At 65.4% G+C, this 53,876-nt stretch carries 59 protein-coding genes and 2 tRNA genes (2 of these 61 only partly in view); 23 read left to right on the top strand and 38 right to left on the bottom strand.

Annotated features, from left to right (window positions below; translation table 11 throughout):
• A protein-coding gene (locus ACP7AG_RS01200; RefSeq protein ID WP_426029491.1) for an HNH endonuclease crosses the window boundary here: on the bottom strand, positions 1-708 show its 5' portion. It extends 66 nt beyond the left edge of the window; only the first 708 of its 774 coding nucleotides appear in the window; it begins with the start codon at positions 706-708; the stop codon falls past the left edge of the window.
• Between the two features lie 339 nt (positions 709-1,047).
• Here ACP7AG_RS01200 and ACP7AG_RS01195 point away from each other — a divergent pair, with 339 nt between their 5' ends.
• The gene (locus ACP7AG_RS01195; protein WP_426029490.1) at positions 1,048-1,227 is read left to right on the top strand and encodes a hypothetical protein; all 180 of its coding nucleotides are present in this window, start codon (positions 1,048-1,050) and stop codon (positions 1,225-1,227) included.
• The gene (locus ACP7AG_RS01190; protein WP_426029489.1) at positions 1,217-1,882 is read left to right on the top strand and encodes a hypothetical protein; all 666 of its coding nucleotides are present in this window, start codon (positions 1,217-1,219) and stop codon (positions 1,880-1,882) included. Before ACP7AG_RS01195 ends, ACP7AG_RS01190 begins: the two co-directional genes overlap by 11 nt.
• A gap of 67 nt (positions 1,883-1,949) precedes the next feature.
• Here the strand turns inward: ACP7AG_RS01190 and ACP7AG_RS01185 are convergent, their stop codons facing one another.
• The 7 genes from ACP7AG_RS01185 to ACP7AG_RS01155 all read right to left on the bottom strand — a co-directional run bounded on the left by ACP7AG_RS01185 (position 1,950) and on the right by ACP7AG_RS01155 (position 7,841).
• The gene (locus tag ACP7AG_RS01185; RefSeq protein ID WP_426029488.1) at positions 1,950-2,357 is read right to left on the bottom strand and encodes a hypothetical protein; all 408 of its coding nucleotides are present in this window, start codon (positions 2,355-2,357) and stop codon (positions 1,950-1,952) included.
• 76 nt (positions 2,358-2,433) lie between these two features.
• On the bottom strand, positions 2,434-3,582 hold the full coding sequence (locus ACP7AG_RS01180) for a tyrosine-type recombinase/integrase (RefSeq protein ID WP_426029487.1): 1,149 nt from the start codon (positions 3,580-3,582) through the stop codon (positions 2,434-2,436).
• 277 nt (positions 3,583-3,859) lie between these two features.
• The gene (locus tag ACP7AG_RS01175; protein ID WP_426029486.1) at positions 3,860-5,209 is read right to left on the bottom strand and encodes a hypothetical protein; all 1,350 of its coding nucleotides are present in this window, start codon (positions 5,207-5,209) and stop codon (positions 3,860-3,862) included.
• 933 nt (positions 5,210-6,142) lie between these two features.
• Positions 6,143-6,439 (bottom strand): hypothetical protein, encoded by a 297-nt coding sequence (locus ACP7AG_RS01170; protein WP_426029485.1) that lies wholly within the window; start codon positions 6,437-6,439, stop codon positions 6,143-6,145.
• The gene (locus ACP7AG_RS01165) at positions 6,436-6,795 is read right to left on the bottom strand and encodes a hypothetical protein (RefSeq protein WP_426029484.1); all 360 of its coding nucleotides are present in this window, start codon (positions 6,793-6,795) and stop codon (positions 6,436-6,438) included. The genes ACP7AG_RS01170 and ACP7AG_RS01165 overlap by 4 nt, the downstream gene beginning before the upstream one ends.
• 81 nt (positions 6,796-6,876) lie before the next feature.
• Entirely contained in the window at positions 6,877-7,254 is a 378-nt protein-coding gene (locus tag ACP7AG_RS01160; RefSeq protein WP_426029483.1) for a hypothetical protein, read from the bottom strand.
• Positions 7,255-7,499: 245 nt separating this feature from the next.
• A complete protein-coding gene (locus tag ACP7AG_RS01155; RefSeq protein WP_426029482.1) occupies positions 7,500-7,841 on the bottom strand; it encodes a hypothetical protein in 342 nt (113 codons plus the stop codon).
• 311 nt (positions 7,842-8,152) lie between these two features.
• On the opposite strand from ACP7AG_RS01155, the gene ACP7AG_RS01150 reads away from it, so the two are divergent.
• Positions 8,153-8,314: a hypothetical protein gene (locus ACP7AG_RS01150; protein WP_426029519.1), complete on the top strand. Its 162-nt coding sequence runs from the start codon at positions 8,153-8,155 to the stop codon at positions 8,312-8,314.
• A 20-nt stretch (positions 8,315-8,334) separates the two neighbouring features.
• On the opposite strand, the gene ACP7AG_RS01145 is transcribed toward ACP7AG_RS01150, so the two are convergent.
• The 7 genes from ACP7AG_RS01145 to hemC all read right to left on the bottom strand — a co-directional run bounded on the left by ACP7AG_RS01145 (position 8,335) and on the right by hemC (position 15,708).
• A complete protein-coding gene (locus ACP7AG_RS01145) occupies positions 8,335-10,119 on the bottom strand; it encodes a DGQHR domain-containing protein (protein ID WP_426029481.1) in 1,785 nt (594 codons plus the stop codon).
• 16 nt (positions 10,120-10,135) lie between these two features.
• Positions 10,136-11,062, bottom strand: coding sequence for a DNA-methyltransferase (locus ACP7AG_RS01140; protein ID WP_426029480.1), 927 nt, complete (start codon positions 11,060-11,062; stop codon positions 10,136-10,138).
• Between the two features lie 357 nt (positions 11,063-11,419).
• Positions 11,420-11,495, bottom strand: a tRNA-Thr gene (locus ACP7AG_RS01135).
• 74 nt (positions 11,496-11,569) lie between these two features.
• Complete coding sequence (locus ACP7AG_RS01130) at positions 11,570-13,117, bottom strand: heme biosynthesis protein HemY (RefSeq protein WP_426029479.1); 1,548 nt, start codon at positions 13,115-13,117, stop codon at positions 11,570-11,572.
• Positions 13,114-13,998: a COG4223 family protein gene (locus ACP7AG_RS01125; protein ID WP_426029478.1), complete on the bottom strand. Its 885-nt coding sequence runs from the start codon at positions 13,996-13,998 to the stop codon at positions 13,114-13,116. Before ACP7AG_RS01125 ends, ACP7AG_RS01130 begins: the two co-directional genes overlap by 4 nt.
• A gap of 44 nt (positions 13,999-14,042) precedes the next feature.
• Positions 14,043-14,750, bottom strand: coding sequence for a uroporphyrinogen-III synthase (locus ACP7AG_RS01120; protein ID WP_426010765.1), 708 nt, complete (start codon positions 14,748-14,750; stop codon positions 14,043-14,045).
• Positions 14,751-14,754: 4 nt separating this feature from the next.
• Positions 14,755-15,708: a hydroxymethylbilane synthase gene (gene hemC / locus ACP7AG_RS01115; protein WP_426029477.1), complete on the bottom strand. Its 954-nt coding sequence runs from the start codon at positions 15,706-15,708 to the stop codon at positions 14,755-14,757.
• A 71-nt stretch (positions 15,709-15,779) separates the two neighbouring features.
• Here hemC and tsaD point away from each other — a divergent pair, with 71 nt between their 5' ends.
• The 6 genes from tsaD (at position 15,780) to ACP7AG_RS01085 (ending at position 19,857) form a co-directional block, all read left to right on the top strand.
• Complete coding sequence (tsaD, locus tag ACP7AG_RS01110; protein WP_426029476.1) at positions 15,780-16,898, top strand: tRNA (adenosine(37)-N6)-threonylcarbamoyltransferase complex transferase subunit TsaD; 1,119 nt, start codon at positions 15,780-15,782, stop codon at positions 16,896-16,898.
• Complete coding sequence (locus ACP7AG_RS01105) at positions 16,895-17,890, top strand: NAD(P)H-dependent glycerol-3-phosphate dehydrogenase (RefSeq protein WP_426029475.1); 996 nt, start codon at positions 16,895-16,897, stop codon at positions 17,888-17,890. Before tsaD ends, ACP7AG_RS01105 begins: the two co-directional genes overlap by 4 nt.
• Positions 17,891-17,951: 61 nt before the next feature.
• Positions 17,952-18,233, top strand: coding sequence for a YciI family protein (locus ACP7AG_RS01100; RefSeq protein WP_426010758.1), 282 nt, complete (start codon positions 17,952-17,954; stop codon positions 18,231-18,233).
• A gap of 6 nt (positions 18,234-18,239) precedes the next feature.
• Positions 18,240-18,524 carry a YciI family protein gene (locus ACP7AG_RS01095; protein WP_426010757.1) on the top strand — a complete coding sequence of 95 codons (285 nt, stop codon included), beginning with the start codon at positions 18,240-18,242 and terminating at the stop codon, positions 18,522-18,524.
• Positions 18,521-18,871, top strand: coding sequence for a Rieske (2Fe-2S) protein (locus ACP7AG_RS01090; RefSeq protein ID WP_426029474.1), 351 nt, complete (start codon positions 18,521-18,523; stop codon positions 18,869-18,871). The genes ACP7AG_RS01095 and ACP7AG_RS01090 overlap by 4 nt, the downstream gene beginning before the upstream one ends.
• A 203-nt stretch (positions 18,872-19,074) precedes the next feature.
• Positions 19,075-19,857, top strand: a complete 783-nt coding sequence (locus tag ACP7AG_RS01085; RefSeq protein WP_426010755.1) for a class I SAM-dependent methyltransferase — start codon at positions 19,075-19,077, stop codon at positions 19,855-19,857.
• 51 nt (positions 19,858-19,908) lie between these two features.
• On the opposite strand, the gene ACP7AG_RS01080 is transcribed toward ACP7AG_RS01085, so the two are convergent.
• Complete coding sequence (locus tag ACP7AG_RS01080; protein WP_426029473.1) at positions 19,909-20,658, bottom strand: creatininase family protein; 750 nt, start codon at positions 20,656-20,658, stop codon at positions 19,909-19,911.
• A 155-nt stretch (positions 20,659-20,813) separates the two neighbouring features.
• Between ACP7AG_RS01080 and acs the strand changes: the two genes are divergently transcribed.
• From acs to ACP7AG_RS01065, 3 genes are all read left to right on the top strand, one after another.
• Positions 20,814-22,772, top strand: coding sequence for an acetate--CoA ligase (gene acs, locus ACP7AG_RS01075; protein ID WP_426029472.1), 1,959 nt, complete (start codon positions 20,814-20,816; stop codon positions 22,770-22,772).
• Between the two features lie 137 nt (positions 22,773-22,909).
• Positions 22,910-23,503, top strand: a complete 594-nt coding sequence (locus ACP7AG_RS01070) for an SRPBCC family protein (RefSeq protein WP_426029471.1) — start codon at positions 22,910-22,912, stop codon at positions 23,501-23,503.
• A gap of 90 nt (positions 23,504-23,593) precedes the next feature.
• A complete protein-coding gene (locus tag ACP7AG_RS01065; protein WP_426029470.1) occupies positions 23,594-26,443 on the top strand; it encodes a M16 family metallopeptidase in 2,850 nt (949 codons plus the stop codon).
• A 37-nt stretch (positions 26,444-26,480) separates the two neighbouring features.
• On the opposite strand, the gene mscL is transcribed toward ACP7AG_RS01065, so the two are convergent.
• The 5 genes from mscL to aroA all read right to left on the bottom strand — a co-directional run bounded on the left by mscL (position 26,481) and on the right by aroA (position 31,389).
• On the bottom strand, positions 26,481-26,900 hold the full coding sequence (mscL, locus tag ACP7AG_RS01060) for a large-conductance mechanosensitive channel protein MscL (RefSeq protein WP_426029469.1): 420 nt from the start codon (positions 26,898-26,900) through the stop codon (positions 26,481-26,483).
• 7 nt (positions 26,901-26,907) lie between these two features.
• Positions 26,908-27,192 carry an integration host factor subunit beta gene (locus ACP7AG_RS01055; protein ID WP_007676040.1) on the bottom strand — a complete coding sequence of 95 codons (285 nt, stop codon included), beginning with the start codon at positions 27,190-27,192 and terminating at the stop codon, positions 26,908-26,910.
• A gap of 209 nt (positions 27,193-27,401) precedes the next feature.
• On the bottom strand, positions 27,402-29,114 hold the full coding sequence (gene rpsA, locus ACP7AG_RS01050) for a 30S ribosomal protein S1 (protein ID WP_426010744.1): 1,713 nt from the start codon (positions 29,112-29,114) through the stop codon (positions 27,402-27,404).
• 133 nt (positions 29,115-29,247) lie between these two features.
• Positions 29,248-29,898, bottom strand: coding sequence for a (d)CMP kinase (cmk, locus tag ACP7AG_RS01045; protein WP_426029468.1), 651 nt, complete (start codon positions 29,896-29,898; stop codon positions 29,248-29,250).
• A 159-nt stretch (positions 29,899-30,057) separates the two neighbouring features.
• A complete protein-coding gene (gene aroA / locus ACP7AG_RS01040; protein WP_426010740.1) occupies positions 30,058-31,389 on the bottom strand; it encodes a 3-phosphoshikimate 1-carboxyvinyltransferase in 1,332 nt (443 codons plus the stop codon).
• Positions 31,390-31,504: 115 nt separating this feature from the next.
• Here aroA and ACP7AG_RS01035 point away from each other — a divergent pair, with 115 nt between their 5' ends.
• On the top strand, positions 31,505-31,975 hold the full coding sequence (locus ACP7AG_RS01035) for a TIGR02300 family protein (RefSeq protein WP_426010738.1): 471 nt from the start codon (positions 31,505-31,507) through the stop codon (positions 31,973-31,975).
• A 186-nt stretch (positions 31,976-32,161) separates the two neighbouring features.
• Positions 32,162-32,237, top strand: a tRNA-Ala gene (locus ACP7AG_RS01030).
• Between the two features lie 192 nt (positions 32,238-32,429).
• Here the strand turns inward: ACP7AG_RS01030 and cysQ are convergent.
• Positions 32,430-33,206, bottom strand: coding sequence for a 3'(2'),5'-bisphosphate nucleotidase CysQ (cysQ, locus tag ACP7AG_RS01025; RefSeq protein WP_426029467.1), 777 nt, complete (start codon positions 33,204-33,206; stop codon positions 32,430-32,432).
• Positions 33,206-33,394: a DUF3553 domain-containing protein gene (locus ACP7AG_RS01020; RefSeq protein WP_426029466.1), complete on the bottom strand. Its 189-nt coding sequence runs from the start codon at positions 33,392-33,394 to the stop codon at positions 33,206-33,208. The genes cysQ and ACP7AG_RS01020 overlap by 1 nt, the downstream gene beginning before the upstream one ends.
• A 62-nt stretch (positions 33,395-33,456) precedes the next feature.
• Here ACP7AG_RS01020 and chpT point away from each other — a divergent pair, with 62 nt between their 5' ends.
• The 3 genes from chpT to ACP7AG_RS01005 all read left to right on the top strand — a co-directional run bounded on the left by chpT (position 33,457) and on the right by ACP7AG_RS01005 (position 35,444).
• Entirely contained in the window at positions 33,457-34,158 is a 702-nt protein-coding gene (gene chpT / locus ACP7AG_RS01015; protein WP_426029465.1) for a histidine phosphotransferase ChpT, read from the top strand.
• Positions 34,159-34,242: 84 nt separating this feature from the next.
• Complete coding sequence (locus ACP7AG_RS01010; RefSeq protein ID WP_426010732.1) at positions 34,243-34,620, top strand: response regulator; 378 nt, start codon at positions 34,243-34,245, stop codon at positions 34,618-34,620.
• Positions 34,617-35,444: a CheR family methyltransferase gene (locus ACP7AG_RS01005; protein WP_426029464.1), complete on the top strand. Its 828-nt coding sequence runs from the start codon at positions 34,617-34,619 to the stop codon at positions 35,442-35,444. The genes ACP7AG_RS01010 and ACP7AG_RS01005 overlap by 4 nt, the downstream gene beginning before the upstream one ends.
• A gap of 83 nt (positions 35,445-35,527) precedes the next feature.
• Here ACP7AG_RS01005 and ACP7AG_RS01000 read toward each other — a convergent pair whose 3' ends face one another.
• The 4 genes from ACP7AG_RS01000 to ACP7AG_RS00985 all read right to left on the bottom strand — a co-directional run bounded on the left by ACP7AG_RS01000 (position 35,528) and on the right by ACP7AG_RS00985 (position 38,231).
• Complete coding sequence (locus tag ACP7AG_RS01000; RefSeq protein WP_426010729.1) at positions 35,528-35,662, bottom strand: entericidin A/B family lipoprotein; 135 nt, start codon at positions 35,660-35,662, stop codon at positions 35,528-35,530.
• Positions 35,663-35,730: 68 nt separating this feature from the next.
• Entirely contained in the window at positions 35,731-37,440 is a 1,710-nt protein-coding gene (locus tag ACP7AG_RS00995) for a sensor histidine kinase (protein ID WP_426010728.1), read from the bottom strand.
• Positions 37,437-38,042, bottom strand: a complete 606-nt coding sequence (locus ACP7AG_RS00990; protein ID WP_426010726.1) for a sigma-70 family RNA polymerase sigma factor — start codon at positions 38,040-38,042, stop codon at positions 37,437-37,439. Before ACP7AG_RS00990 ends, ACP7AG_RS00995 begins: the two co-directional genes overlap by 4 nt.
• A gap of 3 nt (positions 38,043-38,045) precedes the next feature.
• The gene (locus ACP7AG_RS00985) at positions 38,046-38,231 is read right to left on the bottom strand and encodes a NepR family anti-sigma factor (RefSeq protein ID WP_012284186.1); all 186 of its coding nucleotides are present in this window, start codon (positions 38,229-38,231) and stop codon (positions 38,046-38,048) included.
• A gap of 252 nt (positions 38,232-38,483) precedes the next feature.
• Here ACP7AG_RS00985 and ACP7AG_RS00980 point away from each other — a divergent pair, with 252 nt between their 5' ends.
• Positions 38,484-39,284, top strand: coding sequence for a response regulator (locus tag ACP7AG_RS00980; RefSeq protein ID WP_426010724.1), 801 nt, complete (start codon positions 38,484-38,486; stop codon positions 39,282-39,284).
• Positions 39,285-39,372: 88 nt separating this feature from the next.
• Here the strand turns inward: ACP7AG_RS00980 and ACP7AG_RS00975 are convergent, their stop codons facing one another.
• The 4 genes from ACP7AG_RS00975 to ACP7AG_RS00960 form a co-directional block, all read right to left on the bottom strand.
• Positions 39,373-39,624: a hypothetical protein gene (locus tag ACP7AG_RS00975; protein WP_426010723.1), complete on the bottom strand. Its 252-nt coding sequence runs from the start codon at positions 39,622-39,624 to the stop codon at positions 39,373-39,375.
• Between the two features lie 11 nt (positions 39,625-39,635).
• Entirely contained in the window at positions 39,636-39,842 is a 207-nt protein-coding gene (locus ACP7AG_RS00970; RefSeq protein ID WP_426029463.1) for a hypothetical protein, read from the bottom strand.
• 310 nt (positions 39,843-40,152) lie between these two features.
• Positions 40,153-40,617 carry an OmpA family protein gene (locus ACP7AG_RS00965; RefSeq protein ID WP_426029462.1) on the bottom strand — a complete coding sequence of 155 codons (465 nt, stop codon included), beginning with the start codon at positions 40,615-40,617 and terminating at the stop codon, positions 40,153-40,155.
• Between the two features lie 84 nt (positions 40,618-40,701).
• Positions 40,702-41,043: a YMGG-like glycine zipper-containing protein gene (locus tag ACP7AG_RS00960; protein ID WP_426010719.1), complete on the bottom strand. Its 342-nt coding sequence runs from the start codon at positions 41,041-41,043 to the stop codon at positions 40,702-40,704.
• Between the two features lie 132 nt (positions 41,044-41,175).
• Between ACP7AG_RS00960 and ACP7AG_RS00955 the strand changes: the two genes are divergently transcribed.
• Together ACP7AG_RS00955 and ACP7AG_RS00950 are read left to right on the top strand one after the other, a co-directional pair.
• Positions 41,176-42,024, top strand: coding sequence for a diacylglycerol/lipid kinase family protein (locus ACP7AG_RS00955; protein WP_426010717.1), 849 nt, complete (start codon positions 41,176-41,178; stop codon positions 42,022-42,024).
• Positions 42,021-42,872, top strand: coding sequence for a metallophosphoesterase family protein (locus ACP7AG_RS00950; protein ID WP_426010716.1), 852 nt, complete (start codon positions 42,021-42,023; stop codon positions 42,870-42,872). The genes ACP7AG_RS00955 and ACP7AG_RS00950 overlap by 4 nt, the downstream gene beginning before the upstream one ends.
• A gap of 14 nt (positions 42,873-42,886) precedes the next feature.
• Here ACP7AG_RS00950 and ACP7AG_RS00945 read toward each other — a convergent pair whose 3' ends face one another.
• The 3 genes from ACP7AG_RS00945 to ACP7AG_RS00935 all read right to left on the bottom strand — a co-directional run bounded on the left by ACP7AG_RS00945 (position 42,887) and on the right by ACP7AG_RS00935 (position 44,409).
• On the bottom strand, positions 42,887-43,504 hold the full coding sequence (locus ACP7AG_RS00945; RefSeq protein WP_426010714.1) for a superoxide dismutase: 618 nt from the start codon (positions 43,502-43,504) through the stop codon (positions 42,887-42,889).
• 76 nt (positions 43,505-43,580) lie between these two features.
• A complete protein-coding gene (locus ACP7AG_RS00940) occupies positions 43,581-43,919 on the bottom strand; it encodes a hypothetical protein (RefSeq protein WP_426029461.1) in 339 nt (112 codons plus the stop codon).
• Positions 43,920-44,034: 115 nt separating this feature from the next.
• Positions 44,035-44,409 carry a hypothetical protein gene (locus ACP7AG_RS00935; protein ID WP_426010711.1) on the bottom strand — a complete coding sequence of 125 codons (375 nt, stop codon included), beginning with the start codon at positions 44,407-44,409 and terminating at the stop codon, positions 44,035-44,037.
• A 185-nt stretch (positions 44,410-44,594) separates the two neighbouring features.
• Here ACP7AG_RS00935 and ACP7AG_RS00930 point away from each other — a divergent pair, with 185 nt between their 5' ends.
• Positions 44,595-46,511, top strand: a complete 1,917-nt coding sequence (locus ACP7AG_RS00930; protein ID WP_426029460.1) for an HWE histidine kinase domain-containing protein — start codon at positions 44,595-44,597, stop codon at positions 46,509-46,511.
• Between the two features lie 32 nt (positions 46,512-46,543).
• Here the strand turns inward: ACP7AG_RS00930 and ACP7AG_RS00925 are convergent, their stop codons facing one another.
• On the bottom strand, positions 46,544-47,740 hold the full coding sequence (locus tag ACP7AG_RS00925; protein WP_426010708.1) for a CaiB/BaiF CoA transferase family protein: 1,197 nt from the start codon (positions 47,738-47,740) through the stop codon (positions 46,544-46,546).
• A gap of 121 nt (positions 47,741-47,861) precedes the next feature.
• On the opposite strand from ACP7AG_RS00925, the gene ACP7AG_RS00920 reads away from it, so the two are divergent.
• Entirely contained in the window at positions 47,862-48,467 is a 606-nt protein-coding gene (locus tag ACP7AG_RS00920) for a DUF4142 domain-containing protein (RefSeq protein WP_426029459.1), read from the top strand.
• Positions 48,468-48,473: 6 nt separating this feature from the next.
• Here the strand turns inward: ACP7AG_RS00920 and ACP7AG_RS00915 are convergent, their stop codons facing one another.
• The 3 genes from ACP7AG_RS00915 to ACP7AG_RS00905 are packed head-to-tail and all read right to left on the bottom strand — an operon-like array spanning position 48,474 to position 53,399.
• Positions 48,474-48,896, bottom strand: coding sequence for a PaaI family thioesterase (locus tag ACP7AG_RS00915; protein ID WP_426029458.1), 423 nt, complete (start codon positions 48,894-48,896; stop codon positions 48,474-48,476).
• Positions 48,893-52,510: a M1 family aminopeptidase gene (locus ACP7AG_RS00910; protein ID WP_426029457.1), complete on the bottom strand. Its 3,618-nt coding sequence runs from the start codon at positions 52,508-52,510 to the stop codon at positions 48,893-48,895. Before ACP7AG_RS00910 ends, ACP7AG_RS00915 begins: the two co-directional genes overlap by 4 nt.
• Before the next feature lie 10 nt (positions 52,511-52,520).
• Positions 52,521-53,399, bottom strand: coding sequence for an ABC transporter ATP-binding protein (locus ACP7AG_RS00905; RefSeq protein WP_426029456.1), 879 nt, complete (start codon positions 53,397-53,399; stop codon positions 52,521-52,523).
• A gap of 206 nt (positions 53,400-53,605) precedes the next feature.
• On the opposite strand from ACP7AG_RS00905, the gene ACP7AG_RS00900 reads away from it, so the two are divergent.
• A protein-coding gene (locus ACP7AG_RS00900; protein ID WP_426010701.1) for a fumarylacetoacetate hydrolase family protein crosses the window boundary here: on the top strand, positions 53,606-53,876 show its 5' end (the start). The gene runs 416 nt beyond the window's last position; 271 of the gene's 687 nt are visible here — the first part of the coding sequence; the start codon lies at positions 53,606-53,608; the stop codon falls past the right edge of the window.

Below are 53,876 nucleotides of genomic sequence, written 5' to 3'. Positions count from 1 at the left end.
TCTATGACAGTTGGAGCAGACCAGGGCGAGGTCATCGAGCTTCGTCGTTCCTCCCTCGGGAAGCGTATGAACCGGCTTGATATGATGAACCTCAATAAAACCCTCTCCTCGTTTCCCGTACCTCGTCGCGAAACTAAAATCACAGACCTCGCAGACCAGGTTTCCGGAGGTCTTCAGAACCTTTGCCTTTTTGGTCTCGATGAGCTTCCGGTTCCGCTCGCGGGTTCGGTGAAGGCGGGTCAGGACCCGTCCTTCAGCGGCTTCAATCATGTGGTCGTCATCGTCGTTCGCGAAGAACGGCGCGGTCTCGTTTGCAACCGCCTTCCGGATCGCATCGGCCACCTTCTTGAGGAGGTCGAGATTACCGGCGAACTCGTTCCAGACCTCCTCCTCAAGCCTGTTGCCCCTGGTCAGGCCCTTCTTTCCAAGCGAGGTGAACTCCGGATCGCGACCCTTGAAGTTCATCATCTTCATGTAGACGCCGTTCGGGTTCCGGAAAGTGGCCGCGGTCCCTGAGCCGAGTTGCTGAGCGAGGGAGTTCAAGACGCCAGATAGCTCGATTACGGCCTTCGACGTCTTCCCCGGAGGAGACGCTGTGTTGATCATGTAGAGGTCGAAAGCGAGGATCAACTCGTCACGTGACCATGAGGGGTTCCGGGCCTCCTGAGAGCCCTCGGTGGGCGCATCGATCGCGTCCGAAGCGGTCACCTCGAAGCCTGGTTTCCCGCCCTGACATTGAGGACATTTGCGTAGCCAGACGTCGCTTCCGTTGGCTCCATACTCGTGACCGCACCGCTCACAGGCGAGAACGTAGACCCTTTGGCCGTGGTCCGTCCCCGGCAGACCTGTTGGTCCGAGAACGCGCTGCTCGTTGCTGCTGACCGTGCCGATCGTGGTGGTTCGTTTCGCTGAGCGAGCCATGTCATTCAGGCCTCAAGACCTAACTCCGGAAATGAAGCGTCACCTTTCCACGCTAGGTCGTCGCCCGTCCAGCTTTACGCCTGATGCGATCCCACATACTAAAGGCTGTTCCGGGGAGGGCGCGGCATGTCGTCATTGCCAGCTTGGGTCTATCTGCTGCTGGCCACCGCAGTTGCAGGGCTCGCTTGGCATGATCGACGGATCGGGCGGAAGAAACCGGCGATCTGGTTCCTGGTGTTCGGCGTGGGCTTCCTGGCTTTCGCCGTTGAACGCTACGGTCGCATCGGAATCCCAAATGCTCGATGACCTGCTCGATCTAGTTCCCGAGGACCTCCGAGACCGATCTGGCGGCGTCTTTTACTCCGGCCGGTCTGCTTTTCGTGGCAAACGTCCTCTTTACCTCCTTGGTTTGAACCCCGGCGGCGACCCAATCCGCCAAGCGCTGGAAACGATCGACCGTACGATTAAGACAGCGAAGGCCAGGCAGGCCGACGATTGGTCTGCGTACGCCGACGAGTCATGGAGAGGGCGTGCGCCGGGCACAGCTACTCTTCAGCCGAGGGTGCTTCATCTGCTTTCGAATGTAGGTCTCGAACCTCGCGCTGTACCGGCCTCGAACGTAGTCTTCGTCCGATCCGCCCGAGAGTCCGATCTCAAGCGCGAGAAGGCCGATTTGCTGCACGCTTGCTGGCCGGTACACCAGGCGGCAATTCAAGCACTTGGCGTCGGCGTGATCGCATGTATGGGGCATACGGCGGGTACCTGGGCGCGAGAAATGCTCGGCGCTCACGACCTCGTCGAAAGCTGGTCGGAGGCAAACGGGCGTCGGTGGATGAGTTGCACCCACGTTGGCCCATCGGGTGTTCAGGTGGTTACGCTGACCCACCCTAGTATCGCCGCCTGGAACACGGCGGCGGCCGATCCCTCGGCGTTGGTCGCCAACGCCTTGAACAGGGCCTGAGGGCGACGGCGGCACCGAAGCTCCGACGGCAGGTAGCTAAGGGTCCCGCGACCTTCGCCCGCCTCGATCACCCCTTGCCCCTGTACGGCGCTCTACGGACCGTCCAGACGGGGTTGTGGCGGCCGATCATCGGATACGTGAGCTGTCGGGTCGCCTTCCTGACCTCTTTGCCGGAGCCGATGACTAGGACCTGGGTCTCAAGCTGATCGCGGTGTTCATGGATCAGGCAGCCGGCGCGGTAGTTCCTTGCGCTTGAGCTCACACGCCAGAAGTCGTGGAGACGATTGCAAAGGCCGCCGGGAAGGCCGACGGCCGCGCCCAGCGCCATCACCCGGCCGCCGTCCAAGAAGCGGTACAGGCCGACTTGGCGACGAAGCTGGGGCTGGCGTTCCTGCAGCCCACCCTCGACGGTGACCCATTGTTGGTCCCAGTCGGCGAGGGTCAGTCCGCCGAACAGATGCGAATGCGTAGTCATGTTCTGATCTCAAAAAAAAAGGGGGTAACCCCGCCCCGAACGCCAGACGAAACCGGCATACGGAGCGGGGAAGGGGTCAGGCGACCTGCTTGGCCGCCCCGGCCTCGACAGCCTTGAGCAGGGTGTCGTTGGCCAGGTGCGAGTACCGCTGGGTCGACTGGTAACTCGCATGGCCCAACACCTTGCCGACGGCGAACAGGTCGACGCCGCTGTTGACCATGAACGACGCCGCCGAATGCCTCAGATCGTGGATCCGAAGGCCCGGCAGATTCGCGGTCCGAATCGCCTGCTGCCATCCATGTTTGATCGAAACAAAGGGCTTGAGGGTCTCGGGGTTAGGGACCAGCCAGGGGCAGCCCTTGAAGCGCGGCAGGGCCTCCATGATCGCCAAGGCGGCAGTCGAGAGCGGGACGTGACGTGACTTGCCGGTCTTGCTCGTCGGGATCAACCAGGATCGCCTTTCTACATCGACGTGCTCCCACCGGGCGTCCAGCAGCTCCCTCAGCCGAGCGCCGGTCAAGAGCAACAGCCCGACGATGTGCTGGAGTTGCGTGTTCTTGGAGGCCGCCACGGCGATACGGAGTCGCGCCGCCTCTTGCGCCGAGAGGAAGCGTTCTCGGGCGTTGTTCAGCGGTTTTCGAGGGATTCCACGCGTCGGGTTCCTCTCGGTGCCGGGCACGTTCCAGCCCACACCCAACACGAAGGATCGCCCGAAGATCACCCTGAGCTTCTCAACAGACGCAGGGGCGAGCCCTTCAGCTTGCTTGTCCGCGATCCATTGCCCGACGGCCCTATTGTCGATGTCTGTCAGCCGCATCTTCCCCCACTTAGGAAGGATATGGACCCGCATGCACATCTCGATGGTCGAGTACGACTTCTGATGCTTGGCGAAATCGAGGTGCATGGCTGCCAGCTCCCGGTACAGCGGGATAGATTTCGCGAGCGCCTTTTTAGCGCCGGGGTCGCCGCCCAAGGTGACCTCCGACCGAAGCCGCTGCGCCTCCTTCTTGGCTGCAGCGAAGCTGAGATCTTCGACACAGCCGATCTTGTGTTGCCTCTGGCGTCCGGCTTGGTCCTGATAGCGAAAATAGTAGGTCCCGCCGCCACTTGAGCGCCTCTCCAGTACAAAGCCTTTGAGGGTGTCGTCGTACCAGTCGGTCCGAGCTTTTCCGGGCTCGCACGCGGCAGTGGATACGAACGCATGGTCGAGTTTTGCCTTAGGCATAGTGGTGTCCTTCCATTGGGTTTGGGTGATGGGCGCGCGAGCGCCAGAGGGCCGCGAGGGGCCGCATTGGGTGGTGGGTAAGGGCGGGGGCGGAGCGACCTAAGTCGTCCCCTGAGGCGGCCAGGGGGCGGCAAGAGGTGGGGGTGCCGAGGGCTCAAAAGCGGTGCCGGGAACCGCGCGAACGGCCGACCGGCGTCGGCTGGTCAACTCAAAAGGGGTAAAAGAGGCGGTTACCCCTTTTCCCCTTTTCGATGGCCCCTAGAAGCTTCGGGCACGCTCAGTCGGCCAGCACCCGCCAAGCTTTTCGTTCCGTGATTTCGCCAGGCTCAATCCGCAGGCCGCCCGCTCTACGACCCCGGTTCTTTTTCAAATACCAGCCCAGCTTATTGGGGTTGATGTACCGGCCATCCATGACGGGAAGCTCAGCAAGAACGTCCATCAGGTCCGAGTCGAGTTCCGCCTTGTCCACGACCTTCCTGACGGTCATGGGCCTTGCCCCAAAGGCGAGATACCAAGCGTCTAGAAGCTCCCCGAGCGCCTGCTGATCCGAGTCGTCTGTCACCTGTTGGATGAGACTCTGCGCTGGGTCTGGCTCGCCCAACCAAAGGAGCGGCTGGCGGCAGTAGACGGACCACTCCTCGAAGGTGCCGATGGGAGGCACATCGGCCAATGGCCGCCCCGCAGCATGAAAAGCGCCGATGATCGTCAACGCGGCGGAGACCACTTGCGCGCGTCGCTTGCGGGTGTGTTCGACAGGCCCCTCCCCATCAAAGTCGGTAAGAGAGGGCGTTGCACTCTGCGGAGTTAGGCGGATCGAAACGACCCGACGCCGCATATCTTGTTCGGGCTCAATGTTGTTGCCTGTGCCCAGGAAGAGCACATTCGTCCTCGCCGTGGCGGTTCGGCTGGAACCCAGCAAACGCTCGGTGGTCGTGGCGCTCGTGAGGGCCTTGTTGAGAGCGCCGAACGACTTCCAGTCGGTCTGCATATCGTCGAACAGGATAACCGCCGGCTTTTCCAGCAGCATCGCCAAAACGACCTTGGTCGCTTCATCAGCCTTGGAGGGGTAGCTAACGTTGTACGGGTCGTCTGGACCCGCAATCGAGGCGATGAGCTTGGCCAGGTAGCTTTTTCCACTGCCCGATCTGGTGGCGCTTACGCTGAAGGCGGGGGCTTGAGAGAGCGACGGTCGGACCGCTGCGGTGAGCATTGCAGCCAAGGCGGCTGACCTGTCGGAATCCGAGGCGAAGGGAAAATCACGGATAAGCCAATTCAGATAGGCAAGAGCGCGTTCCGCCTTTTCCCTCGTCGGCTCGCCCAGGTCGTAGTCCGCCTTGTCGAAAACGCCATAGATGCCCGTCTGGGCGTCGTAACCGGGGGCGGTGATGAGCCTGTGATCTGCTCCATAGAAGGGCTGACGCGCCAAACCCAAGAGCGGGCGCAGATACGGCCGGTCCTGCCCGTACCTCAGGGCCTGGACGACGTTGACTGATGGGTCAGAGCGCACCCACTCGTTCCCCCGCACCTTCCTCTCCCAATCGATCTTGGCGGATAGGACAGCGCTGAGGGTCTGGTCGTTGACGAGTTCAGAAGCCACACCGACGCCAAGCCGATCAACGATCCGCACGATCGGCCCACCTGAGTGAAAGTAGGTCCCTTCCCCAGCCAACACCCGCTCCGCCGCCGCAGCGGCTAGATGACCCTCGCCAGGAGAGACGCGGATACGAGGCTTAGCGCGCGCCATCGCTGGCGTTACTCGGAGGTGTTCAATCAGGCTTGTCGCCGTCAACCTCTCAGCATGGGCGTGGCCGCAATCGAAGCGACCGATTGGGTTAGCATTGTCAGGCTCGGTGTAGCTTGCTTCAGTGTCCCCTTCTGCCCCGTGCTCAGAGGCCCAAGGGCAAATTACCCTGTGACGCCTGCTCCCCAGCGCCTGGCCGTAAAGGTCGGCCGCAATGAGCGCATCGACCACGGGATTGGATTTCGGAGCGGGAGTGAAGACCTCATCCGCCTGGTCGTGAGGCGGCTCCTGCGGCGGACATTGGCTCCTGGTGCATTCGGGTAGGTCGGGGAGGTTTGGCGGTCTATCGGGGCCAGGCTTAGCCTGGTTGATTACGATCTTGCTCGGGTCACTTTTCTTCTGAGGATCTTCGGCCATAAGGATTCCTGGGCGCATTGCCCCGCTCCACGGACAAGTGGAGAGAGCAAAAGGGGTGAAAAGGGTGAAGTCGCGCTTGCGGGAATATGTCTAAGACCTCATATTTTGAGGCTTAGCTGGCCACTTGGCTCGTATCGGCGCACTTGCTGCCTTTCGGCATGCCGTGATTGCTTCTACCGAGAGCTCAATCTCGCGTCAACAGGGCGGTAAGATTGATCGATAGAATTCTAACTTTTAGATATGTTTTTCCTATGTATCGCTCGATAACCTTATTATTCCGTAAGTTCCTATTTTCCGTGCTTTTAACATTCAACCGATCTTGGACCTGTCGAAAGGCACTTTGGCCGGGAAGTCGGGAAGCCATCAGCGAAAGGCACTTAATTAAGCTCCCCGGCCCGCTCCCTAGTTTGAGTGGTGTTCACAAGCATCGGGCAGAAGCGACTGCCCTACGGTGTCGGGCTTCCGGCTGATCGCCAGGGTCGCCATCCAGACCAGAACGAAAGCGCCGATGGCGATGCCAGGCCTTGCGCTGACGACGCTGCCCAGAGCCGAGAGCGCCACGAACGCCAAGGTTTCCCGAGGCTGGGTGATCAGCGAGTAGGCCAAGGCGAGCAACAGCGTCACCAAAAGGACCGGCAACAACGCCTTGAGGGCGGCTAGCGCCAGCAGGAGCATCAGGAGACCTGTGGCCCTGTTCATGCGTCCTGCGCCCAGACGTAAGAGAGACACAGCGCATGGATGCCTAGTTCCGTGCCGGGGCCGTTCTCCACGAAGACCAGGGTGAGGGCATCGCCGCCGGCATGGAAGGCGAACTCGAACCAAAGCCCGTGGTCCTTGATCCAGTCTGGCGTGAACGGCTCTGGCTGATCGCCGGTGATGCCAAAGCCCAAAGCCGCATTGATGATGTCGGGTGTGTCGCCACCTTGGACGACAACCACCCTAGCCCTTTCGCCAGCAGCCTCCAGCTGACCTGTTCGAAGGAGGATCAAGGCGCGCAGGTCAAGTTCGAATTCGGCGTCGTCGATTGGACGAGACAGCCACACGTTCTGAGTCATGGGTTTGGCCCCTTCAGGCATAAAAAAGGCCCCCGCGACGGTGTCGTGGAGGCGCGTTCATTGGGTTGGGTTGAGAAGGCTCTAGGGACGGTCCGCTACAGCCAGGCAGTTGAAGCGTAGGACGTAGTTCGTGTCGGGATGGTCAGCGACGAACACCAGCATCCCGAACTCGTCGGTCAGCACGTAGGCCAGCTCGAACCATGAGCCGTGGTCGTTCATCCACTCGAACCCTGGCTGTTCGGCCTGCTCCCAGGTGATCGGGTAGCCGACCGCCTCATGGATGACCTCCGACGTGTCGCCTGGCTGGACGACGACGATCTGGAGAATATCGCCGAGAGGCTGGCGGCGGTCAGTGTCCACCTGCCAGACACGAAGACCGATAAGAGCCCGTAAGGTGGGGTCGAGGGCAGGGTCGGTTAGTGCAGCTGTGACCGCATCACGGTCGGTGAGTGACAACATAGGCGGGCTCCATTCTGGACAAAGAAAAGCCCCCGCGACGGAGGTCACGAGGGCTCAGGTTGGACTGTGGTTCTCGCCAGCGAGGCCGGCAGTGAAAGTTCTTAGTTCATTGTTTTTATGGGATTTCCGTATTGAGAGGGCACCAAATTACGCTCCAGTGGAGAGCGATCTGGCCGCTCCGTGCATCCGCCGCGCGGGCATGGGCAAAGGCGTGAAGCCTTGTCTCCACGCGGCTCAACGACCGTTCAGCTCGTCTGCTTTCCCCTCGTCAGGAACATTACAGATGCCCCGGCAACCAGCGCGATGGTGCCCCACAGCAGCATTGACTCATATAGGTTGATCCTTCTTTGAGTGATGTCGGGGCTAACATGTGTTAGGTGATAATGGTCTTGGTATTCACGAGCCTTCTGAAGTGACTCGTTGCTCCCCCATGTCTCGTACTCGGAATTCATCTCTATCTTGCTTGCTATTTCTTGTTGCCGATAGACGCCCTTCAAAGGAAAGTAGTTTGTTGCCCACAACCCACCTACGACAACGTAGAACATGACGACGCCGGCAAGTGCCAGACGCACTACATTTTGACGCATAGATATATTCCCCGTGAATTGTTGGATTAATATTGATGCAGAAATCCTCGTACATCATATAAGATGCCAGAGTTTGCGCGCCTTTAGCCGTTTAAGCCCCACTCATTTCTTGCAATCATTCATCAACAGCAGGCGGAGCCGCATCAACCGATTCAGCCGAAATAACCCGTTCTGGGATATCCCAAGATAGGATTTAACGGAAGCGCCTCACCTCGCAGGGGCGCTCATTGCCGTCATCGGTCTTCACGCAGCGGCATCAGGAATTCGTTCGATTCCTCGTTGAAGCCCGTAAGGCTGCCGGCGTTACCCAGGTGGAATTGGCCGCTCGCCTGGATCGCCCCCAGAGCTTCGTGTCGAAAGTCGAGCGGCGCGAACGTCGGATCGATGTGATCGAGTTTTGCCAGGTCGCTGAAGCCCTCGGTCACGACCCATCAAAGCTGCTCAAAGAATTTGTCGATTGGACGCGACGCTGAAGCGATCTCTATCGCCAGCGTCAAACCGAAGCCGAGGTAGGCCCCGCTTGCTGCTCGCTGGCCGCATAAAGCGCGTACATGTCCTGCGACATTCGATTATACTGGCTGGACTTGTACTTCGAGAACTCGAACGTCTTTAGGAAATCGAGCTTCCCATCAAGTTCGGATGGATCAAGCTTTCCCTGAGCGCGGAGTATTTCCCTCTGGAAGAGTATAGTTCCATTAATATTGACAGTGTTTAGAAAATAGAACTGATCTTTTCTAGAAGTAACCCAACTACCGTTCGGCAGCGCTTTTCTTATTTCAATAAAATATTCTGAAATAATTTTAAAGCAGAATTCGACGTACTCAGATAGTAGATCCTGATCCTTGCCTTCAAGAAGAAGCCCCTTATTCGGCTTGTCCCAAACCGAAAACAGCGATTCATCGCTATCAAGTTTAACAACCTGCTTAAGACCAAAGCTCACAATTGACGATGTCTTAATTTTCTCGACATCATGACTATATCTAGCAAATTCGTTGTTAAACGGGCCTGACCTGTCATTCATAAGCGTGATAACGCGCTTGGCGATGGAAATAGGGCTAAACGGTTTGAGTATAAGATCTATTTCTTGAAGAAGAGCCGGGGGAACACTGGTCTGATTAGCATTGATTTCAGCAAACAGTCGTGCTTCAAACTTCAGCTTATCGCCATCAGATGTCCCGGGAGGAAACATTACGCCTGTCACAAGTAGATTTTGGACCTGGCGCATTTGCCCTATTTCTTCGTCGTGATCACCACCCTCATAGTATGAAAAAACCCGATGCTGCCCGTCGATTATTCCAATAGAGTTATGCCGTTTCGGAAGAGATACCGTCGCAGACTGCGTTTTCTTAACCGCGTCTGCGTCTTGGGTATGTCCATCGTCGCCATAAATCATCGCATCGTCAGGTATAGTTACAATAATATTGTTTACGAAGACGCGCTTCTTTTCCAGAAGATAGGATCTTATTAGATCTACCTTCTTTTTCCCGATGATTCTCTGATATAGGCCGGCTTCATCGCGCCACCCTTCTCGCCTCAAAACATAGGCCCTCTGTAAAAGAGCCGCAGGGTTAGCGTAAAATGATATTACCTTATAGCCGTCCTCAAACATGGAGTGGGATGACGGAAGAACAGATCCCCTAAATTTCTCTTCTGTCGCGCCTTGCGTGTTCAGGACATCCATTCCCACTTCGCCGGCAGGAACATCCATAAATTGTAACAGCTCATGCCTCGCAGAGTGCCGGATGGTGGCAGCGAGGTTAGAAAAATACATGGCAATATTGTAATCCATGTATTTTGCGGAAGTCACTTGGTCCTTATAGGTCACTTTAAATTCATACCTAGAACAATATAGAACAACGACGCGGTACGAGTGGTTTGGATATATCGATTTTGCTTCTTGAGCAAATTCTGGGAATCCACTCTTTAGAAAAGCGATAAAATCGGATTGATTGTTATATATGTGATCGAAGGGTATTTTTTTAAGTTTGAGGTGTTCGCCAATGTTAGAAACGGAGGCAGTGTACTCGACAACGATGACCACGTTTTCATATATGAATACATCGTCAAAATCGGACTGCTGACCCTTAAATGTGAACTGCTTATCTATAAGCGAGGTCAACTGCTTAAACCCAGTAGCTGAAATGAGCTTCTGAATAAGCTTTTCGTGGTCCCTCTTAATCTTAGCTTTGGCACGCTTCTCCTTTTCAGCCAGAAGCTGTTCCGGGGTCTTTTTAACTTTTGGGGCCTTTTTGCCCTTCTTTCCGCCAGCTTTCGCCATCTGCCCCCACTCCCCCTTAAACTTCACTTACCGCAAGCCATTCAGCCGGTGTAGTAGCGACCCGTTCATTCGCTTGCGGCCTCCGGACCGGACGCCCCAGCGGCCTAAGAGGCAATGCGCCCTCCTTGAGCAGAGCCAGACGCTCGGAGGCGATTTTGATGAATTCCGGCTCCTTATCGATCCCGAAGCCAACTCGGCCATGTTTCTCTGCGGCAATGACTGACGCTCCAGCGCCGACGAAAGGATCCAGCACATTGTCGCCAGGGTCCGTCAGCGCCAGGACACACCGCTCAACAAGCTCGACGGGAAATTGGCAAGGGTGATCGGTCCGCTCAGGGTGGCCAGCCTTGACATTAGGAATGTCCCAGACAGGATTTTCCTTGAAATCCTTGTCGGCGGAGAATTCCCAGTAGTCTGAGGGATTTTTGCCCCTCGGGTTTCCGCTGGGCTTTCCGGCTCGCTCACCCTTGGCAGCGCTGTGGCGCTTTCCGGGATAGATTTGAGGAATTCGGACCGGATCGAGATTAAATTTATAACTATCCGTCTTTGTAAACCACAGGACCGTCTCATAACGTCCTGAAAAGCGACGATCAGCATTATATCCGAAATTATATCGCCAGATTATTCTGTTTCTCAGTCTAAGACCTAGAGATTTAAATATGTTGTAAAATATTATATCTAGCGGGACTAGTTCACCGTCTTTGACGTAGTTTCCAACCTGCCAGCAGATAGATCCGTCTTCGGCGAGAGTATTGACTAGCGCCTCCGCCACGGTTTCTTGCCAGGCTGTATATTCTTCGAGTGTCAGCTTGTCGCTACGTTCGTAAGATTTACCTATATTATAGGGCGGAGACGAAATTATCAGGTTGAACTTCCCAGCCGGAAGCTGCTGCACGGATTGCAACGCATCACCGCAGAGAAGACGCACGGCCTCTGGTTGCATAGAACTCAACCCTTCCCGAATCACCACCGCAGCTTAAGCGAAGGCGTCAAGTTGGAAAGCGTCTTGGACTTGTCGCTCGACCGGCACAAAATTTATGGCTTCCGCGCCGACCAAGCTGCCTCTCCAGCGAAAGCCACACCCACCACCGACCCACACCACAACCGGTTTTAGGGCGTTGGGCAGGTCCAAATGTCTAATCCTGCTGGAAGTGGTGGTGCTGCCTAGGTGGCCCGCGCACCTGACCTACGTATCACGAATGCGCCACTAAGGTTTAAGGCGCTTTAGCCTCGAAATGAGGAAGAGAGTAGGTTTGCGGCCTTTTGGCCTGTCACCAACTTCCAACCCTATCGGAAGTGGTGGTGCCGCTTACAGGACTCGAACCTGTGACCCCCTCATTACGAATGAGGTGCTCTACCAGCTGAGCTAAAGCGGCGCGCTTCGTTCCAGGACGGGGCCTGGGACCTGGTGTTCCCACCGCCCAAATCACTGGGCGGCGCGAAGAGGGGCCTATTTAGCGGCGCGCGGGCCACTTGCCAAGCGTCGGCGTGAACCACCGTTGCGACGGGGCGCCGGACCGTCGGGTCCGCCGTCCGATCCGCCATCCAAAGAGACCCTGGTGTCGAAGACTCCGGGGTCGTCGGGGATCGGCATCAGGGCGCCACCAGTCTCGGCGGCCCGAACGAAGGGCGTGGATTCGGCATAGGCCGAGGGCAGCTGGGGCCGTTCGCTCATCGTGCGCTCGCGGCGCTCGAACCGCGGGTGGATCAACTCGCCGGTCTCGGCGTAGCTGACGGTCAGCCGAGCCCAGTCCTCGCGGGCATAGGCGAAGGCCCGGCCTTCGGGGTCGAGGTCCGACCAGTCGGCTTCCTGCGGGGCGGCCGCGCCGCGGGCGATCCAGGCGCGAGCCTCGTCGGCCTCGCCGTTGGCGTAGGCGACGCGCGACATCAGGCCGGCGATCCGCGCCGTCAGCGCTTCTTGCGGCAGCAGGCGCGCGGCGGCGCGGGCCGCCACCGGATCGCCGCCGACCAGGGCGCTCTCCACCTTCAGCAACTGGCTCTCTCGCGCCTCGGGCTTGAGGTTAGCCAGGGTCGCCAGGCGGGCGGACCGGACCTTGGGCGTCTCATTGGTCTTCAGGTCGCGATAGGCCAACCACAGGGCCGGATGGGGCGACAGCTTCCAGGCCGCTTCCAGCAGGCTGCCGGCCTTTGCGGCCTTGCCGTCGTCAGCCAGCAGGCGGGCGGCCATGACCACGCCGGGGGCGAAGTCGGGCTTCAGCCGGGCCGACTGAACGGCGAAGTCGAGCGCCTGGGTCAGACCCCTGGGATCGTCGGACTCTTCCAGGGCGGCGGCCGAGGCGGCCAGCAAGGCGGCGCGAGCCCGCTCGGCGACCAAGGGCGGCACGATCTTGCGCTCCAGCGCGCCTTGGACGAGATCAAGAGCGGCCTTCCAGTCTCCGACCTCCAGCCGCGCCTCCAGCAGGGCCCGCCAGGCCCAACGGGCGGTCTTGGCCAGACCATAGGCGGTCTCGGCATGGCGCAGGGCCAGGGTCTTGTCGCCTTCGGCCGAGGCGGTCTGCATCAGGCCGCGCAGGCCGGCCAGCCGCATCTCGGGAAAGCCGAGCATGGCGTTGTAGGCTTGGCGGGCGGCGACATGATCGCCCGCGGCCTCGGCGGCCTGGGCGGCCAGCACCCGGATCAGCGCAGGGGCGTCTTCGGCCAGTTCGGCGGCCTTTTGAGCCAGGCGGCGAGCCTCGGAGCCGTCGCCGGCGGCCACGGCCAGAAAGCCACGCGACAGGGCCTCGATCCCCTGCTTGCGCCTGGACTCGGCCTGGGCGCGGGCGGCGCGCCGCGGCGCCTCGACCACCCATAGCAGGCCGCGCCACAGGATGGTCGCGAGCAGGGCGGTGAACAGGGTCAGCAGGGCGGCGGCCACGGCGGTCATCTCGACCCGCCAGCCCATCCAGTCCAGGCTGGCCGCGCCCGGTTCGCCGGTCAGGGCGACCACCGCCACGGCGATGGCCGCGACGACGAAGAAGACGAACGCCGCGCGGATCATGGCGTCCCCACCGGGGCGGCCGCCGGGGACCGAGTCACCTGAACCAGGCCGGCCAGGGCGTCGGCGCGGAGGGCTGCGATGTGGCGATCGATCTCGACCCGGCGCTCTGCGGTGGCGCGCCAAGGCGCCAGGATGGTCTGAGCGCTTGCGGGCAGCGGCTCGATCGCCGCCAGCGCGCCTTCGATGTCGCCCTCGTTCAACAGCTTCTGGGCCCGGCCGAGCAGGGCGTCCGGGGTCGAGCCCTGGGTCGCGCCGACCTGGCGGATCGAGACGATCCTCGACAAGGCGTGGCGCAGCTTGGCGAGGAAATCGCCCGCGCGTCCCGGATCGCGGGCGGCGACGTCCGCGCGGCCGGCCAGGGCCTCGAACTCGGCGGCGAGGCCCGATCGGGTGGGGGCGCCGGTCTGGGCCAGGCGGTTCAGGGCGCGCAGGTCGGACGACAGAGGCAACATGCGCCCCAACCCGGCCAGTTCCTGGCTGAAGGGCCGCGCCGTGCCGGCGGCGTCGGCCAGGGTGGCGGCGGCCAGGGCGGCGGCGGCGGCGTCGATCGCGCGCTGCTGGCCGTTTTCCAGGACGGCGAGACGCGCCTCCAGGCGCCCGATCTCGATATCGGGCGCGGGCGCGGCGGCCGCGACGGACGGAGGCAGGACGGGGTAGGTTGGGGAGGCCGATGCGATATCCGACACGGGGGCCGCCGGGGCCGGCGGCTTGGCATGGGGGAACGCCGTCGGGCCGAATCGCGCCAGCCCCGCGCCCAGCGCCAGGCAGACCAGGCCGAAGACGACGACCGCCCAGACGCCCAGGCCCAGCCGGCGCCGGGGCGCATAGAGCGCCGGGTCGCGCGGCGCGACGATTTCAGCGGGGTCGGAAGCAGTGGTCATGAGTCCATTCGTGCCCCACGCCGCCGCGCCGCGCAATCGCTCAGCTACAGCGTGAGTAAGCTCAACAGCGCGGTTTCGGTCGGGCGCGGCGCGCACGTCACAGACCTTAGGCCTCCCGTAAGGCCCAACGCTCCAAGCGGCGCGGCGACCGCGGGCGACAGGCACAGGATCCTCAGACGCGGAGCGGGACAGTGAGCGAGCAGAGCCGCCAAGGTCCGCGCGGCTCGGGGCGAATACACCAGCGCCGCCGCGAGGGTGTCGATCGCCGCCAAGGTGGTCGGGGCGGGATCGCGCGCGACGGTCTCGTAAAGCGCCAGGCGGATCGCGGTGACTCCCGCCTCGGCGAGCGGCGCCACCAGATCTCCGGCCGGCTCCAGGGCGCCGGGATGGAGCACGACGCCGTCCAACTCGGCGGCCTCGCCAGCGATCAGCCACGCCAAGGCCTCGACGTCGCCTTCAGCGGACTCCACCCGGGCAAAGCCCGCCTCGCGGGCGGCGGCGGCGGTGCGGTCACCAACCGCGAACGCACGACGCGAGCGGTCAGGGCTGGCGCGGGCGAAGGCCGAGACGCCGTTGACGCTGGTGAAGGCCAGAGCCGCCACGCCCGTCAGGTCGATCACCGGCGACAGGTCGCGCACGGTCAGCAACGGATCGACCAGCGGTGTGAAGCCCATGGCCTCAAGACGAGCGGCGGTGGCCTCCGCGCCCGGCGAGGCCCGGGTGACCCAAATCCGCCGCGACTCGCCGGTCATGGCCCTACTCGGTGAGGATCAGGGCCGGACCGCCCTCGACCCGCACGGCGCCGCCCAGCTCCAACCCCAGGGCTCGGGCCTGGTCGGTGGCGTCGAGGCTGGACAGGGTGACCGAGCCCTCGCGGCGGAAACGGTGGGCGCCGTCCGGAGTCAGGGCCTCGACGATCATCGTCAGGGTCAGGCCCTCCAGCCGGGCATAGGCGCCGACCGCCGTGCGGCACGAGCCTTCCAGGGCGTAGAGCGCTCCGCGCTCGGCGGCCACGGCGAGGGTGGTGGCCTGGCAACGCACGGCCTGCAGCCAGGGCAGGTCGACATCCTCGGCGCGGGTCTCGATGACCAGGGCGCCCTGGCCCGGGGCCGGCGGGGCGGCGATCGGATCAAGCCAACTGCGCGGCAGATGGCCCAGGCCCAGGCGATTCAGGCCAGACTGGGCCAGCAGGATGGCGTCGGCCTCGCCACGCTCCAGCTTGGCCAGGCGGGTGTCGACATTGCCGCGCAGCATGACGATCTCGAGGTCCGGCCGCACGTTCAGGGCCTGGGCTTGCCTGCGTAGCGAGGCGGTGCCCAGGCGCGCGCCCTTGGGCAGGTCTTCCAGCCGCTCGGCGAAGTGGCTGATGAAGGCGTCACGCGGGTCCTCGCGCTCGGGCACGGCCGCCAGCACCAGGCCTGGCGGCAGCTCGGCGGGCATGTCCTTCAGCGAATGGATGGCGCAGTCGATGCGACCCTCGATCAGGGCCTCCTCGATCTCCTTGGTGAACAGCCCCTTGCCGCCGATCTCCATCAGCCGGCGGTCCTGGATGCGGTCGCCGCTGGTGACGATCGGGATCAGCTGGGCGAACGACTCGATGTCGTCGGGTCCCGCGCCGAGGGCGGCCGCGATGCGGGCCTGCATCAAGCCAGACTGGGCCAGCGACAGCTTGGAGCCGCGCGCGCCGATGCGGATGGGTTGCCGGGACACGGTGGGGGCGTTACCTGCAGAGCGATAAGAAGCCTTCGCTGCTACAGGAGCGGCGGGAACCCCGCAACCGAATGACCACCCTTAAGCAACCTGGCCCCACGCAATCGACCCTGACCGTCCTCGGGCTGGAGACCAGCTGCGACGAGACAGCCGCGTCCGTGGTGCGGCGCAGCGCGGACGGCCGCGTCGAGGTGCTGTCGTCGATCGTAGGCACTCAGTTCGAGCAGCATGCCCCGTTCGGCGGCGTGGTGCCCGAGATCGCCGCGCGCGCCCATGTCGAGGCCATCGACGGCGTGGTGGCCCAGGCGATGCGCGCGGCGGGGCTCGGTTTCGCGGACCTGGACGGCGTCGCCGCCACCGCCGGGCCGGGCTTGGTGGGCGGGGTGATGGTCGGGTTGGCGTTCGGCAAGGCCGTCGCCCTGGCCCGCGACCTGCCGCTGGTGGCGGTCAACCACCTGGAGGGCCACGCGGTCTCGGCGCGACTGGGGGCGGAGATCGCCTATCCGTTCCTGCTGCTGCTGGTCTCCGGCGGCCATTGCCAACTGCTGGAAGTGGCCGGCGTCGGGGCCTGCACGCGCCTGGGCACCACCATCGACGACGCGGCCGGCGAGGCCTTCGACAAGATCGCCAAGAGCCTGGGCCTGCCCTATCCCGGCGGCCCGGCCCTGGAAAAGCTGGCGACGAGCGGCGACCCCACCCAGTTCAACCTGCCGCGCGCCCTGCTGGGTCGCAAGGACTGCGACTTCTCGTTCTCCGGCCTGAAGACCGCCGCCGCGCGGCTGGCCGAGAAGGTCACCAACGACACCGAGCGCGCAGACCTGGCCGCCGCCGTGCAGTTCGCCATCGCCCGCCAGCTGTCGGAACGCACCGACCGGGCCATGAAGCTCTATGCCGCTAGCCATCCGGGCCAGGCCTTGCGCTTCGTGGTGGCCGGCGGCGTCGCGGCCAATGGCGCCGTGAAAGCCGCGCTGCGCAAGGCCTGCGACGACAACGGCTTTTCCTTCGACGCGCCCCCCCTGGCCTATTGCACCGACAACGCCGCGATGATCGCCCTGGCCGGGGCCGAGCGGCTGGCGGCCGGGATTTCAGACGACCTGGACGCCGTGGCGCGTCCGCGTTGGCCGCTGGACGAGGCCGCAGCGTTATCCCATCCGAGCAACAACTTCGGCCGCAAGGGAGCCAAGGCATGACCTTCACGCACGCGGGCGTCATCGGCGCCGGAGCCTGGGGCACCGCCCTGGCCCAGGTCTGCGCCCGGGCCGGGCTGAAGGTCACCCTGCAGGCCCGCGAGGCTGAGGTGGTCGCCTCGATCGCCGCCCGCCACGAGAACACCATGTTCCTGCCCGGCGTGCTGCTGGACGACACGGTCATCGCCTCGGCCGACATGGCGGCTCTGGCGGCCTGCGACCTGATCCTGGCCGTGCCGCCGGCCCAGCACCTGCGCTCGGCGCTGACGGCCTTGAAGCCGCACCTGCAGCCCCGCGTCCCGGTGGTGCTGTGTTCCAAGGGCGTTGAGCAGGGCTCGCTCAAACTCATGAGCGAGGTCGCCGGCGAGGTGCTGCCGGGCAATCCGATCGCCGTGCTGTCGGGTCCCAGCTTCGCCGGCGAGGTGGCGCGCGGCCTGCCCACAGCCGTCACCCTGGCCTGCGAGGACGAAGCCCTGGGCATGGCCATCGTCGAGGCCATCGCCATCCCGGCCTTCCGCCCCTATCTCGCCGCCGACGTCATCGGGGCCGAGGCCGGCGGGGCGGTCAAGAACGTGCTGGCCATCGCCTGCGGCATCGTCGAGGGCAAGGACCTGGGCCGCAGCGCCCACGCCGCCCTGATCACCCGCGGCTTCGCCGAACTGACCCGTCTGGCCGTGGCCCTCGGCGGCAAGGCCGAGACGGTGGCCGGCCTGTGCGGCCTGGGCGACCTGGTGCTCACCTGCTCCAGCCCGCAGTCGCGCAACATGAGCGTCGGCCTGGCGCTTGGGGCCGGCCAGACCCTGGAACAGGCCCTGGCCGGCAAGGTCTCGGTGGCCGAGGGCGTGGCCTCCGCCCCCGCCGTTCGCGCCCTGGCCCGCTCCCTGGGTGTCGAGACCCCGATCTGCGAAGCCGTCGCCGCCATCCTGGCCGGCGAAGTCGATGTCAACAGCGCGATCCTCGGCCTACTGTCGCGACCGCTGAAGGCTGAGGCCTAAACCACGATTGGGGACAGGCGCATGCGCCTGTCCCCATCAGCATTCCAAAAGGACCCGCCCCATGCCGCTCTACGCCATCATCTGCAAGGACAAGCCCGGCGCGCTCGAGACCCGCCTGGCCACCCGCCCGACCCACCTGGATTATCTGAACAACAGCCCAAACCTGAAGCTGGCCGGCGCCCTGCTCGACGACGCTGGCGGTCCGATCGGTTCGCTCATCGTGGTCGAGGCGGACGACCTGGCCGGCGCCCAGGCTCAGGCCGATGGCGACCCCTTCACCGCCGCTGGCGTTTTCGAGAGCGTCGAGGTCCATCCCTGGCGGCTGGCGATCGGCAGCCTCTAAGCCGTGATGCCGCTCTTCGCCTTGCACTGCCTGGACCGCCCCCACGCCACGACGTTGCGCGCCGAAACGCGGCCCGCTCATCTGGACTATGTCCGCGCCCAGGCGGCCGAGTACCGGTTCGGGGCCTATCTGTTGGACGAGGGCGGGGCGATGTGCGGCTCGCTGATGGCGGTGGAGTGCGCGGACCTCGCCGCCGCCCGGCGCTTCTCGGCCAACGACCCCTATACGTTGGCCAAGCTGTTCGCGCGGATCGACATCCACGAGTGGCCGGTGGGGATCGACGCGCCGTGAACCCCGCCCGCCCCACGTCTGGCGCCGTGCTTTGCCTGCTGGACGAGATCGCCTCGCCGGGCGCGCGGGGGTTTCGCTTTCGCGAGGGCGACGCGGTGTTCGCCGGCTTCGTGGTGCGGCGGGGCGAAGCGGTGGTCGGCTATGTCGACAGCTGCCCGCATGCCGGCTGGCCATTGGCCGGTCCGAGCGGCCGATTTCTGACTCGCGACAATGACCTGATCCTGTGCGGCGGCCACGCGGCTCTGTTCCGCATCGACGATGGCGCCATGGTGGCGGGGCCTTGTCAGGCCGTGGCGCTGACGGCTTGGCCGGTAGACGTGCAGGATGGCCAGATCGTCGCGCTCTGACTCCGCTCATCGCGGCGAATGCCGGGACCCAGATCCCATAGCGGTGTGGCTGATGGAGGGGCTCAGCGCTCTTGGCGTCAGGCCCAGCGCTACTCCAGCTGGGTCCCGGCATTCGCCGGAATGAGCGGTATTTGTTGAGAAAGAACCCGCCCTTAACCCGTTCCGCCTAGGCTTCTCGCCGACTGAAACCGGGAAACCGCGCCATGGCCGACGGGTCCAATCCGAATTTCGACGCCGAGCTGACCGACGCCCACGACGCGCGCGGCCTGGGCGACAAGCTGCGCTCGTTCGCCAAGGTCAATCCGCGCTTCGCTCCAGATTTGGCCCGCACCCTGCTGGCCAAGCGCGACCACACGGTGGTCGAGGCCTTCGACGCCCACAGCGAACAGGTTGGCTACGAGTTCACCTCGGGCTGGGCGTCCAATAACATTCCGTTCGTCACGCCCCTGCTGCGCGACTTCGCGGCCAAACGCGGCGACGCGCCGATCCGATACCTGGAGATCGGCGCCTATGAGGGCCGCAACCTGGCCTTCATGGACTGGCTGATCCCCAATCGCCTGGATGTCACGGTGATCGACCCCTGGTTCGACGAGGCCCTGAACCCGGAAGAGAAATACCACGCCGTCGAGCCGCGCTTTCACCGCAACATGGCCAAGACCTCGTTCCGGTCGATGACCGCCCGCAAGGGGTTCTCGACCTATGAGCTGCCGCGCATGCTGCAGGTCGGTGAAGGCTTCGACCTGATCTATGTCGATGGCAGCCACACCGCCTTGGCCGTTCTGATCGACCTGTGCTTCTGTGCCAGCCTGCTCAGCGTCGGCGGCCTGATGGTGCTCGACGACTACTGGCACGACATCAGCGAAATCGGCGGCCCCGGCGTCAAGCAGGCCGTGGACCAGTTCCACGGCGCGTTCGGGCGCTATTTCGAGATCACGGCGGTGTACCGCCAGGTGGCCCTGACCAAGATCAGCGAGATCCCGCGGTAGATACGAGTGGGGACATGCGCATGCGCATGTCCCCATCAGCGCCCACGATCCTTACACCCGCTCTTCCGCCGAGAACGCCGCCAGGTCGTCGATCAGCGACTGGGCCGCCTGGGCTACCAGCGCGCCGCCCTTTTCGGGCGTGGCCTGGGCCGGGTCGGAGCCCATGCGGCCGTCAGCGTAGCGGGCGCGGAAGTCCAGAGCCTCGCGGATCGGGCCGGTCGGGGCGATCCTGGGCTCATAGTCCGCCGACTTGATGCTACCTGGATAGGCCCACTGGGTCACGGCGATCTCGGACGGGGTCGCGTGGCTGCCGTGGCCGACCGGGAACTGCTGATTGGCCAGACTGAGCACGCCGCTCAGATCCCACCAATTCTTGAGCTTCAGCGCGAACGGCGCGCGTTCGCGCCGAAAGCTGTACTCGGCGTAGATCTCGGAAAACGCCGCTTCGATCGAGGCGACATTGCCGCCATGGCCGTTGAGGAAATAGATCTTCTCGAAGCCGTGGGCGCCGAGCGAGCGCACCCAGTCGCCGATCGCGGCGATGAAGGTCGTGGGCCGCAGGAAGATGGTGCCCGGAAAGGCCAGGTGATGCTGGGCCATGCCGACATTGAAGGTCGGGGCCACCAGCACGCTCGAAGAGAGTTTGCTGGCCTCGTGCGAGATGATCTCCGGGCACAACCAGTCGGTCCCCAGCAAACCCGTGGGCCCATGCTGCTCGTTGGAGCCGATCGGCACCACTACGGTCTTCGACGTCGCGAGATAGGCCTCGATCTCGGGCCAGGTCGAAAGGGCGAGCAGCATGGCTGGAACTCCGCGAGAGACTATCGATGCCTTAACGCCGATGCGGCGGCGATACAGAGAAATGGGGCGCGCCGCCAGAATCCCCAATGGTCTTCTTGCGTCGCTCCGCTCGCCGCGCATAACTCCGCCGCAACGAGATCAAGGGAGTGCAGGGCGTGAGCAACGGACAGGTTTTTCCGGTTTCCGACGACTGGGCGGGCAAGGCTCATATCGACGCCGCCGGCTATGACGCCGCCCTGGCGCGGGTCGAGGCCGATCCCGAGGCCTATTGGCGCGACCTGGCCGCCCGGCTGGACTGGATCACGCCACCGACCCAGATCAAGGACGTCTCGTTCGCCAAGGACGACTTCCGCATCCACTGGTACGCCGACGGCGTGCTCAACGCCTCGGTCAATTGCCTGGACCGCCACCTGCCGCATCGCCAGGACGAGGTAGCCCTGATCTTCGAGGGCGACGATCCGGGCGTGTCGTCGAAGATGAGTTATGGCGAGCTGCACGTCCAGGTTTGCAAGATGGCCAATGTCCTCAAGGACCAGGGTGTCCGGAAGGGCGACCGGGTGACCATCTACCTGCCGATGATCCCGATCGCCGCGGTGGCCATGCTGGCCTGCGCGCGGATCGGTGCGGTGCATTCGGTGGTGTTCGGCGGCTTCTCGCCCGACGCCATCGCCGGGCGGATCCAGGACTGCGCCTCGCACTTCGTGATCACCGCCGACGAGGGCAGGCGCGGCGGCAAGCGGGTGCCGCTGAAGGCCAATATCGACAAGGCGCTGGAGAGTTGCCCCTGGGTGGGCAAGGTGCTTATGGTCCGCTGGACCGGCGCCGACGTGCCGTTGGTGCACGCCCGCGACATCGTCTGGGACGACGTCCAAGAGGCCGCCTCGGCGGACTGCCCGCCCGAGCCGATGAACGCCGAGGATCCGCTGTTCATCCTCTATACCTCCGGCTCGACGGGCAAGCCCAAGGGCGTGCTGCACACCACCGGCGGCTACCTGGCCTGGGCCAGCTGGACCCATGAGGTCGTGTTCGACTACCGACCCTCTGCTCCAGGCAAGAACGGTGAAGTGTTCTGGTGCACCGCCGATGTCGGCTGGGTGACGGGCCACAGCTATGTGGTCTACGGCCCTCTGGCCAATGGCGGGACCAGCCTGATCTTCGAGGGCGTGCCCAACTACCCCACCCCGGCGCGGTTCTGGGAGGTGGTCGACAAGCACCAGGTCGAGATCTTCTACACCGCCCCAACGGCTCTGCGGGCCCTGATGCGCGAGGGCGACGACTGGGTGACGAAGAACGACCTGTCGTCCCTGCGCCTGCTGGGCAGCGTCGGCGAGCCGATCAATCCCGAGGCCTGGCTCTGGTACCACCGCGTGGTCGGCAAGGACCGCCTGCCAATCGTCGACACCTGGTGGCAGACCGAGACTGGCGGCATCCTCGTCTCGCCGCTGCCCGGCGCCACCGCCCTTAAGCCCGGCTCGGCCACCAAGCCCCTGCCCGGCGTCAAGCTGCAACTGGTCGACGCCGAGGGCCAGGTGCTGGAGGGCGCCACCGAGGGCAATCTGGTGATCACCGACAGCTGGCCGGGGCAGATGCGCACCGTCTACGGCGATCACGGCAGGTTCTTCGAGACCTATTTCAGCGCCTATCCGGGCAAGTATTTCACCGGCGACGGCTGCCGGCGCGACGCCGACGGCTATTATTGGATCACCGGTCGCGTGGACGACGTGATCAACGTCTCGGGCCACCGCCTGGGCACCGCCGAGATCGAGAGCGCCCTGGTGGCTCATGACACGGTCGCCGAGGCCGCGGTAGTCGGCTATCCGCACGACATCAAGGGCCAGGGCGTCTATGCCTATGTGACGCTGAAGTCGGGCGTCGAGGCGACCGACGAGCTGCGCAAGACGCTGATCCTCTGGGTGCGCCAGGAGATCGGACCGTTCGCCGCGCCGGACATCCTGCAATGGGCGCCGGGTCTGCCCAAGACCCGCTCGGGCAAGATCATGCGCCGCATCCTGCGCAAGATCGCCGAAAACGAACTGGGCAGCCTGGGCGACACCTCGACCCTGGCCGATCCGTCGGTGGTCGAGGATCTGGTGAAAAATAGAGCCAACGCCTGATGCGCGCCGGGGCGGAAACCGGCCGTAGCGTTTTCGAGCGAAGTGGATTCCGGTTCGCGTGAAGAAAATGCGCTAAGTCAAAATCTAGAGCATTCCGATCTGGTATAATCAGATCGGAATGCTCTAGGCTTCCGCCCATGCCCAGACTTGGTTTCGTCGTTGCCGTGATGATGCTGGCCTGTCCGGAGCTCGCCATGGCCGCGAACGCGGCCAACGCCGATTGGGTGCGCCAGGTCGAACGCGGCGACATCGCCCTGGACGCCCATCCCGATGCGGGCGGCCGCGGCGGATCGGTGCGGGCGATGATCGACATAGACGCGCCGCCGGACGCTGTCTGGCGCACCATCCTCGACTGCCAGCGCGCCGCGCGCATGACCCCCAGCGTTCGGCGCTGCACGGTATTGTCGCGCGACCCCTCCGGGCGGACCGAGACCCGCGAGCACGTGATCAAGTGGAGCTTCCTGCTGCCGGCCTTCCATTCGGTCTCGCGCCTGGAACTGGATCCGCCCCGCAAGATCGTCTTCCGCTGCGTGGATGGCGACATCAAGGATTGCGAGGGCGCGTGGCTGCTGGAGTCCCGCAACGGCGGCAAGGCCACGCGCGTCACCTATCAGAACCGGGCCCGCGCCCCCTACGGCATGCCGTCCGGCCTGGCGGCCATGGCCATGCGCCGCGACGTGCCCGCCGCCCTCCGCGCCCTGCGCCGCGAGAGCGTGGCGGCGGCGCGGTGAGCCAGCCGGCTTTCATGACAAGACGGTAAGCTTGGCGCCTCCGACACCGGTGATAGGGTCGCGCCTTCAGATTTCCGGAGCGTCGACCTCATGATCCGTCCCGCCGCCAAGGCCGCCCTCGTGGCGCTGGCTCTCTCCACGACCGCTCTTTCGCCGATCGCCCACGCCCAGACCAAGCCCACGGCCCCCGTCGCCGGCGTAACCGTGCCGCCGATCGTCTACGAGGAACGGACCCTGGCCAACGGCCTGAAGGTCTATACCGCCCGCGACGCCACCACGCCCAACGTGACGGTGCAGGTCTGGTACGGCGTCGGCAGCAAGGACGATCCCGAAGGCCGCTCGGGCTTCGCACACCTGTTCGAACACCTGATGTTCAAATCGACGCGTAACATGCCCACCGAATATTTCGACCGGCTGACCGAGGACGTCGGCGGCTTCAACAACGCCTCCACCTATGACGACTTCACCAACTATTACGAGGTCGTGCCGGCCAACCACTTGCAGCGCCTGTTGTGGGCCGAAGCCGAGCGCCTGAGCTCGCTGGTCATCGACGACGCGGTGTTCAAGTCCGAGCGCGACGTGGTCAAGGAAGAGCTGCGCCAGCGGGTGCTGGCCAATCCCTATGGCCGGTTCTTCTCGCTGAACATCACCCAGGCCTCGTTCGCCCAGCACCCCTACAAGCGCCCGGGCATCGGCTCGATCGAGGAGCTGGACGCCGCCACCGTCGATGATGTCCGCGCCTTCCACGCCGCCTATTATCGCCCCGACAACGCCGCCCTGATCGTGGTCGGCAACTATGACGAGGCCCAGCTCAACGCCTGGATCGACCAGTATTTCGCGCCGCTGAAGACCCCGGCGTCGGCGATCAAGCCGGTCACCGTGGTCGAGCCGCCGCGCACGGGGGCGAAAATCGTCACCACCTATGGTCCCAACGTGCCGCTGCCGGCCGTGGCCATGACCTGGCTGGCCCCGGCCGCCGCCAATCCGGACGCTCCGGCCCTGTCGGTGCTCGACGCCATCCTGTCGGCTGGCAAGTCGTCGCGACTGTATGACGCCTTGGTTTATGACCAGAAGATCGCCCAATCGATCTTCTCCTCGACCAGCACCAACGCCCAGCCAGGGATCTTCTATGTCGGCGCGATCATGGCCGGCGGCAAGACGGTGGAGCAGGGCGAGGCCTCGCTGACCGCCCAGGTCGCCAAGCTGCGCGCCGCGCCGCCGACGGCCGCCGAACTGGCCGAGGCCAAGGCTGGGCTGCTGGCCGACGCCGTCCGCAGTCGCGAGACCATCGATGGCCGCGCCTTCGCCATCGGCTACGCCCTGCGCACCGAGGGTGACGCCGCTCGCGCCAACACCGACCTGGCCGCCCTGCAGGCCGTCACCGCCGTCGACGTCCAGCGGGTGGCCAAGACGTACTTGGCCGACGATCGCAAGGTGACCGTCCGCTACCTGCCGGAGTCGGCCCGTCCGGCCGGGGCCAGGGACCCGTTCGACGCGCCCAAGCCGACGCCGTCGGTGACCTTCAGCGGGGCCGTCACCAGCCTGGCGCCCGAGGCCGAACGCCTGGCCCCGCCCGTCGCCGGCGCGCCCGTCGCCCCGGTCCTGCCCTCGCCGGTCGAGAAGACTCTGGCCAACGGCCTGCGGGTGATCGTCGCCAAGTCCAGCGACCTGCCGCTGATCACCGCCGATCTGACCGTTCGCGGCGGTTCGGGCGCCGATCCAGCCGGCCTGGCGGGCGTCTCCAGCCTGACCGCCGAGTTGCTCACCGAAGGCACCAAGACCCGCACCGCCACCCAGGTGGCCGCCGCCACCGAGGCCCTGGGCGCCAATCTGGAAGCGGGTTCAGGCTGGGAAGCCTCGTCCCTGACCCTCAGTATCATCGCCGACAAGGCCCCTCAGGGCCTGGCGATCATGGCCGACGTGGCCGAGAACCCGACCTTCAAGGCCGACGAACTGGAGCGGGTGAAGGCCGAGGCCCTGGACGGCCTGTCGGTCAGCCTGCAGCGTCCCGGGGCGGTGGCCGGCTTCGCGGCGCCGACCGTGATCTATGCCGGATCGGGCTATGGCCACGTTGCCAGCGGCACACCGGGGTCTCTACCGAAGATCACCCGCGACTCTCTGGTCAAGACCCACGCCGCCTATTGGCGGCCCGACAACGCCATACTGATCCTGACCGGCGACCTGACCCCCGAGCAGGGTTTCGCCCTGGCCGAGACCGCGTTCGGCGGCTGGGTCAGGCCGGCCGGCGCCGCGCCCGCCCCGATCAAGGGTCCGACCGGCTATGCGCCGCGCAACCTGATCATCGACCTGCCGGGGGCCGGTCAGGCCGCCGTGGTGGTGGTCAAGCCGGCCATCCTGCGCAGCGACCCGCGCTACTATGCCGGCCTGGTCGCCAATGGCGTGCTGGGCGGCGGCTATTCCTCGCGCCTGAACCAGGAGATCCGCATCAAGCGCGGCCTCTCCTACGGGGCAGGGTCCAGCCTGTCGCCCCGCGCCGCGATCGGCGGCTTCTCGGCCAATGTCCAGACCAAGAACGAGTCGGCCGCCCAGGTGGTGACCTTGATCAAGGAAGAGCTGGCCCGGCTGGGCGACACCCCGGCCTCGACCGGCGAACTGGCGGCCCGCAAGTCGGTGCTGGTCGGCGACTTTGGCCGTGACCTGGGCACCTCGGAAGGCCTGGGTGGCATACTGGGCAATCTGGCGATCTATGGCGTGCCGCTGGACGAGATCCAGGTGTTCACGAGCAAGATCGAGGCGGTCTCAGCCGCCGATGTCCAGGCCTTCTCCAAGACCATGCTCGACCCGGCCCAGACCAGCGTCATCGTGGTGGGCGACGCCAAGACCTTCGGCGGCACGGTCAAGGCCGTGCTGCCGGGCGCCGTGGAAATCCCTGTCAGCCAGCTGGATCTCGACAGCCCGACCCTGGTGAAGGGGAAGTAGTGAAAGTCCTCCCCCTGTGGGGGGAGGACTTGGAAGGTCAGCCCTTGGCGGCGAGCAGGTCCCGGATCTCGGTGAGCAGCTTCTCTTCCGGTGTCGGGGCCGCCGGCGCCTCGGTCGCGGGGTCCTCGGCGTCGGCGCGGCGGATCTTGTTGACCAGCTTGACCAGCAGGAACACCACCGTCGCAACGATCACGAACTGGATCACGGTGTTTATGAAGGCGCCGTACTGGATAGCCACCTTCTCGACGACCGTGGTGGCGGGATTCTCGGGCTTCAGCACCCATTCCAGCTTGGAAAAGTCGAGTCCACCCATCAGCAGGCCGATCGGCGGCATGATCACCTGATCGACCAGGCTCTTGACGATGCCGTTGAACGCCGCGCCGATGATGACGCCGACCGCCAGGTCGATGACGTTGCCGCGAGAGATGAACTCGCGGAACCCCTTCACCACGCTCATGCTGGACCTATTCGTCGGCGTTGAGACGGCCGCGCAATTCCTTTCCGCTCTTGAAGAACGGCACGTGCTTGGCGCGCACGTCAACGGTCTCGCCGGTACGCGGATTACGCCCAGCGCGGGCCGGACGTGAACGCACCGACAAGGCGCCGAAACCGCGAAGTTCCACTCGGCCACCTTCCTCGAGCGCACCGATCATGCGCTCGAGAATGACGCCGACAACGCGTTCGACGTCTTTCTGGGTTAGGTGTGGATTCTCGTTCGCGAGCCTGGCGATGAGTTCGGACTTGATCATCGATATCCCCGACGCCCTAAGCGGCCCTGGGGAGAAGGGCCTGGCGCGGGTGCGACCTTTGCCCAAGGAACCCTGAGTCTTCAAGGAAAAGCTTCGGTTAACGGCGCCGTTCGGTCGGCTGGACGACTGACTTGATCGAGGGTCGATAAAAGCAAACGGCGGCCGGATCACTCCGGCCGCCGTTGCCTCAGCTCAAAAAGAGCAGAAGACTATTCCTTCGGGGTCGCCCGCTCGCGCAGGGCGGCGCCCAGGATGTCGCCCAGCGAGGCGCCGGAGTCCGACGAGCCGAACTGCTCGATGGCTTCCTTTTCCTCGGCCATTTCCAGCGACTTGATCGACATCGAAACGCGGCGAGCCGCCTTGTCGATATTCACGATCTGAGCGTCGACGCGGTCACCCACGGCGAAGCGCTCGGGGCGCTGTTCCTGGCGATCGCGCGACAGGTCCGACTTGCGGATGAAGGCGGTCATCAGGGCGTCGTCTTCACCGAAGCGAACTTCGATGCCGCCGGTGGTGACTTCCGTCACCGTGACGGTCACGGTCTGGTTCTTGCGATAGGTGTCGCCCGACATCGGATCGCCACCCAGCTGCTTGATGCCCAGCGAGATGCGTTCCTTCTCGACGTCGACGTCGAGAACCTTCGCCTTGACCATGTCGCCCTTCTTGTAGCGCGACATCGCCTCTTCGCCCGACGCGCTCCAGTCGATATCCGACAGGTGCACCATGCCGTCGATGTCGTTGTCGAGGCCGATGAACAGACCAAACTCGGTCGCGTTCTTGACTTCGCCTTCGACGGTCGAGCCGATCGGATGGGTTTCGACGAAGGAATCCCAGGGATTGGCCAGGGCTTGCTTCAGGCCCAGCGACACGCGGCGCTTGGACGGATCGACGTCCAGCACGACCACGTCGACTTCCTGCGAGGTCGAGACGATCTTGCCGGGGTGGACGTTCTTCTTGGTCCAAGACATTTCGCTGACGTGGACCAGGCCTTCAACGCCGGCTTCCAGCTCAACAAACGCGCCGTAGTCGGTGATGTTGGTGATCCGGCCCGTGAATTTGGCGCCGACCGGGTACTTGGCTTCGACACCATCCCACGGATCCGACTGCAGCTGCTTCATGCCGAGGCTGATGCGCTGGGTGTCGGGGTTGATCTTGACGATCTGCACCTTGACGGTGTCGCCGACGGCCAGGACTTGCGACGGGTGGTTGACGCGCTTCCAGCTCATGTCGGTGACGTGGAGCAGGCCATCGATGCCGCCGAGGTCCACGAACGCACCGTAGTCGGTGATGTTCTTGACCACGCCTTCGCGAATTTCACCCTCTTGCAGCTGCGACACCAGTTCGGTGCGCTGCTCGGCGCGGGCTTCTTCCAGGATGGCGCGGCGCGAGACGACGATATTGCCGCGCGGACGGTCCATCTTGAGGATGGCGAAGGGCTGTTCCTTGCCCATCAGCGGGCCGACGTCGCGCACCGGGCGGATATCGACCTGCGAGCCGGGCAGGAACGCCGAGGCGCCGCCCAGGTCGACGGTGAAGCCACCCTTGACGCGGCCAACGATGGCGCCGAGCACGGGTTCGTTCTTGGCGTAGACGCCTTCCAGACGAGTCCAGGCTTCTTCGCGCTTGGCCTTTTCGCGGCTGATCACCGCTTCGCCGAGGGCGTTTTCCAGGCGTTCCAGGAAGACTTCGACCGAGTCGCCGACCTTGATGGTCGCCTTGCCGTTCTCGTCGACACCGAATTCCTTTTGCGGCACGCGACCTTCGGTCTTCAGACCGACGTCAATGATCGCGAAGTCCTTTTCAATCCCGACAACGATGCCTTTGACGACGGTGCCTTCCGCGAAGTCGCGGCCGCCCATGGAATCGTTCAACAGCGCTTCGAAATCGTCGCGCGTCGGGTTGAAGCTCATATCGTCAGCCATGCTGATGTTTAGTCTCGTGTTGAGGGAAGCCCTGCGGTGAGCAGCCGTCGAATGACGGTTCTCGGGATTCCGGGTGTGGGGTTTTTTGAGGCGGGTCCGGCGCTTCCAAAGCGGCGGCGAGGCGGGCGGTGGATTAGCCCGGGAGGTTCCCCGACCGGGCGCGCGCCGTCTCGACAATGCGGCGGGCCGCATCGAAGGCCTGGTCTATAGTCATTTCCGACGTATCAAGCAAGACGGCGTCGGCGGCCTGGGTCATCGGCGAATCGGCGCGGCCGCCGTCGCGTTCGTCGCGCTTCCTGATGTCGGCCAGGATTTCGTCATAGGCGACGGCCTCGCCCTGGCCGACAAGCTGCCTCCAGCGACGATCGGCGCGGATTTCGGCGGAAGCGGTGACATAGAGCTTGGCCGGCGCGGCGGGCGCGATGACCGTGCCGATATCGCGGCCGTCGATGACGCTGCCCGGCTCCTGGGCGGCGAACCGCTGTTGAAACTCGCGGAGCGCCTGCCGGACCGGGGTATGGACCGCCACTCGGCTGGCCAATTCGCCGGCGGCGCGGGTGCGCAGTTCGGGCTGTTCGAGTTCGGAAGGCCGCAGCGCCAGGGCCGCCGCCGTCGCGACGCTCACGTCGTCGAGATCACCGCCGTCTTGCGCCACCTTCAGGCCGACGCCGCGGTACAGCAACCCCGAGTCCAGCAGCGGATAGCCGTAGAGCTTGGCCAGGCGCGAGGCGATCGTGCCCTTGCCCGAGGCGGCGGGACCATCGACGGCGATGATGAAGGCCATGAATAGGCTCCGCTTTCGCTCCCGACGTACGGACGGAAGGGATTTAATCCGTCTCCCCGGCGAAGGCCGGGGCTCAGGTGAAACCCACGAGCCGCTCAGGATGAATCTGGGTCCCGGCCTTCGCTGGGAAAACGGTAGTGGGATGGCGTATCTAGCGCTTCAGGCGTCCTCGAGCGTTGCTCCCAGCCCGCGCATCATCTCCGCGAAGCCGGGGAAGCTGGTGGCGATCATGCCGGGCTCGTCGATCTCGACCGGCTGCTGGGCGGCCATGCCGAGGATCAGGTGGCTCATGGCGATGCGGTGATCGCCGTGGGTGTGGACGAGGCCGCCGCCGCGCACAGGATGATTGGCGCGCGCCGTACCGATCACCGTCATGCCCTCGGGCTCTTCCTCGACGGTGACGCCGCAGGCCTTCAAGCCCGCCGCCGTCAGGGCGATGCGATCGCTTTCCTTGACCCGCATCTCGCCGATGCCGCGCATCACCGTGGAGCCCTCGGCGAAGGCCGCGGCCACCGCCAGGATCGGATATTCGTCGATCATCGCCGGGGCCCGCTCGGGCGGCACAACCACGCCCTTCATGTCGGGGGAGTAGCGGGCGGTGATGTCGCCGACCTGCTCGCCGCTGGCCTCGCGGATATTGGCGATCACCAAGTCCGCGCCCATCTCCTGAAGCGTCGTGAACAGGCCGGTGCGCAGGTCGTTGAGCATCACGCCTTCGACCGTCACTTGCGAGCCTGGGACGATCAGGCCAGCCACCAGCGGGAAGGCCGCCGACGACGGGTCGCCGGGCACCGCCACATGGGTTCCGGTCAGCTTCTGGCCGGCCGGCAGGCGGATGTGGCGGACATTGTCGCGGTCCTCCACGGTCACCTCGGCCCCGAAGGCGCGCAGCATGCGCTCGGTGTGGTCGCGGGTGGCTTCGGGCTCGATCACCTCGACCCCGCCCTCGGCGTGAAGGCCAGCCAGCAGCACGGCCGACTTCACCTGGGCCGAGGCCATCGGCAGGGTGTATTGCAGGCCGCGCAGGTTGCCGCCCTTCAGGGTCAGCGGCAGGCGGCCCTTGTCGCGGCCCAGCCAGGTTGCGCCCATCCGGGCGAGGGGATCCAGCACCCGGCTCATCGGCCGGCCGCGCAGCGACTGGTCGCCGGTGAAGGTGGCGCAGAGCGGGAAGCCCGCCGCCGCGCCCATGACCAGCCGCACGCCGGTGCCGGCATTGCCGCAGTCGACGACGTCCGACGGCTCGACGAAGCCGCCCTTGCCCTCGATCCGCCAGCGGCCGCCGCCCTCCTGTTCGACCCGCGCGCCGAACGATCGCATGGCCTGGGCGGTCGCCAGGACATCGGCGCCCTCCAGCAAACCCTCGACCGTGGTGGTCCCCGAAGCCAGGGCGCCCAGGATCAGCGAGCGGTGCGAAATCGACTTGTCGCCGGGCGCGCGGACCGTTCCGCGCAGGGGCCCGCCAGGGGTGCTCTTCAATCCAGCCGCCGTCATGCCGCCACCGGCCTCCGTATCATGAGCTTTTCGCGAGGGGATTGCTTTTGACAGCGGCTCCCTAGCATGGCAAGTGACCCGCCGCTTTCCCCATCTGGATCAAAGGGTCGCCAACTTGGCCAATCCCGAACTGGGCGCAAAACAAATTTGCCCCAACTGCCAATCGAAATTCTACGACCTGGGCCGCCGCCCGGCCCTATGTCCCAAGTGCGGCGAGTCGTTCGATCCTGAAGAGGCGCTGAAGTCGCGTCGGGTTCGCGCGCGCGCCATCACGCCGGACTATGACGCCGAGGACGAAAAACCCGTCGCTCCCGCCAAGGAGCCGGACGGCTACGAGGACGAGGTCGATGAGACCCCGGAAATCGACCAGGCGGTGGAAGCCGATGTGGTCGACGCCGAGGACGACACCGACCCGGTCGCGACCCCGGCCGCCGGCGCCGACGAGCTGGGCGTTGATTTCGCCGAGGACGAAGACCTGGCCGAGGACGAAGCCGACGACGTTCCGTTCCTTGAGGACGAAGACGAGGAAGACGTCCTCGACGACGAAATCGAAGGCCTGCCGGGCGCCGACGACGACGATCGCTAGGCCCTTTCATTGAAGATATTTTTCGGGAACGACGATCTCGAAAAATATCCGAAAAAATGTGCCGGGAGGGTTGATCCAAAAATCCTCCCGGCATAGGTTCCGCGCCTCTTCGGGGGCCACCCAATCGGGGCCGCCGCAGACACCGAGACATTCCGGGTTTTTCCACTTGGAAATCCTTGAACTCTTGGGGCTTTAGCTCAGCTGGTAGAGCGCTTGCATGGCATGCAAGAGGTCAGCGGTTCGACTCCGCTAAGCTCCACCAAAACGGCCGCTTCCCTAAAGGGAGCGGCCGTTTCCATGTCTGGGGTCCAGCTCCTCCTCCAGTGGGGGAGGTCTCGGCGAAGCCGACGGAGGGGGGAGTGGTCGGCAGGTGATCTCCTGCAGGATCTATGGCCCTAAACTCCCCCCACCGATCGCTTCGCGATCGCCTCCCCCACAAGGGCAGGACTTGACCCTAAGCCCCCCGCGCCACGAACCAGCCGTTGCGGAAGCCCTTGTCGGCCTTGCCATAGACAAACGGCCCGCCGTCCGGCGCGGTGAAGCGACCTCCGGCTGCGAGCAGGATGGCGTGGCCGGCGGCGGTGTCCCATTCCATGGTCGGGCCGTGGCGCGGATAGAGGTCGGCCGCGCCCTCGGCGATGCGGACCAGTTTGATCGAACTGTCCATCGGCGCGCGCAGATCAAAGCCGTATTCGGCCGCAAGTTCGGTCGCGCGCTCTTCGCTCATGGTGTGGCTGACCAGGGCCAGGGCCTGGCCTTTCAGCCAAGGGCGGGCGCGCACGGCGACCTCGGCAGCGCCCGGTCCGTCGCGCTTGATCACGCCGTCGGCGGTCGTGAACCAAATCTCGCCCGTGGCGGGCGCGCAGATCGCGCCGGCCACGGGAGCCCCGTTGTCGATCAGGCCGATATTGACCGTGAAATTGGGATCGCCGCGCACGAAGGCCTTGGTGCCGTCCACCGGATCGACCAGGAAGAAGCGCGGGCCAATGACGTCGGGCGCGCCGAACTCGCTGGCGTGCTCCTCGGAGATCGCCGGGATATCGGGAAAGCGTTCGGCCAGCAGGGTCAGGATCAGCCGCTCGCCAGCCCGGTCCGCCTCGGTGACCGGGCTTTCATCGGCCTTGCGGACCACGTCCAGATCGGTGCGCCAGAACGGCAGGATGACCTCGGCGGCCGCCTCGACGATGGTCGCCAGATATCGGCCCATGTCGGCCAAATCTTGAGTGCTCATTAGGTCCCTCTGGGGTCGTCGCCGACGAAGACCAAGCTGACGCGCGTCGCGTCCACCGTCTGCTTGCCGGCGTCCTCGAAATTGACGGTCACGCGATGGCCGATCACCGATTGCACCTGGCCCAGCCCCCAGCCGGGCTGGCCGGGATGGCGCACGAGGACGCCGGGCTCGAGAAACGGATCCATCACCCGCCCCTGATAGGCGACCGGTCCCGTTTGCCAAAGCCACAAATCACGCCAAAGATCGCGTCATGACCGAAGCCGACGCCCCCTCGCCCGCCCTGACCGACGCTCCCGCTCCGGAATTGAACGTCCCCAAGCTCGACATAGGGGGCCCCGACTTCGCCGCGATGGTCGCCGCGCGGCTCTGTCACGACTTCATCAGTCCGGCCAGCGCCATCGTCTCGGGCCTGGACCTGCTGGAGGACCCGTCGGCCCAGGACATGCGCGAGGACGCCATGAGCCTGATCGCCTCCAGCGCCCGCAAGCTGGCCGACCTGCTCCAGTTCACGCGCGTCGCGTTCGGCGCGTCTGCCTCGGCGGAGAACTTCGACTCCCGTGAGCTGGAAAAGTTGTCGCAGGGTGTGTTCGCTCATGTCCGCCCGACCATGGTGTGGGACATACCGGCCACTGTGCTGAACAAGGCCAGTGCGCGGGCCATTCTCAACATCGCCCAACTCGCGGCTAGCGCCCTGCCCGCTGGCGGGGTGGCGACGCTAAAGGCCGTGGTCCTGGACGGCCGTGTGGCCATCACCGCCGACGCGCTGGGCCCCCGCGCCCGGCTTCGCCCGGAGGTCTTGGCCGGACTGAAGGGCGAGGCCCTCGCCGAGGGGCTGGGCGGCCCCTGGGTGCAGGCGGCTTATCTTCACGCCTTGGTGCGCGCCGCCGACGGCCAGGTCGGGGTCGAATTGGCTGAAGACCGGGTCAGCCTGGCCGCATGGGTTCCCGCTTAGGCCCCTTCGCGACGATTAAGACCGGACATCGTCCGCAACGTCACTGCTCCTTAACCCCCGCCGCGCCAATCTGGGGGTCTTGAATTGGAGCATGCCGTGAAGACCTGCCTCGTCGTCGATGACAGTCGGGTGATCCGAAAAGTCGCCCGGCGCGTCTTGGAGGACATCGGCTTCGAGATCGCCGAGGCCGCCGATGGCGTGGAGGCCCTGGCCTGGTGCCGGGCGGCCATGCCTGACGCTGTTCTGTTGGACTGGAACATGCCGGTGATGAACGGGATCGAATTCCTGCGCCATCTGCGCCAGGAGCCGGGCGGCGACGCTCCGGTCGTGGTGTTCTGCACCGTCGAGAACAGCATCGAGCGCATCCGCCAGGCGTTGGACTGCGGCGCCAATGAATACATCATGAAGCCGTTCGACGGCGACATCATCACGGCGAAATTCGCCGAGGCGGGCCTGCTGTGATTCCCGAGGACATGGAGCTTCTGGCCGCCCTGGCCCGCCAGCGCGCCGGTCTGCGGATCGAGAGTGACAAAACCTACCTCGTTGAAAGCCGTCTCGGGCCGCTGGCCCGGCGTGAAGGCTTCGAGTCGATTGAAGCGATGATCGCCGCCCTGCGCGCCCATCGCGAGGACCGGTTGATCTGGGCCGTGGTCGAGGCCCTGACCCTCAACGAAACCGCCTTCTTCCGCGACCGCGAGACCTTCGCCCATCTGCGCGATACGCTGTTGCCGGCCCTATCGCGCCAGACTCGCGATCGCCCGATCCGAATCTGGAGCGCCGCCTGCTCGACCGGCCAGGAAGTCTATTCCCTGGCCATGACCGCAGCGGACGCGCGCGGCGTCGAGCCGGGCGCGCGCTTTGAATTCTTCGGGTCGGACCTTTCCGACCGCTGCCTGGAGAAGGCCCAGAGCGGGCTCTACACCCAGTTCGAGGTGCAGCGCGGCCTGCCGATCCGGCTGCTGGTCAAGCATTTCGAGAACGCCGATGAAATGTGGGCGATCAGCCCGCGTATCCGCCAGGCGGTGCGCTGGCGGCGGATCAATCTGATGGCCGACCTATCGCCTCTGGGCAAGTTCGACGCCATCCTGCTGCGCAATGTGCTGCCGGGGCTTGATCCCGGCGTCCACGCCCGGGTTATCGAGAGCCTGGCCGCGCGCCTCGAGGACGACGGCGTGCTGCTGATGGGCGAGGGTGAGAGCCTCACCGAGGTCACCGGGGCCGTACTGCCGGTCACCGATCATCCCGGCCTGTTCACCCGCGACCCCAACTTCCGCGCCGCCGCCTAGGCGCCTCAGGCCCCGGCCCATCCGCGAAAAAGCCCGCCGGTCGACTGACCGGCGGGCTCAATCTTCAGTCCGCAGCTAGACGCTTACTTGGCGTCCTTGGCGGTGTCGCTGACGGCGTGGCCGGCCGACGAGACGTCCTTGCCGGCGCCTTCGACGGTGTTGCAGGCGGCGACGGACAGGCTGGCGGCGATGGCGGCCAGGATGATGAGCTTGCGCATGGAAGTTCTCCGATGGTCGCCCGACGGGCGTCTGAAAGTGTTGCCCCTGCAGAACGTCTGCGGCGCCGCTAGGTTCCGCCTACGCTCTCGACCGGCGGCGCTTGCGGCGTCGGGAAAATCAGTCGCACCAGCAGGCCGCCAGCTGGCGAGGCCTCGAACAGAAGTTTCCCGCGCAGCTGCCGAGCGAAGGCGGTCATCAGGGTCCGCCCAACGCCCTCGACCGGACCCTTGGGCGCGCCGGGACCGTCGTCGCCGATCGCCAGTTCAGCCTCTTCGCCGCGCACGAAGAAATCGACGGTCAGCGTCCCGCCCCGCTCGCCCAGGGCGTGCTTCTGGGCGTTGGTGATGGCCTCGACCGCGAACAGGGCCAGGGGCGCAAGCCGGTCTGGATCGATGACCAGCGGGTCGGCATGCACCTCGGTGCGGATCGGCCCGCTACCCATCGAGTCGCCGGCCAGCAGCAAGGCGGTCAATTCCTCGAGGAACGGTCGCAGGTCCACCCGCTTGAGGTCTGGGCCCTGGTAGAGCGCGCGGTAGATCTGGGCCAGGGCGGTGATCCGCTGGCGGGTGTCGTTGAGCGCGGTGCGGGCGGCTGGGTCGGTCAGCGCCCGCTGCTGCATGTTGAGCAGCGAGGAGATGATCTGCAGGTTGTTCTTCACCCGGTGATGGATCTCGCGCATCAGCGCGTCCTTCTCGCCCAGGCTGTCGCGCAGGGACGCGTCGCGAGCGACGATGGCGGCGGCCATGTCGTCGAGCGTGGCGGCTAGTTCGCGGATCTCCGGCGGCGCCCGCTCGGCCTGCAGCGGCCGGACGGTGAAGCGACCCCGGGCATAGATGGCCGCCACCCGGCGCAGATAGACGATCCAGCGGATCACCGCCTGCTCGGTGGCGTAGAGCACCGCCGCCAGGGCGAGGACGAAAGCCAGCAGCGGCGCCAGCAGGCGCAACGCTGGATTCAGCCAGGCCCAGGAAGCCAAGCCGGGGGCCTTGGCCGACAGGATGACGAACACCTGCTCGCCGACCAGGGGCGCGGCGGAGAAGTCGCGATGGCCATGATCCGCGTCGAAGCCCGACCATAGGGCCGAGCCGGTTTTGGCGGCGCGGTCGCGCCAGGCCTGGGGTGGCGCGCTGAACGCCCGAGGATCGGTGGCGGCGAACACGTGGCCCTCGGAATCGGCCAGGGCCACCTCGGCGCCGCCAGGCAGATAGCGATTGGCGGTCTCCGGCTTCAGACTGGACAGCGTGAGGATGGCGGCCATGGCGCCGCCGAACTTTCCATTGGCGTCCTCGGCCCGCACAGCGGTCAGCACCGAAGGCTCGTCTGCATAGGACACCCCCGGCACGCTGGCCACGACCATGTGCGAGCCGGCCGCCAGGTTCTGAAACCAGGAACGACCCGAACGCGCGGCGTCGGGGGGGGTGGTCGCGGCGGCGCAAGACACCCGGCCATAGGCGTCGAAGCGAATCAGATTGGCATAGCCCGGAAGGTGGCTCTTCACCGTGTCGAGGCGCTGGGCGCAGGATAGCCCAACCGAACCCGGACCAAGCGTCTGCAGCAGAACGCCGGCCGCCTCAATGCGAGCGCGGGCGATCGCCGCGCTGCGCCCTGCCGCCAGTTCGAGACTTTGACGTCGAGAATCGGCCTCCGCCTTGAAGGCGAAGACCGACTGAAGAACACCCAGAACGAGGACGGGGAGGAGCGCGATGAACAGCGCCCCGGCCAACCTGACCCGAATGGAGCCGACGACGTCGGAACCGCGCCCGAGAGAAGACTTCACCGCAGGGTGCTCAGTCTCTCCGCGTCGGCCAGGATGGCGTACATGGCGTCGCCGGCGGCGCCACCGTCGCGGTCATAGGCGCCCGCTTCCAGAATGGCCTGCAGGGCGCGCCGGGCCCGGCTGACGCGGCTCTTCACCGTACCGACCGCGCAGCCGCAAATCTCGGCCGCTTCCTCGTAGGCGAACCCGCCCGCGCCCACCAGGATCAGCGCTTCGCGCTGTTCTGGCGGCAGCATGGCCAGGCTGAGCCGCAACTCGTCCAACGCAACCGGGGCCTCGGGATCATCAACCGCCACGAGGGTGCGCTCGGCGGCCTCTTGATCAAGCTGGCTCTGGCGCCAGGAGCGACGCTTCTCGGAATAGAACTGGTTGCGCAAGATCATAAAGGTCCAGGCCTTCATGTTGGTGCCCAGCTGGAAGCTGGCCCGAGCGTCCCACGCCTTCATCATGGCGTCTTGCGCCAGATCATCGGCCGCGGTGGGGTCGCCGGTCAAAGTACGAGCGAAGGCGCGAAGATGCGGGATGAGCGTGACAAGTTCCTTCTTGAAGGCCACGTCACGGACCGGGTCGAAGGGCGACCGGCCGACTTGCGCTTCCGTCATGGTTCAACGCTCTCCCGAAGGCTTTTCTGCCTTGCGAAGGATGTCGAGGAATTCGTCGGGTACAGGCTCGTTCACGACCTCGTCGAACATCTGACGAAGCTTGACGCCGATAGCCTGCTGACGGAGCCGGGCTTCATCGAGGGCGGCGGCCCCCTTGCGATGATCTTCCATGGGTACGTGTTCAATCATGTCCTCGACGCCGATAAAACGCGACGCCCGCCCCCTGGCCGAATGAGTGTCCGCAGGATGACAACGTCGAATTCCGTATGAGGTTCCGCAAGCTTGAGCATATGGTGGCAAAACTAGTCCGCTCGAGGAACCCCGACGCGCCGCGAAATGGAACCGCGCAGGGCGCGCCGCGTTTAGTGCTCGATGGCGAACGGCGCAGCTTTGCCGCGACGGTCGTTTTTTTGTTCCCAAGACACTCAAACGGGAGGGGTCATGAGTCTTCTTGCCCGGCTAGCGCCGCACTTGCCTTATGTTCGTCGCTACGCTCGCGCGCTGACTGGCGACCAGACCACTGGCGATCATTATGTGCGCGTTGCGCTCGAGGCTCTGGCGGCCGGTGAAAGGTCGTTGGACGCCAATCTGTCGCCGCGCGTTGCCTTGTATCGCGTGTTCCACGCCATTTGGCTGTCCTCCGGCGCGCAGCTCGAAGCGCGGCGCGACGACGTCGTTGGTCATGGTGACGACGCCTCGCAGCGGCTGATGCGGATCGCCCCGCGTTCGCGGCAGGCGTTTCTGCTGACGGCGCTGGAGGGCTTCACCCCGACCGAGGCCTCGCAGATCCTCGACTGCGATTTCGCCGAGGTCGAGCGCCTGATTTCTGAAGCGCAGCAAGAGATCGACGCCGAACTGGCCACTGACGTCCTCATCATCGAGGACGAACCGGTGATCGCGGCCGATATCGAGGCCCTGGTGCGTGAGCTTGGCCACGACGTCATCGACATCGCCGCCACCCGCGGTGAAGCGGTCGAGGCCGTCAACCGTCGCACCCCGGGCTTGGTGCTGGCCGACATTCAGTTGGCCGATGGTTCGTCGGGCATCGATGCGGTCAAGGATATTCTGGCGCGCCTCGATGTGCCGGTGATCTTCATCACCGCCTTCCCCGAGCGCCTGCTGACCGGTGAGCGTCCGGAGCCGACCTTCCTGATCACCAAGCCCTTCCAGCCGGAAACGGTGAAGGCGGCGATCGGCCAGGCGCTGTTCTTCCATCCGCGCCGGACCCAGAAGGCGGCCTGATCTTTCAGGCCTGAAAACGAGGAAGGCCCCGGTTCGTCGCCGGGGCCTTTTTCGTATGTGTGTCGCTCGTGACGCAAATCCCCAGCGCTTAGCCAGCTGGCGTTTGCTTCACCGGTGTCTGGGGTGTGGAATAACGTCCGGCTTCCTGCGTGGTCTTGGCGCCGTTGTTGTGCTCGACGCTGGCCAGGTCGCCCGAGCGCATGGCCCAGGCCCCGAACAAGCCGATTGCAGCCAAGACGGTCGAGATGATCAGCACCCAGAACACGTGCTTGCCGCGGCGACCTTGACGGGCGCGGGTTTCGTTAAGGACGGGACCGGAACGGTCGAGATCGGCGGGCATGGCAGGCTTCCTTATCGCGCAGCGGAATATCCGCCCGAGCTGAGCTCGGCCGAACCGCCGTGTGCGGGGTTGTTGAAATGCTGGAGCACGCCGGCCGACGCCGCGATAACGACGATCACCGTCAAGGCGGTCATGCGGTTGCGGACGGTCTTTTGCCGACGCGTCAGGGCCTGGTCGAAAACCAGTCCGCCATGCTCGACTTGGTAGGTGCGGATCACGACGTAACTCCCCAGCTTCGAGGCCGTATCGCCTTCGGGAAATCAACGTCTGGCTTTCGCCGCTGTTCCCTGCGGCGGTGGCCGAGTGATGGCCTCAAGAAAAATCGCGGAATAGGCGAGAAAATATTCGTCGGGCGGGAACCGCCCCTTCTCGTTCACGTTTTCAATCTGCGGAGGCGGCGACGCCCCCCCCCCCGACTTGAGGCTAGCGCAAGTTAGCCTGTCGCCTCCGCACCCCACACTTCCAAGGCCTCAAGGCGGACCCTTGCGGATCCGCCTTTTGCTTTGGCGTTGGCGCGGCGAGGCGTGATCAGCGCTGCGGTCCGTTCAAATCGATCTTGACGTCGGCGCGGCGACGCAGAGGACGGGACTCGCCCGAGCCTGTCAGGGAGCCGCTATCGCCAGCAGCGGCGACGTCGATCTCCACATTGCGGAACCCGACCTTCGCCAAGGCGCCGGTGACCACGCTCGCCCGCGTCTTGGAGAGCGCCAGGTTGGCGTCTGCGGCCCCCACGGCGTCAGCCAGCCCCAGCACGCGGACGGAGTTCACCTGGCAGCCCTTGGCCATCGCGCCAGCGTTCTTGAGCACGGAGCGCGCTTCGCTGGTCAGGGCGCTGGACTGGCTCTCAAAATAGATCTCCACCGCGAAGTCTTCGCAGGCCGGCGGCGTCATCACGATATCGGATCGCGACTTGGGTCCGGAATTGCTGGCGCAACCCGCGGCCAGCCCGGCGGCGGCGACAATACCAATCGCCGTCAGTTCGACTCTTCTCATCGCTTGCCCTCTCGTGCTGCGGCCACGCAAAAGGCGGCCGGCGCATGCCGACCGCCCTTTCCAGGTCTTTCAGGCGACCCCGACTTAACGGGGGCTGCCGTCTTCCCAGTAGTAACGACCGCTACGCGAGTCGTAGTAGTAATACCGTCCGGCCCGCTCGTCATAGTACTGACGGCGATTGGCGTTGGTCGAACCGCAGCCGCCGTCCTCGCGACAGCCCTTGACGGCGCCCGCGGTGCCGCCGATGGCGGCGCCGATGGCGGCGCCGGTGCTGGCGCTGCCGCCGCCGACATTGTTGCCGATGACCGCGCCGGCGAGAGCGCCCAGAGCGGCGCCCCCGGCGGCGTTGCGTTCGGTGTTGCCGGTCGCTGTGCAGCCGCTGGCCAGCACACCGACGCCCAGCAAGGCGATCAAGGTCTTCTTCATTGTGGCTCTCCCGTTCGAGCTTGTCCCGAGAGGCAAACGGCGGGGCGAGGCCAACGGTTCCGGGAACCCTCGCAAAGCTGCGCCGTTTGCCAAGTCAATGTTTCCGCGCGTCGGCGCTTTTGGATGTTTCGCATGCGCGTTGAAGTGATCGTCAATACCGCCTCGGGCTCGGTGGGCAAGGACGCGCCGGCCCAGGCGGAAGCCATCCTCGCCGAACATGGCGTGGAGGGTCAGGTGCATGCGCCGACCGAACGGGAGCTAACCGCCTGCATCCGCGCGGCCATCGAGCGTCGCCCCGACGCTATCCTGATCGTGGCCGGCGATGGCACGGCCCGCGCGGCGGCCGAGATGTCGGGTCCCGACGGCCCGATGATCGCGCCCTTGCCGGGCGGCACGATGAACATGCTGCCCCACGCGCTATACGGCGCGATTTCCTGGCCCGAGGCCATGGCCGCCTGCTTGAAGAACGGCGAGGCCAAGATGATTTCCGGCGGCGAAGTCAGTGGCCGACTGTTCTTCGTCGCCGCCATATTGGGCAGTCCGGCCCTGTGGGCCACCGCCCGCGAGGCCGCCCGGGCCGGGCGCGCCGACCTGGCGCTGATGCGGGCCCGGCGGGCGCTGCGACAGGCCTTCTCCACCCGCCTGCGCTACGTCCTCGACGGCCGCCCCAAAGGCAAGACCGAGGCGCTGAGCCTGATGTGCCCCCTGGTCTCGGCCGACCTGCACGCCGACGAGCAGGCGCTTGAGGCTGCGGCCGTCGATCCGTCGAACGCCTTGGACATCTTCCGGCTCGGCGTCAGCACCGTGACCGGCAACTGGCGCAACGATCCGTCGGTGATCGTCGGCCGCTGCCGGGTCGGCAAGGTCTGGGCCGGCGGGCGGATTCCCGCTATCCTGGACGGCGAGCCGGTCCGGCTGGACGATACGGTCAGCATTCGCTTCCGCCCAAAAGCCTTCCGCGCCCTGGTACCCGCCGCATGAGCCAAAGGCTGAAACTGGTCCAGGTCTCCGACATCCATTTCGGCGGCGAACACAAGGACGCCGTCGAGGCGGCGGTCGAACGCATCCATGCCGAGCGGCCCGACCTGGTGATCGCCGCCGGCGACCTGACCAAGGACGGGAAGACCACTGAGTTCGACGCCGCCAAGGCCTGGCTGGACAGGCTGCCTCGCCCGCAGCTGGTGACGCCAGGCAATCACGACACCCCGTTCGTCGGCCCCCGCGAGATTCTCAACCGCATCTTCGCGCCGTGGCGACGCTATGAGCAGCGGTTCGGCGAGCGGATGAACGGAGACTGGGACGACCCGCGCGTCACGGTGGTTAGCCTCAATTCCGCTCGCGCCTTCCAGCTCCGGCTGAACTGGTCGAAGGGCGCGGTGTCGCGCCGACAGATCCGCGAGGTTTGCGCGGCTTTGAAAGACGCCGCGCCGGACGCGTTGAAGATCGTGGTCTGCCATCATCCGCTGATCGAGATGCTGGGCGGGCCGATGACCGCCAAGGTGCGGGGCGGTACGGCGGCCGCCCTGGCCTTCGCCGGCGCCGGGGTGGATCTGGTGCTGACGGGCCACATCCACGCGCCTTTCGTGCACCCCTACCCGTTCTCGGACGGCTGCACCCAGGCGGTAGGCTCGGGCACCCTGTCGGTGCGCGAACGTGGCGTGCCGCCTAGCTTCAATGTCATCGAGGTTGACGACGGCGACATCAAGATCACGGCCCTGGCCTGGGAGCGCACTCAGTTCACGGTCTGGCGAACTTGGTCGGTCCCGCGCCGCTGCGTCCCATGTTCAAACGAAAACGGCGCGACCGAGGTCGCGCCGTTGAACGTTTAGTCGAGAGGCTGAGGTCAAGCCGGTTCGGGATAGGTCCAGGCCGCGCCGTCGCCCTTGGCCGCCGCGAACTGCGCATCGGCGAACGCCCAGTTGGGCAGGACGTCGAACCAGGCTTCCAGGAAGCCTTTACGGTTGTTCTGGTGGTCCAGATAGTAGGCGTGTTCCCACACGTCGCAGACCAGCAGCGGGGTGACCCCGTTCTTGGTCAGGGTGTCGTCGGCGTCGTGGGTCGAGAGGATCACCAGCTTGCCGGCCTGGACGGCCAGCCAAACCCAGCCCGAACCGAAGTGACCGACGCCCTCGGCGACGAACTTCTCCTTCAGGCCGGACAGATCGCCAAACGCCTCGGCGATCGCGGCCGAAAGCTCGGCCGACGGGGCCGCCTGGTCGGCGCTCATGCAGTCCCAGAAGAACGCGTGGTTCCAGGCCTGGGCGGCGTTGTTGAACACCTTGCCGGGACCGGCCTCGCGGATGACCGCTTCCAGAGGACGCTTGTCGCCCTCCAGCAGCAGCCCGTTCAAGGCGTTCACATAGGCCGCATGGTGCTTGTCGTGATGGAAATGAAGCGTGTTTGCCGAGATCGTCGGTTCCAGGGCTTCATAGGCATAGGGCAGGTCGGGGAGTTTGAACATGATCGCTCCAGAGCAAGACGCCCCCGGGAGATGAGAGGAGGGGCGCGGAAAACCAAGGGGGGGCAGCCGTGGGCGACTAGCGCGGCAGCGGCTTCTGGGAGTCGAACAGCGCCTTGGCGACGATCGCCGCCAGGGCGGGGTTGCGGAAAGCAATCAAGCCCGCAGCCAAGCCGGCGCCGATCGTGAGGATCGGCCGCGCCTTAACCATCTCCAGCGCCTTCTCGGCGAAGAACAGCGCGTCCGGGGCCGGGGCCGACGACAGCCCAACCCCGACCTCCGCCTTGCGCGCCGCCAGCAACCCGGCGATCCCGACGACCAGCGCGGCGACTGCGGCGACGATCGCGGCCCCGCCCGCCGCGCCCAGGTGAGGCTGGATCACGGCGTACAGGGCGAAGGCGGCGGCCACGACGCTCACAGCAGTGGGGGTGCCCCCGGGGGTCGGGGGGCGGGGGGGGGCCCCCCCCCCCCCCCGGGGGGGGGGGGGGCCCCCCCCCCCCCCCCTGCCAGGGTGGTCAGGGTCTTTTCGAAGATCACTTGTTGTGGCCGCTACGATTTCCGGCCAGCAGAAGGCCCAGCAAAACGCCGACGCCGAGGCCGGCCAGGGTAGCGGTGATCGGACGCTCGCGAACCCGCTCGCTGACATAGCGACCGGCTTCATCGACCTGTTGGCCGGCGGTGTCGGTATAGGTGCGGGTCTGGGCGCGCAGGGTCTCGAGGCCCTGGGTCAGCGAATGCTCGATGCGCTTGGCGGCGTCGGTCAGGTTGGCCTTGGTGTCGGTGAAGTGGCTCTTGGCCGCAGCGGCGGCTTCGCCGAAGCTGCGTTCGGCGTGGTCGAGAGCGGCGCCGGCGCTCGACGAGGCCTTGTTGGCCTCCTTGATCGCCGGGTTCAGGCTGTTGTCGGACATGGGAGGTCTCCGGTTTCGCGGCTCGGGCTTCGGGGCGGACAGCGGCAAAGCTGCGCCCGCAAAACGCAAAGCCAGGGCGACAAGTTCCATTCTAGCGCCAAGGCTGAAGCTTCACCACATACGATCAGCGAGGCACGAGATTTATCGATCTCGCGCATCACGCGAACCCGGTCTATGGTCGATTCATGGACGATGCGGGCGGATCGCTGGCAGATGATCAAGAGGCGCAGCGACTGCGCGCCCTCGACGCCCTTCGCGCCATCGACGGCGATCCCTTCGACCCCCGGTTCGACCGGATCGTCCGCCTGGCCTTACGCCTGTTCAACGCCCCCAAGGCGGCGATCCGCCTGATCGGAAAGGACCGCGTCTGGCTGAAGGCCAGGATCGGCTTCCAGGATGGAGAAGAGGCGCGCCCCGCCACCCTCACCGAACGCCTGCGCGACTGCGGTGTCATCGCGCATGGCGACATCGCCGCAGTTCCCGACCAGACGATCCGTCCCTTCGCCGCCGACAGCCGGTTTTTTGCCTGCGCTCCGCTCACCGATCCCTCGGGCCAGGTGGTTGGCCTGCTGACCGTCGAGGATCCCCAACCTCGCGACGCGATCGACAATGGCCTGGTCGAGGCCCTGGCCGAGCTGGCGGCCCTGGCCATGGAAGAGCTGCTGCACGACGCTGAGACCGCCCGCAATATCGCCGAGCGCGCGCTCGACAGCGAGCGGATCGCCCTGGCTCTGGGCGCGGCCAATCTCGGCGAGTTCGAATGGGATATGAACGCCCATGTCATGCAGATCAGCCCCCGCATGGCGCGAATCATGGACACCCCGGTCGGCGATCGGGCCGCCCTGACCAGCCAGACGCTTTACGACTTCATCCATCCGGACGACCGCACTGCGGCGCGCGCCAGAGTCGAAGAGCAGTTGAGGGCTGGCGGCCGCTACGAGGTGGAATTCCGGCGGTTCGTGTCGCCCGCCGACCGCACGGTGTGGATCCGCGCCGCCGGGGTGCGGGTTCTTGACGGCGAGGACACCCCCATCCGCCATATCGGGGTGGTGCAGGATATCACCGCCCGCCGCGACGCAGACGATCAGCGCGAGAACCTGCTGACCGAGTTGGACCACCGCATCAAGAACCTGCTGGCCGCCGTGCAATCGGTGGCCGGCCAGTCGGCGCGCAAGGCCTCGTCGCTGGACGGGTTCCTCAAGGCCTTCACCGGCCGGCTAAAGGCGATGAGCTCGGCCCACGACCTGCTCAGCGCCGCCCGCTGGCGCGGCGCCACTCTGGCGCGGATCGCCGCCGCCGAGCTGGGAGGCCTCGCCCCCAACCAGACCCGCTGGGACGGTCCGGAGATGTTTCTGACCCCTCGCGCCGCGGCGGCCCTGTCGCTGACCCTGCATGAACTGGCGGTCAACGCCGTCAAGTTCGGTTCGCTGTCGACCGAGGCCGGCCGGGTCGAGGTGGTCTGGCGCGCCGCGCCGGGCGGCGGTTTCAATCTGGAATGGCTGGAGACGGGCGGTCCCCTGACCTCACCGCCCGCCACCCGGGGCTTCGGCGCGACCCTGATCGAGGACGTCGTCGGCCGCGAGCTGAAGGGCCGCGCGACCATCGAATACCGCCGCAGCGGCGTCACGGCCATGATACACGCCTCCGCCGACGCCTTGGTCGATACCCCCGAGCCCGAGCCCGTCGCGCCGCAAGCCAAGCGAATCGTCGAGACCTTCCGCAGCGGCGAGGACACCTTCAAGGCCGGCGACATCGCGGGGCTTAAGGTGCTGATCGTCGAGGATTCGCTGCTGCTGGCCATGGAGCTGGAGGCGGGGCTGGAGGATTCCGGGGTCGAGGTGGTGGGCTGCGCGTCCGAGCTGTCGGAGGCCCTGCAGATGCTGGAGCTGACCTTCGACGCCGCCGTGCTCGACGCCGACCTGAACGGCAAGTCGGTGGCGCCTGTCGCCGAGGTTCTGCGCCGCGAGGGCCGGCCCTTCGTGTTCGCCACAGGTTATGCCGACAAGGCCGCGCCCATGGGCTTCGACGCCCCGATCGTTCGCAAGCCCTACAATGTCCACCAGATCGCGCGGGCCCTGGCTTCGGTGACGGGACGGGGGTGAAAGCCCAATTCCTGCCCCTGCGGGGGAGGACTTCAGATCACTCCCCGCGCCCGCAGCCCCGCGATCGCTTCCACCGACAGCCCCGCCACTTCGGCCAGCACCGCGTCCGTATGCTCGCCCAACCCTGGCCCCGGCCAACGCACGCCGCCCGGCGTTTCCGACAGCTTCGGGAAGGCGTTCTGCATCTTGACGGTCCCGAACACCGGGTGGGCCACCTCGACGATCGACTCGCGGGCGATGAACTGCGGATCCTTCAGCATGTCGGGCGCGCGATAGACCCGGCCAACCGCCAGTCCGGCCTCCTCCAGCAGCGGCAACAAGGTCTCGATGTCGTGCTCGACCGTCCAGCCGGCGATGGTGGCGTCGAGCTGGACCTGGTTCGCGCCGCGCGCCGCGTGGTCGCGATAGCGCGCGTCGATCGCCAGCTCCGGCCGGCCCATGGCGTCGCACAGGCGCTTGAACAGGCTGTCCTGGTTGGCGCCGATCAGGATCAATTCGCCGCTGCGCGTGGGATAGACGTTGGACGGGGCGATGCCGGGCAGGATGGCGCCGGACCGCTCGCGGACATAGCCTGACAGGTCATATTCGGTGATCAGGTTCTCCATCACCGTCAGCACGCTTTCATAGATCGCCGCATCCACCACCTGGCCTCGGCCCGTGGCGTGACGCGCGTGTATGGCTAGCATCACGCCCAGCGCCGCGTTGAGGCCCGCCAGGCTGTCGCCGATCGAGATGCCCGCCCGGGCCGGCGGGCGGTCGGGCTCGCCGGTGATGTGGCGCAGGCCGCCCATGGCCTCGCCGATCAGCGCGTAGCCCGCGCGGTGCGCATAGGGGCCGGTCTGGCCGAACCCCGAGACCCGAGCCATCACCAGGCCAGGATTGGTCTTGGCCAGGACGTCATAGCCCATGCCCCATTTCTCCAGCGTGCCGGGGCGGAAGTTCTCGACAACCACGTCGGCCGTATTGATCAGGGCGCGAGCCACGTCGCGGCCTTCGGGCGTGCGCAGATCCAGCGTCACGGACTTTTTGTTGCGGCCGATCACCGGCCACCAAGGCGAATGACCCTTGGGCTTGGTTCGGCCCCACTGGCGCATCGGATCGCCGACGCCCGGGTCTTCCAGCTTGATGACCTCGGCGCCGAAGTCGCCCAGCACCTGGCCGCAGAACGGCCCAGCGATCAGCGAACCCATCTCGATCACCCGAAGCTCGTCCAGAGGCGCCTTGGCCATGTTCTTCGTTCCCTCGACCATCACGGAACCATCACGGCCACGTGAAGTTGTATTGCCACGACGGCGCGGCGCGGCGCCTGAGCGATCAACGTTCTAGAAAAACGCGCAGGGAAAGAAAGCCATGACTCGCAAGCTTCTCATCGTTGGCGCCGCCTTCGCCGCCCTCAGCCTCGCCGCGTGCGGCCCCAAGGCCGACGAGACCAAGGGCGCCGCGACGCCGGCCGAACAGGCCGCGACTCCGGACGCCAACCCGGCGGCCACTGTTCCGACCCCGTCGGACGAGACCAAGGCCGCCACCTTCGTCGCCAAGGCCGCCGCCACCGACATGTACGAAGTCGAAGCGTCCAAGGTCGTCGCCAAACGCTCGACCAACGCCGAGGTGAAGAAATTCGCCATGATGATGGAAAAGGCTCACACCAAGACTACGGCTGATCTGAAGGCCGCCATCGCCGCCTCCGGCGCGATGATCACCCCGCCGACCGCCTTGCCCGCCGATCTGCAGGACAAGCTGGACGACTTGAACAAGTCCAGCGACGGCGACTTTGACAAGACCTATGCCGACGATCAGGTCGATGTGCATCAAGCAGCCCTGAACCTAATGCAACGCTACGCCCAAGACGGCGACACCGCGGCCATCAAGGCCTTCGCCGCCGCCACGGCCCCTGCCGTTCAGGAACATCTGAACATGGCCGAAGGCCTGAAGAACGGCTTCGACAAGGCCAAATAGAACGGCTCAAGGAATCGCGTAGGCGACCGTCGCCTTGGCGCAGGCTCGCTCGCGCGATTCCGACCAGATCAGGACATCGGCCGTCGCGATGAGGCGGCCGAGCTTGAGCAGGGCTCCTTCCGCGTAGAGATCCCCCGGCTTGGCGCCGCGCAGGAAGTGGATGGTGAGAGACGTGGTCACCGCCATCGCCACCTCGCCGATATGGGCCAGCACCAGGGCGTAGGCCGCCGTGTCGGCCATGGCCATCTGGGTCGGCCCCGAAATCAGGCCGCCCGGCCGCAGCGCCCGGGTGGCGAACGCCTGACGCATCAGCACCCGCCCCGGCTCCGCCTCGACCACCTCCGGCAGATGCGCCCCGGCCTCGGGAAAAGCCTTGGCCAGGACGGCGTTCAGAGCCACCGCATCGAGCTTCAGCGCCGCCTCGCTCATTTCATATCGACCTTGATGACATTGTCATCACCGTTGCGGTCGATGACCATATTGTAGGGATCCACTCCCGCCACCTTGGGGGCGACCTTGGTGACGAAGGTCAGGGTCTGGGTTCCTGAACGGATGGTCCGCCGCTCGATGGCGATCACCTTGTCGGGACCAAAGCCCTTCTTGCCCGGCTCCAGCGAGAACAGGCCGATGTCCATGGGCTCGCTCATTGGCGCCGCCTGTTCCCGACCGCGGCCCTCGGCATAGAGCTTTTTCGCGTCGATCATCAGAGTGACGTCGAACTGGCCGTCGGCACGCTTGCGGGCGCTGGCCGAGGTGGTCTTCAGGTCATACAGCGTGATCTTCTCGAACAGGTCGGTGATCAGAGCCTGCTTGTCGGCGGGGGCGTGGCGACGCAGGGCGGCCACCAGTTCTAGGGTGGTTGGGTAAGGCGGGCCCTTGAAGGCATAGCCGGTCAGCATCTCGCGCAGAGCGGCGTTGACGTTGTCCTCGCCGATCTCGTTGGCCAGCCGGTACATGACCAGCGAGCCCTTGTTGTAATAGATGTAGGGCTGCTCCTCGACGCGCTCGAGCGGCAGTTCCTCGATCACCTCGCCGCCCCGCGCCCGCAAATAGCGGTCCAGTTCATACTTCAGGAACTTGCGGATCATCGGCTCGCCGTAGGTCTTCTTCATGACCATCAGGGCCGAGTACTGGGCCAGGGTCTCGGCCAGAGCCGGCCCGCCCTGCTGGTCGGCGCCGATCAGCTGGTGGGCCCACCATTGGTGGGCGATCTCGTGCGCCCCGACATAGGTGACCATGTCGATCTTGGTCTGGTCCTGATACTTGGAGACAAAGCCGAGATTCTCCGACCACGGGATGGTGTTGGCGAACGACTGGGCGAAATTGCCATAGGCCGGGAACTCCAGATAACGCAGCTGGCGGAACTGGTAGGGGCTGAAATTAGCCTGGTCGTAATCCAGCGACCGCTTCATCGAGTCCAGCATCCGCTCAACGTTCCAGGCATGGGCTGGGTCGTAATAGATCGACAGCTGCACACCCTTGTAGGGCTCGGTGCGCACCGCGTAGCGCGCCGACTGGATCGAGAAGAAGTGCAGGATCGGAGCCTCGGTCACGAACCGGGCTGTCCGCCGATCGCCGGCTTTGGTCACCGGACCCGTCAGCTTGGCGCTTTCATGCCAGATACTCTCGGAGACCTTGTAGCCCGGCGCGATCGGCGTCTGATCGGCGTCGGTGGTGACGGTGATGTCGGCGGTCACCCAATCGCTATCGCGACGCAGGCCGTTGAAGGCGCGCGAGGGACCATCGCCCAGCTTGGCCATGCGAAGCTCGGCCGGCAGACCGTATTTGCGGCGCTTGGTGCGATCCTTCAAAAGGCCTGCGCGGTCCATGCCCAGGGTCGGGGCCAGGCCCTGATCGTTGATGAAGGTCCCGTTGTCGACCATGCCGGTGTCGGCCCCGCTATTGGGGAAACCCAGCTGGACGCGTGCGGTGCTGAACGACATCGAGCGACGCTCGCCCGGCTGCATCGGCGTGTCGAAGGCGAAAATCCGGTAGTTAAAGCGTTCGAAGGTCTTTTTCGGCCGAGCCCCCTCGATCGACAGGGCCAGCACCTTCAGGTCGCGATCGAAGCGGATGTGGATTTCGCGCAGCGGCTTGTCGGTGCGGTTCTCGATCTCGTAGACACCCTTGGTGTCGATGCGCGGCATGCCAGGCCGAATGCTGACATCGAGAGTCACCGCGATGATCTTCGGCTGCGGCGTGTTCTCGAACGGCAGCAGGGCCTTTTCGTAGTCGGCCTGCCAGCGCTCGTTGCCGAGGCTGGTGCGGTACGGATTCCAGATGTTGGTGTTGAGGTAGATGAACCCGCCCAGGCCTACAAACACCAGCAGGGCGCCGCCGGCGATCAGGCCGGGCCGCCCCATCAGCCGACGCGGCAAGGCCGCCAGGCGAGGCCGCAACCGGGTCTCGGTCCCTCGCCGCCAAAGGACATGGCACAGCACCAGCAGTAGCACCGCGCAGGCCGCCCAGTAGAGCCGGAACCACCAGGCCCCCACCCAGAACCGGCTCAGTCCATTGAAGTCTGAGATCGGGACCATGGGCGCGCTGGCATAGAGATAGAGGTTGTGTTCCAGACCCCAGCTGGACGCCACGATCGTGCCGATGATGTAGAGCACCATCAGGCCCCAGCCGACGAACTTGTGCGGCGAGATGACTTGCAGGAACACCGCTAGCACGGCCACCAGCAAACAGTCGACAGTCTGCGGCAGCACCCACCAGACCAGGTAGTTTCCCAGTTCCAGATGGGTATAGCCCTTGGCCAGTTGCATGCCGATCGACACCGCGACGCTGATCAGGAAGGTCGAGGTCAGGACCAAGGCGATGGCCAGGGTCTTGGGGGCCACGAAGGCCCAATCGGGGATCGGCGTGGCGTCGATCAGTTCGTGCGTCTTGCGATCCTGCTCGCGCCAGACCAGTTCGCCGGCATAGAAGGCGGCGATGATCATGGTCATGAACGGGAAGATGCCGTTCATGGCGCCGATCATGATCCGGGTGACCGGATAGACCGCCCCGCCATAGAGGCTGTCGTCCGTCGCGTACCAGAGATTGACCAGGGCCAGCACGGCGGCCAGGCCGACCAGGACCAGATAGGCGGGGCTCAGGAAAACCTGCTGGGCGTCCAGGCGGGCGCGAACCCACAGCTGCGTCCAGCGTGAGATCGCGTCGAAACGCGGCGGGGCATGGACCGTGGTTGTCGTGGGCGGTTGGACCTCCGCTTGGCTCTTGTCGCGCCGCCCTGTCGCGCCCTCGGTCTTGCGCGTGTCGAACAGCCAGTAGCCGGCCGCGAGAATGGCCAGGGCGAGCGCTGTCCACAGCAGGCGGTTGGCCAGCAGATAGCCCGTGAGCGGCGGGGTCAGGGTGTTGCGCTCGGCCGCCGTCCAGTAGAGCGTCGCCAGTCGGAAGGCGCCGCCGCCGAACGGGTCGAACAGGGCGGCGATCCGTTCCAGGCCGGGCTGGCGAAGGAATACGCCGCCCATGAACTGCAGGGCCATGAAGGCGATGACGCCGACATAGGTCCACATCATCGATCGCGTCACCGTGGTCAGGGCGAAGAAGATCGCCGAGGTCAGGAAGATCGCCGGCAAAGCCAGGGCCAGGTAGGCAAAGGCGTAGTGGCCGATCACGAAGGAGCCGAGGGTCTCCGGATCGACCCATGGCATCAGCGTGCCCAGAAGCATGCCGGCTGGAACCGCCAGGAAGGACAGGGCGGCGGCCGCGAAGGCGCCGGTAAACCGGCCATAGAGGTAGTCGAACTTCGACAGACGCGTGGATCGCAGGATACCCGCAAAGCCGGTGTCGTCGTCGCGCACCACGATATTGGCCACGAAGGCCGTCGTGACGAACATGAAGACGAGGGCGAAGAACAGGTGACCGCCGGCGATCGCCGTCGCGGCGTTCTTGTGGACGTTGCCCGAGGATCCGATGTTGATATTGCTGGACGCCACCGTTCCAAACGCCATCAGGAAGAAGATGAATGTTCCCACCCAGAATACCGGCTGGCGCGCCTGGTAGCGGAACTCGAAGGCGGCGACTTTTCCGAACATGCCCACGCCCTTAGGCTGCTCGCCGGGTATTGGAGAGGGTGGAGAAGTAAACGTCTTCCAGACCGCCCTCCACCTGGGCGAAGCCCGCGCCGGGGTCTTGGTCGGCCAGGACGTGGATCACGGTGCGGCCGCCCAGCAGGCGGGTGGAAATGACCTGATACCGATCCTTGGCGGCTTCGAGGTCGGCCTTGTCGATGGTCTTGCGCCAGATCCGGCCGGCCAGTTGGGCCACCAACTCGGAGGGCGCGCCCTCGCGCACGATGCGGCCTTCGCAGATGATCGCCATGGCCGGGCAGAGGTCCGACACGTCCTCGACGATGTGGGTCGACAGGATCACCACCACGTTCTCGCCGATCTCGGACAGCAGGTTGAGGAAGCGGTTGCGCTCCTCCGGGTCGAGGCCGGCGGTCGGCTCATCGACGATGATCAGGCGCGGATCGCCGATCAGGGCCTGGGCGATGCCGAAGCGCTGGCGCATGCCGCCCGAGAATCCGGCGATGGCCTTCTTGCGCACGGTCCACAGATTGACCTGGTTCAGCAGGCTCTCGACGACGTCCTTGCGCTCCTTGGCGCCGGAAATGCCCTTGAGCACCGCCATGTGGTCGAGCATGTCGTAGGCGGAAACCCGGGGATAGACGCCAAAATCCTGAGGCAGATAGCCCAGTGTCCGCCGCAGCAGGTCAGGCGACTTGAGCACGTCGATGTCGCCGAAGCGGATGTGGCCGGAGGTCGGGGCCTGCAGGGTGGCGACGGTGCGCATCAGGGTCGACTTGCCCGCACCGTTCGGGCCAAGCAGGCCGTACATGCCGCGCGGGATCGTCAGGCTGACCTCGTCGAGGGCTTTCACGCCATTGGCGTAGACGTGGGTCAGGTTCTCGATGATCAGCATCGTTGGTCCAAGGTCCCTGCGATTCCGGGTCTGTCGGGTTTTCGCCACAATTGTCTCACCCGTCATGACTCGTCGTCGCCTGTCGGGGCAAGTGAAAGAACGTCTAGACGCGGGACTTGGGTAGGATGTTTCAGGAACATGTCCTGCGGAAGGCTTTTCACGGCGGCGGTCTTTTGGCGACGCGGGTTTGAGGTTAATCAGACGGCATGACCCACTTCGCCTTTCCCCCGCCCGCCCCGCCCACGGTCCCGGTCGAAGGGAGCGACGCGGTCTTTCCCGTAAGGCGCATTCTCTGCGTCGGCCGCAACTATGCCGCCCACCGGCGCGAGATGGGCGGCGACGACCGCGACCCGCCGTTCTTCTTCGCCAAACCCGCCGACGCGGTCGTGGTGCTGACAGCGCCAGGCAAGGTTCCCTACCCGCCAGCAACCCACGACCTGCACCACGAGATCGAACTGGTGGTGGCCCTGAAGTCGG

The sequence above is a fragment of the Caulobacter sp. DWP3-1-3b2 genome, from assembly GCF_049896325.1.
Lineage (GTDB): Bacteria > Pseudomonadota > Alphaproteobacteria > Caulobacterales > Caulobacteraceae > Caulobacter.
This window is presented reverse-complemented; position numbering and strand designations above follow the sequence as displayed.

Excerpts from the sequence above, each read along its gene's own strand:
- ACP7AG_RS01195 (WP_426029490.1), top strand. The coding sequence starts at position 1,048 with ATGTCGTCATTGCCAGCTTGGGTCTATCTGCTGCTGGCCACCGCAGTT.
- ACP7AG_RS01190 (WP_426029489.1), top strand. The coding sequence starts at position 1,217 with ATGCTCGATGACCTGCTCGATCTAGTTCCCGAGGACCTCCGAGACCGA.
- ACP7AG_RS01185 (WP_426029488.1), bottom strand. The coding sequence starts at position 2,357 with ATGACTACGCATTCGCATCTGTTCGGCGGACTGACCCTCGCCGACTGG.
- ACP7AG_RS01180 (WP_426029487.1), bottom strand. The coding sequence starts at position 3,582 with ATGCCTAAGGCAAAACTCGACCATGCGTTCGTATCCACTGCCGCGTGC.
- ACP7AG_RS01170 (WP_426029485.1), bottom strand. The coding sequence starts at position 6,439 with ATGAACAGGGCCACAGGTCTCCTGATGCTCCTGCTGGCGCTAGCCGCC.
- ACP7AG_RS01165 (WP_426029484.1), bottom strand. The coding sequence starts at position 6,795 with ATGACTCAGAACGTGTGGCTGTCTCGTCCAATCGACGACGCCGAATTC.
- ACP7AG_RS01160 (WP_426029483.1), bottom strand. The coding sequence starts at position 7,254 with ATGTTGTCACTCACCGACCGTGATGCGGTCACAGCTGCACTAACCGAC.
- ACP7AG_RS01155 (WP_426029482.1), bottom strand. The coding sequence starts at position 7,841 with ATGCGTCAAAATGTAGTGCGTCTGGCACTTGCCGGCGTCGTCATGTTC.
- ACP7AG_RS01145 (WP_426029481.1), bottom strand. The coding sequence starts at position 10,119 with ATGGCGAAAGCTGGCGGAAAGAAGGGCAAAAAGGCCCCAAAAGTTAAA.
- ACP7AG_RS01140 (WP_426029480.1), bottom strand. The coding sequence starts at position 11,062 with ATGCAACCAGAGGCCGTGCGTCTTCTCTGCGGTGATGCGTTGCAATCC.
- ACP7AG_RS01130 (WP_426029479.1), bottom strand. The coding sequence starts at position 13,117 with ATGATCCGCGCGGCGTTCGTCTTCTTCGTCGTCGCGGCCATCGCCGTG.
- ACP7AG_RS01125 (WP_426029478.1), bottom strand. The coding sequence starts at position 13,998 with ATGACCACTGCTTCCGACCCCGCTGAAATCGTCGCGCCGCGCGACCCG.
- ACP7AG_RS01120 (WP_426010765.1), bottom strand. The coding sequence starts at position 14,750 with ATGACCGGCGAGTCGCGGCGGATTTGGGTCACCCGGGCCTCGCCGGGC.
- tsaD (WP_426029476.1), top strand. The coding sequence starts at position 15,780 with ATGACCACCCTTAAGCAACCTGGCCCCACGCAATCGACCCTGACCGTC.
- ACP7AG_RS01105 (WP_426029475.1), top strand. The coding sequence starts at position 16,895 with ATGACCTTCACGCACGCGGGCGTCATCGGCGCCGGAGCCTGGGGCACC.
- ACP7AG_RS01100 (WP_426010758.1), top strand. The coding sequence starts at position 17,952 with ATGCCGCTCTACGCCATCATCTGCAAGGACAAGCCCGGCGCGCTCGAG.
- ACP7AG_RS01095 (WP_426010757.1), top strand. The coding sequence starts at position 18,240 with ATGCCGCTCTTCGCCTTGCACTGCCTGGACCGCCCCCACGCCACGACG.
- ACP7AG_RS01085 (WP_426010755.1), top strand. The coding sequence starts at position 19,075 with ATGGCCGACGGGTCCAATCCGAATTTCGACGCCGAGCTGACCGACGCC.
- ACP7AG_RS01080 (WP_426029473.1), bottom strand. The coding sequence starts at position 20,658 with ATGCTGCTCGCCCTTTCGACCTGGCCCGAGATCGAGGCCTATCTCGCG.
- ACP7AG_RS01070 (WP_426029471.1), top strand. The coding sequence starts at position 22,910 with ATGCCCAGACTTGGTTTCGTCGTTGCCGTGATGATGCTGGCCTGTCCG.
- ACP7AG_RS01065 (WP_426029470.1), top strand. The coding sequence starts at position 23,594 with ATGATCCGTCCCGCCGCCAAGGCCGCCCTCGTGGCGCTGGCTCTCTCC.
- mscL (WP_426029469.1), bottom strand. The coding sequence starts at position 26,900 with ATGAGCGTGGTGAAGGGGTTCCGCGAGTTCATCTCTCGCGGCAACGTC.
- ACP7AG_RS01055 (WP_007676040.1), bottom strand. The coding sequence starts at position 27,192 with ATGATCAAGTCCGAACTCATCGCCAGGCTCGCGAACGAGAATCCACAC.
- rpsA (WP_426010744.1), bottom strand. The coding sequence starts at position 29,114 with ATGGCTGACGATATGAGCTTCAACCCGACGCGCGACGATTTCGAAGCG.
- cmk (WP_426029468.1), bottom strand. The coding sequence starts at position 29,898 with ATGGCCTTCATCATCGCCGTCGATGGTCCCGCCGCCTCGGGCAAGGGC.
- aroA (WP_426010740.1), bottom strand. The coding sequence starts at position 31,389 with ATGACGGCGGCTGGATTGAAGAGCACCCCTGGCGGGCCCCTGCGCGGA.
- cysQ (WP_426029467.1), bottom strand. The coding sequence starts at position 33,206 with ATGAGCACTCAAGATTTGGCCGACATGGGCCGATATCTGGCGACCATC.
- chpT (WP_426029465.1), top strand. The coding sequence starts at position 33,457 with ATGACCGAAGCCGACGCCCCCTCGCCCGCCCTGACCGACGCTCCCGCT.
- ACP7AG_RS01000 (WP_426010729.1), bottom strand. The coding sequence starts at position 35,662 with ATGCGCAAGCTCATCATCCTGGCCGCCATCGCCGCCAGCCTGTCCGTC.
- ACP7AG_RS00990 (WP_426010726.1), bottom strand. The coding sequence starts at position 38,042 with ATGACGGAAGCGCAAGTCGGCCGGTCGCCCTTCGACCCGGTCCGTGAC.
- ACP7AG_RS00985 (WP_012284186.1), bottom strand. The coding sequence starts at position 38,231 with ATGATTGAACACGTACCCATGGAAGATCATCGCAAGGGGGCCGCCGCC.
- ACP7AG_RS00980 (WP_426010724.1), top strand. The coding sequence starts at position 38,484 with ATGAGTCTTCTTGCCCGGCTAGCGCCGCACTTGCCTTATGTTCGTCGC.
- ACP7AG_RS00975 (WP_426010723.1), bottom strand. The coding sequence starts at position 39,624 with ATGCCCGCCGATCTCGACCGTTCCGGTCCCGTCCTTAACGAAACCCGC.
- ACP7AG_RS00965 (WP_426029462.1), bottom strand. The coding sequence starts at position 40,617 with ATGAGAAGAGTCGAACTGACGGCGATTGGTATTGTCGCCGCCGCCGGG.
- ACP7AG_RS00960 (WP_426010719.1), bottom strand. The coding sequence starts at position 41,043 with ATGAAGAAGACCTTGATCGCCTTGCTGGGCGTCGGTGTGCTGGCCAGC.
- ACP7AG_RS00955 (WP_426010717.1), top strand. The coding sequence starts at position 41,176 with ATGCGCGTTGAAGTGATCGTCAATACCGCCTCGGGCTCGGTGGGCAAG.
- ACP7AG_RS00950 (WP_426010716.1), top strand. The coding sequence starts at position 42,021 with ATGAGCCAAAGGCTGAAACTGGTCCAGGTCTCCGACATCCATTTCGGC.
- ACP7AG_RS00945 (WP_426010714.1), bottom strand. The coding sequence starts at position 43,504 with ATGTTCAAACTCCCCGACCTGCCCTATGCCTATGAAGCCCTGGAACCG.
- ACP7AG_RS00935 (WP_426010711.1), bottom strand. The coding sequence starts at position 44,409 with ATGTCCGACAACAGCCTGAACCCGGCGATCAAGGAGGCCAACAAGGCC.
- ACP7AG_RS00930 (WP_426029460.1), top strand. The coding sequence starts at position 44,595 with ATGGACGATGCGGGCGGATCGCTGGCAGATGATCAAGAGGCGCAGCGA.
- ACP7AG_RS00925 (WP_426010708.1), bottom strand. The coding sequence starts at position 47,740 with ATGGCCAAGGCGCCTCTGGACGAGCTTCGGGTGATCGAGATGGGTTCG.
- ACP7AG_RS00920 (WP_426029459.1), top strand. The coding sequence starts at position 47,862 with ATGACTCGCAAGCTTCTCATCGTTGGCGCCGCCTTCGCCGCCCTCAGC.
- ACP7AG_RS00915 (WP_426029458.1), bottom strand. The coding sequence starts at position 48,896 with ATGAGCGAGGCGGCGCTGAAGCTCGATGCGGTGGCTCTGAACGCCGTC.
- ACP7AG_RS00910 (WP_426029457.1), bottom strand. The coding sequence starts at position 52,510 with ATGTTCGGAAAAGTCGCCGCCTTCGAGTTCCGCTACCAGGCGCGCCAG.
- ACP7AG_RS00905 (WP_426029456.1), bottom strand. The coding sequence starts at position 53,399 with ATGCTGATCATCGAGAACCTGACCCACGTCTACGCCAATGGCGTGAAA.